Source organism: Coleofasciculus sp., assembly GCF_046565525.1.
Classification (GTDB): Bacteria; Cyanobacteriota; Cyanobacteriia; order Cyanobacteriales; family Coleofasciculaceae; genus Coleofasciculus.
On record NZ_JBKHUP010000009.1, the window covers coordinates 57,672 to 114,719 of the forward strand.

Here is a 57,048-nt window from a genome sequence, read left to right on the forward strand (position 1 = left end):
GGCAATGGGTTCCCACGGTTGTGGTAGTCCAGGTAATCTGAGTGAAATCGGTTCTGCTAAAATTACATAAAAGTGAGTTCCTGGCTTGATAAAAGTGACGGTGTTGTCATCACTTTGTTGTTTGGGTAAATTGTTCCAACCTGGTAAACCACGTAATTCCTCTTGACTAGAGATGTCATACCTCATGGTTTGAGAGTAGCTTCGCAATAGATTGTAAGGTTCTAAGGGGGTTGTTTGCAAAATGATGATTTTACCTGTGATATGAGTGTAAATTGCTTGGGCGGGAACTGCCAGGATTAAAGCTGTTTGAAATAACATAGCGAGCCAAAATCGCCGGAAAGGAATAGAAGGGGTCGTGTCATTTGTCATTTGAAATACTCATTTATCTGGAGAGTGTTAGCTCTTCTAGATTAACTAGGAGAAATGTCGAGGCGGCTCTGTCTGTAGCCATAAGAGCTATGACTCCCCGGAGATTATCGTAAGTACAACGTTTTAAGGCTCGATGTGATACACTCTTTCCAAGAGTAGAAAAACACTATCTCATAGTTCCTGTACTACACTGTGTTAGAAAGTGCTGTATAAGACGGTTCTGAGATTACTCGCTTTTATTGTACTACAAAAAACTACTTCAACTTGAAGTGCGGAATGTGAGTATTGTTCGCTATGGCTCTGATGATGTACTTAACCCTGAACCAGAAAAGTCTAAGGGATTCAAAATTGTTGATGAAGCGGATATAGAGTAAAAGTATCTCAATTATGCTTGACAAAAAGAACTGATAACGGTAGTTGTAAAATTAAAAAATTTGTACTTTTTGGTGCTTGCTGTGATTTTTTTTAGTTGAAGACATGATTTTATTACTGTTAATAATCAAATTATGGCAATAATTAAAAAGCTAAAATTAAAAACAGTTTATGCGTTAAAAAATGAAAAAATTAAGTCAAATATTTTTTGGAAAAACAGGCAGCAAAAACAAAGAAATGATGCCAACTTCAATTAATGACTCGGATTGGCAGAAACGGAATTGGTTTCGTCTTGCTTTAAGATTAAAAGGGTCAGTCGTTATAGCTATTTTACCTCGTGTTATCTTATGCAGTGTTTTTGGTTTGGTTATTTCACTCTTTTATGAGCTTGGATTTTCCGTATCTTTGCCAGTTTTGAGTGGAGTGGTTCCCAGTATTGTCTTAGGTTTACTCTTAGTTTTCCGAACCAATACGGCTTACGAACGTTTTTGGGAAGGTCGTAAAATCTGGGGAATGATAGTTAATACAGTTCGTAACTTGGCTCGTCAGATTTGGACTGCCATCGCCGAAAATAGCTCAGAAGATAAACAGGCTAAAGAGGAAACCTTGCGCTTATTAGTAGCGTTTGCTGTAGCGACTAAGCAACATCTCCGAGGAGAGCGATTGCAGCGTGAGTTAGAACCGTTGATGTCAGCAGAGCGGTATCAAATCCTCCAATCCATGAATCACCCACCCCTGGAAATTGCTTTTTGGATTGGAGATTATCTGCAAAAGCAGCACGAACGGGATTACCTCAACACCTATCAACTCACTGCCATGTTGAAATTACTCGATATAATGGTTGACCATTTAGGGATGTGTGAACGGATTCTCAAGACTCCTATTCCTTTAGCTTATTCGATTCATTTGAAGCAATTGTTATTAATTTATTGCCTATCACTGCCATTTCCTATGGTTAGCGAACTGAATTGGCTAACTGGGATAGTTGTGGGAGTGATTAGTTTTGCTGTATTTGGGATTGAGGAAATTGGCATTGAAATCGAAAATCCCTTTGGTTATGATACCAATGACTTACCCTTAGATACAATTTGCACGACAATGCAACACAACATTGAAGATTTAATCACGCTAGATCCTTTTGTTAGGCATTGGAAAATGACCAATAAGCAATAACAAATGATAACTTATTTGTCATGCTAAACGGTTATCGAATTATTGATGCAGACGCTCTAACACCTATCCCCACCACAACACTTATTCAGCAGCCCCTATTTAGAGTGTTGAGCGCGAATATAGTATTCAAAACTTACCCCAGCCGCTATAAGACCGCAACCACACAATAAAAAAACTAGGGATTTGAACAGTAAATCGGTATTGTACTCTATCATCCGACTTAATACTTGCAACGTTAACAGTACCAACCCTCCCCAGAAAAAGCGTCGTTGGGCTTGGGTTATTCCCTTACGGATTAAACCGACAGCCAACACTAGTAAGAGTAAATTGAAAGTTAGTACAGCAGCGATATCTAAAGAACCCGTGCTTAGATGCCAATAGGGAATGACAGCACTAATCACAATCATGAATGCCACAAAGCCAGTTATTCGGTTGAACTGACGCCAACTATGCAGCCATTCCCAAATGGTTAAGCTGACTAAGATAAACAGATTGACCAAAATATACCATGGTACATGAGAGGTATTGTTGGCAGATGGTATAAAGGAGACGTTCCACATCCAATAGAACGATAAGAGGGAAAATAAGAGACTGAGGAAAATAATGGCAAGCGTGCGGGCTGTACTCTCGAAGGACTTAGCATTTTCGAGATACCGTCTCCAAAACTTATCCCTGTATCCCCATAACAATGCTGGCGGAAGGGCGCAAGCGATCGCGCTAACCCAGGCGGGGGCGACTAAAAGGTTGAGGTGTACTAAGTTGAATTCCAACGAATAAATCACTGCGATCGCACCGAGGCGAAAAATCCACCGAGAACCGCACCAGTAGGCTAAGGGAATAAACATCACACCCGATACTACGGGCATAAATCGTACCATTAGCCGCAGCCATGCTATCTCTCCCAGCGCCAAAAATTCTGGTTGTCCTTGTCCCTGGATATATCCAATTGTGATCAAAAGGGCAGAAAGTATCCCTAACCCCGTTAACCGCAAGCTATACGCCATCCCTAAGACACCGAGTCCCCAAAGCAGCAGCAACTGGTAAGCGGGTCTATTTTGGTGAAAGATTTGGGACATCAACGCCATATTTGCCCCCAGTGTCAGCGCCCCTAGCACTAGCAATGTCTTTCCTAAACGGCGTTTTCCTCCTTTAGGACGTTGCCATAGATAAAAGCCTGCTGTATTTAATCCAATAAACAGAAGCAGGAGTAACGCTACTCTAAACTCTCGCGACCAAACTTGCCAGTTGGCGGCGATAAGCATAATCGTACCTACGCCTAAAAGAATACTACCTATCAACAGAAGAATCGAGACAAATTGCTTACGGGAAGCACTTTCGAGTTCCTCAAATTGATAGCGTTGGGCAAGTTGTTCATAGACAGAGGCATTAATTAACCCCTCACTCTGCCATTGCTGTGCTTCTTGACGCAACTGGCGACTAAACTTATTGGAAGACATATTAGCATTTTAGTTCTGTTCCACCTCTTAAAATGTTGTAACATTTAATTATTATTCTTTTAAATAGGGATAAGCCGCGTGCAGTAGGACAATGGGGACGTTTTCAAAGCGTTTATCTTCGAGGAGCGATCGCAGATACAGATGGTTGCTCAAGCGCAGATCCAAATCCGGGTCACCAAAACCCGTATGAAATTGTATCGGTAACTGGTATTTAGTCGCAATTTCTAGGGCTTGGGTGATTAAAAAATCAATGAAGGGCTTGTCTGATAGCTGAGAGTTGATCGAGAGGCAACCAAAGACGATAATAAAACTCGATAGCTTTGATTTCGTATACGATGAAAACCTATTACCGTGACTTTTTAATTCGTGACTGGGAACCGCGCGATCGCGTCACCGCCGCTGAGGTGATTGGTTCCGTCTTGTCAGAATACGGCTTAACCTGGGAACCTAGGGGAGCTGATCGTGATGTGGTTGACGTCGAAACCTTCTATCAAACGGTTGGGGGAGAGTTTTGGGTGATAGAATACCTTGGTAAAGTTGTGGGAACGTCGGCGTATTATCCTGTCGAACGCGGCGAAAACGCTGTAGAGATCCGCAAAATGTACCTCCTTCCAGAGGTTCGAGGTGAAGGGATCGGTAAATTTTTATTGCAACAGCTTGAACAAACAATTGCCAACCGGGGTTTCCAAAAAATTTGGATTGAAACCGCCATCGCTCTCCAAGAAGCCATCCAGCTTTATGAAAATAGCGGCTATCAGCAAACCACAGGGGTAGAGACAAAGCGGTGCGATCGCGTTTATGTCAAACAACTATAGTATAGTGCGTGAGTTTTGAACTCCCTTATCTTCCTCATCTCCCCTGCACATCCGCACCTCTCCAGACGTTCCACACCTTACGTCTCTATTTCTCCTGCTTCCCGATCAGCCAATAGCTGGTCATTTTCCCTTTTCCCTTAACCACGATCGCACCCCGTTCTTCAAATACATACTGATCCTGCAAACGCTTTTTTGTCGCCGCCGTCACTTGAATTTTCCCCGGAAGTCCAGATGATTCCATGCGAGACGCCACATTAACCGCATCTCCCCAAAGATCATAGCTAAACTTTTTAATCCCAATTACACCCGCTACCACAAGTCCCGTATTAATGCCAATGCGAATTTGGAAGGGTTCCCCTTGTGGTGTTTTAAACTGTTGAATGGCTTGTTGCATATCCAATGCCATTTGAGCAATTGCCTCGGCATGGAGATCATTCACTACAGGTAAACCCGCCACAGCCATATAAGCATCGCCAATCGTTTTGATTTTCTCAATGCCATGTTTTTCGGCTAATTGATCAAAAACAGAAAAAATCTGATTTAATAGATTAAGCAGTTCTAAGGGAGATATTTGAGCCGCAAAGTGAGTAAAACCGACAATATCGGCAAATAAGATAGTGGCTTCAGTAAATTGTTGCGCTAAAGTTCCCTCAAATTGTTTTAATTGCTCAACAATAGTCTTGGGTAAAATGTTTAGCAATAACTTTTCTGACTTTTGTTGTTCTAAGCGCAGAGCTTGTTCAGCTTTGATGCGATCGCTAATATCCGATTGAATTCCAACGAAATGAGTCAGATTATTTCTATCATCATGAATGGGCGAAATTGTCAATTCATTCCAGAACGGTGTTCCATCTTTCCGGTAATTGAGTAAGGTAACGGTGCAATGTTGTCCAGCTTTTATCGCAGCACGAAGTTGAGTCACCGCAGGCTGATTAGTATCTTTTCCTTGCAAGAAACGGCAATTGTAACCCAAGACTTCAGCGGCAGAGTAACCCGTTATTTTCTCAAAGGCAGGATTAACATAGATAAGGGGCATATCCGGCAAACGCGCATCAGCAATGACAATGCCAACACTACTCGCCGCGATCGCTTGATCCCGTAGTTTAACGGTTTCCTGTACTCCTTTACGATAAGCCTGACTGCCTCGCCAATTGCTTTCGGTGACATCTTGGGCAATGCCATAGCTGACACTATTTTGATAGGCTCCCAAACGCCAAGACAGCCAACGATAGCTTCCGTCTCGACAACGAAAGCGATGTTTAAGGCGTATCGGGGTTGTATTATCCTGGAGAGTGTAACATTGATTCTCCATATCAAAAGTAAATGCCACATCATCAGGATGAACAAACTCTAACCAAGGACGCGATCGCAGTTCATCCAACGTCCAGCCTAGAGTCTTTTCCCAAACGGAGTTGAGTTCCCTAAAATACCCATTACTGTCACGGATACACAACAAATCAGGAGAAAGATCGAAGAAGGCTTGGAGAGATGCTTCCCTATGGAATAGGTTTGGCTCATTCTCCTCACAAGAAGGATTCATTGGACATTTTCCAGGGAAGATTTACGGTTGGTTTTTGCACCCTCTATCGGAATTTTCTATTCAATTTCAATTATCGCATTGACATATTGAAGTGTAGAATCATATCATAAATGACGCTTTTTCAACATTTTTGGGAAAAAGACGCTGTCTATCCTGTGGTTTTGAAGTTTAGTGTTTAGATTTTTGATTAACGACTCAATGCATCTAAAAAGCTCTGTAGTGTAGAGAGAAACCCGGTTTTTTTGGGCGCAGACACTTCTTCTGAGTCAGTGCTACCCGTGACTTTGGCAATAATCAATTCTAAGGCATCTCCTACAGGTTTTTGCGGTTCTTCAGCAATAAGCTGATAGGCATTTTCCCCCTCCAGCAAGATTTGCCACATTCCCGGATAAACCCGCAAAAGAGCCGCCCCATCAAGAGGTTGGACGTAGTAACAAGAGGTTAGGGTGCTGAGAAACCGTTCACGGAGTTGACGTGCGGCGTAGCCAATACCAACCACTTTGAGATCTTCAAGCTGGGGAATGAGTAAAACGCAGGGGCGATCGCCAGCCAAATTGCAGATTTTTTCCACTTGACTCACTTCCACCGCCGAGGGAGCAACAATCAAAAACGCCTCATCCTCTGGCTGAATTCTACTTTCGACAGGGGAGCGACTTGTGCCAATGTCTGTCACTTTAAACGGTGTTTCTCCCCAGTCTCGACGGGCGAGTGCAGCAGCCCCAGTATCAGGAAAGAGAACCTTTAGTCCCGAACCATACTGTTCAAAGATAGGGGTAAATTGCCATGCAAGGGATTGGGCTTGCAAGGCAATCTCTGGAAAAACTAACTCGACTTGCAGGCGAGTATATCCATCATTGAGAGCAGCTTGTGTCGCTTCGCGAGCTTGAGCGATCGCTTCGTCTAAGGTTTGAGGAAGTTCAGCCATCGGTCATTTGTCCTTTGTCCTTCGTCCTTGATGCATAGTGCGTCGTGTCCTCTCAATTGTAACGAACTATGAATCACAAGATGGAACAGGGAATAGTTTTGAATTTTGAGTTTCTCGTTTTGACCCAACGCCCTTGCTAGTCGAGCATGGCGATGGCGCTTGTGTCGGGGCGGGTTTCACTATTACCGTTTATTACCTCACCTAGATGAGACTCAACCCGCCCTGACTCAGGTATGGAAGTTTTTGGCGAATGACGAATGACATAAGACAATGACCCCTAAGCCTGACAACTTTCAATTGCCCAACGAGCTAATTCGGTACGGTTATGCAATCCAGTTTTGCTTAGCATATTAGAAACATGGCTTTCAATCGTGCGCTGACTCACATTAAGCTCCTTAGCAATTTCCCGATTTGCCAATCCCCGTGCCACAAACTGTACAACCTTCAGTTCAGTTGGTGTCAATTCCACATGGGCGGGAACTTTAATGTTAGATGGCGGCTCTCCTGCAGGTGTCGGGGAGCGAGTCGTTAAGCGGCTAGCCTGTCTCAGAGAAGATTCAACTTGAGCGACCAATTCTTCTGGCTCAAATGGTTTGACCATGTAAACATCGGCGCCGGTGTTGAGTCCCTTTACCCGATCATGGCTTTGTCCTTTGGCAGAGAGAAATAGCACGGGAACCCAGTTCATGCGCGGATCTTGCCGAACATACTCAACCAGAGCATAGCCATCCATCTCTGGCATCATCACATCACAAATGATCATGTCTGGAATATCTTGCTCTAAAACATCCAGCGCCTCTCGACCATTTTCCGCCGTGATCACTTTGTACCCGCGAAACTCTAGGTAGTCCTTAACGAGCAAAATTAAATTAGGGTCATCGTCAATCAGCAGCAGTTGCTTGTTAGTTCTGATAACGTTTTCTTTCATTTTCTCCCCCCGTGGAGACCCCCGCTAGACCGCTCGATTCGGTTAGTCGGCGGGTAGTTTACGTCCTATGTTAGTCTACTGAACCAGGAAACTAAAGGCTCTCCAGTAGTCAGGGTGAGAAAAGCCGTTAAGTTTAATTTTTCCCACCTACTTAGCTCCTCCAGAAGCGCTGGAAAATCTGGGTCCAAGGGCTTTTGGGTTGATCTACACGGGCGACTTTTTCGGGAGTTATCTGCGGTTTGAATTGACTGTCGGCTCTTTTAACTCCTGCTGGTTCGGAGATAGGAGATTGATCGGTTTCTGGAAGAGGATGAATTAAAAAAGCATAGTCTTCGACAATCTTGTTTCCAATAAGATGCTCTTGGATAATGCGTTCGATGACCTCTGGCGTCGCGTTACGATACCAAACGCCATCAGGGTAAACCACCAGAATTGGACCGCTAGCACAGACGCGCAGACAGTTGGCTTTGGTACGAAAGACGCAGCTTTGTCGCTCCTGAGTGGGTTGATCCAGCTTGAGCTGTTTCAGACGGGTTTTTAAGTAGTCCCAGGAATCAAGACCCGCTTGTTTAGAGCAGCACTTCGGTTTAGTCTGGTCAGCGCACAGCAAAATATGGCGTTGAATTTGATTGAGTCCTAGGCTATGTACATTTTTTGCCAACAGTGTTTTGTCTGATGCTGTATTCATCTGTCTTACCCCCTAAAAATTCCCATTATCCTGTAGGGTAGCGCGTCACTACAGGTCTTGAGTTTTAAGTGTTCCAGACGTGCCATTATTCGTCTTTCCGGGGCGGGTTTAGGGACAAACACTAATTGTTTTACCTAACTTTTTTGCCAAACTCGCCCTACCCTTCACCCAACACCCCTACTTCACCACCCATCCTTTAGTTCGGGAACCCGTACCCGGACATTGATTGCAGTTTGATGCCTTAGTTGAGTAAATTAGCACTCAGAAGCAGAGAGTGCTAATCACTCAACAGCAGAAAGTGTGAAGTGAGACTAAACCACGCAAATTAGGAGGGAATATCAATGGCAGCCGTATCTCTGAGTGTTTCTACAGTCAAGCCATTAGGCGATCGCGTTTTTGTCAAGGTCAGTGCCGCTGAAGAGAAAACTGCAGGTGGCATCTTGTTACCCGACAACGCGAAAGAGAAGCCTCAAATCGGGGAAATTGTCGCGACAGGTCCTGGCAAGCGCAACGATGATGGCTCTCGCTCGGAACTGGAAGTCAAAATTGGCGACAAAGTTCTCTACTCTAAGTATGCCGGTACTGATATCAAACTAGGCAACGAGGAGTATGTTCTACTTTCAGAAAAAGACATCCTCGCCGTCGTTTCCTAGTCATGCTCCCTAAACGTTCAGGAGTACACCAAGCCAGGGATCTGGCAATTCTCCTGAATGATGAACTCATCCCAATTTCTAATAATTCACCGTTCAATTCTCAGACTCAACATCACTGAAATCTATGGCTAAGCGCATCATTTACAACGAAAATGCTCGTCGCGCCCTGGAAAAGGGTATGGATATTCTGGCAGAAGCCGTTGCCGTTACCCTCGGTCCAAAAGGTCGCAACGTGGTTCTGGAGAAAAAATTTGGCGCTCCTCAAATTGTCAATGACGGAGTGACCATTGCTAAAGAAATCGAATTAGAAGACCACGTAGAAAACACGGGTGTCGCCCTGATTCGTCAAGCTGCGTCTAAGACTAATGATGCAGCGGGTGACGGTACTACAACCGCTACCGTGCTGGCTCATGCCATGGTCAAAGAAGGATTGCGGAATGTTGCGGCTGGTGCGAATGCCATCGCCTTGAAGCGGGGGATTGACAAAGCCATTGCTTTCTTGGTGGACAAGATTGCCGAAAATGCCCGTCCTGTTGAAGATTCTAAAGCCATTGCTCAAGTCGGTTCCATCTCTGCCGGTAACGACGAAGAAGTTGGCTCGATGATTGCCCAAGCAATGGATAAGGTGGGCAAAGAAGGCGTGATTTCCCTCGAAGAAGGGAAGTCTATGACCACTGAATTAGAAATCACCGAAGGGATGCGCTTTGACAAGGGCTACATCTCGCCCTACTTCGCCACCGATATGGAGCGGATGGAAGCGATTCTGGAAGAACCCTTCATCCTGATTACCGATAAGAAAATTACCCTGGTTCAGGATATAGTACCTGTGCTAGAGCAAGTTGCTCGTTCGAGTCGTCCTCTGCTAATTTTGGCTGAAGACATTGAAAAAGAAGCCCTGGCGACTCTGGTGGTCAACCGTCTGCGCGGTGTGCTCAACGTCGCTGCGGTTAAAGCTCCTGGTTTTGGCGATCGCCGCAAAGCTATGCTGGAAGATATCGCGGTATTGACAGGTGGTCAAGTGATCACCGAAGACGCGGGTCTGAAGCTGGAAAACACCAAGCTAGATATGCTGGGTAAAGCGCGTCGCATCAACATCACCAAAGACAATACCACGATTGTGGCTGAAGGCAACGAAGCGGCGGTTAAAGCCCGTTGTGAACAAATCCGTCGTCAGATTGAAGAATCCGATTCTTCCTACGACAAGGAGAAACTGCAAGAGCGTTTGGCGAAGCTGTCTGGTGGCGTTGCGGTGGTAAAAGTTGGGGCGGCTACGGAAACTGAAATGAAAGACCGCAAGCTGCGCTTAGAAGACGCGATTAACGCGACCAAGGCGGCGGTAGAAGAAGGAATTGTTCCCGGTGGTGGTACGACTCTAGCTCATCTGACTCCTACCCTGGAATCTTGGGCAAATGAAAACCTGACCGGTGAAGGTTTGATTGGGGCAATGATTGTTTCTCGTGCGCTAGCCGCGCCCCTGAAGCGGATTGCTGAGAATGCGGGTCAAAATGGTGCCGTTATCGCTGAGCGGGTGAAAGAGAAAGACTTTAACGTTGGCTATAACGCGGCGACGAATGAGTTCGTTGATATGTTTGAAGCCGGTATCGTTGATCCCGCCAAGGTGACTCGTTCCGCCCTGCAAAATGCAGCCTCTATCGCGGGGATGGTATTGACTACTGAATGTATCGTAGTTGACAAGCCTGAACCCAAGGAAGGTGCTGGTGCTGGCGCTGGTGCTGGTATGGGCGATTTCGATTACTAATCGCTGAGGTTGTAGGGGTGATTTATGAATTGCCCCTACGCTCGGTTGGATTGTACGCCGATTAAGCTGTCTCGTTCAAGAAGAGACAGCTTTTTAAGTTATTCAAGGACAAAAATTATGAAAATGAAGGATGTCAAACTACTGTGGGGGCGTTCTGGGAATCGCTGTGCTTTTCCTGGCTGCAAAATTGAATTAACCCCTGATGGTTCCAAAAGTACACTCGGCGAAATGGCTCATATTGTAGCTGATTCACCTGATGGCCCTCGTGGGGAGAGCGATTTGACTCCTGAAGAAAGAGATGAATACTCTAATTTAATATTGTTATGTCCGACTCATCATACTCTAATTGACAAGAATCCTGAAGAATGGACAGTGGAAAAATTAAAGCTCATGAAGCTGGAACATGAACAGTGGGTTACTAATAAATTAGAGCAAGATAAAATTTACATAAACCAGATTGACAACTCAGATTTTATTGAATCTAGAGAGAAAGAGTGGAAAAAGTTTGCTGGAACTAAGGTATGGGTTATAGTAAGTCTTACGCCTCTTAATATATCTGACGACAGTATCGATCCCCTGAATCGAGAGTTACTGACATTAATCAACAGTTGTAGACTACCTGACTTCTACGATATGCACTCTCCCTTATCAAGTTTTATTAATAGCTATAATACAAGACCGAATGAATACGGAGTTGTCAATGAAGATTTAAGTTATATAAGTCAAGGATTTGGTTATAAAATTATGGTTTCCAGAAACGGTCATTGTGAATTTATGCTCTGTCTAGAAGGATTTGTACAAGAAGATACTAAATCCGGTCAGACACGTAGTTTTATGCCTGACCCCCATAACCGAGTGTTAAGATATGAAGATGTTGCTAAAAGCTTTAGGAATCAAATTCATAATTTAATTGAGATATGGAGTTTGTCATTACCATTTAATGATACTTTATTAACGGCTATGATAACAAATACATCTAGTACAAATTTACTCTATACAGGAAGACAATTATGGACTGGTTATGCATTTAGTTCCCCTGTTCATTCTCCCAATCTCAACCACAAAAAAGTAATTAATAAAAATGAAAAAGCTTTGGATTTAAGTGAATACTTTATTAAAAGATTTGTCAATTACTATGGATTAACTATCGATAGAATTTTTAATGAAGACGGAACTTTAGCCTTACCGCGAAGGCTATCTTGTTAAAAGTTAAATTAAAATTTGTATGTATTTAGATACAGTTAAACAACAAGCTTCCGAAATCAATAAACTTGAACAGGAGTTAGGGATTTCTCTACCCAAAGCCTGCAAAGTGGGAATTGATTATATTTTTCCCATGACAGCATCGACCAATAAATCTGCCTCAAACCGCACCACATCGGTACAAGGTAAACCCGTCTCATCCTGAACCTGCGCGATCGCGTAGTGATAAGATTTGGGGTCAGATGTGCGATCGCGTGGTGATTGGGTTGAGCAGAAGGTATGCGATCGCCGTTTGGGTGAGGTTGAGGGGAAAGAGTGCGATCCTCAATCGTGCAATTATTGAATCAATAACCTAGGATCATACTATCCTAATAATATGAAGAAGTAATCAAGCAACCCCATACCCCGTATAGGGACGCTTATACCATGGATGTAACCCTAAGACAATATCCTCCTTAGGTATCCCCATTTCCACCAATTCCCGCGCAATATCCACCTCTGTCCTATTACGCTGAATCCAAATCTTGCCATCCTTGATATCCAAATGGATGAAACACTCGTAAACCCGCTTCAACCCTTGCCAACCCACATCTAATAACTGATAGTGGTCATGTTCTGCATCAAAAATAAGCTGGCATTCAACATCTGGATTCCCCTCTACCCCTGTTGCCTGCTGGGAAAGCAGCTTACGAATGCATTGGCGGTAGTGTTCTAGTCTTTCCATTCAATAATCACCTCCAAATTTGGATCGTAAACCACAAGCTTGAGTTGATACAGCCTAACGGCTTCTTGAACAAACCGCTCTTGAAAAAAAGATTCAAACGTATCCAACGGCACTCCTAGATAAAGTATCCGCTCCGGTTCACTCATTTGTAGAGCCAGCCGATAGTTCAAAAATTGCCCTAATGCCAGATGAAAATCAGTCAGCGCCGAATTGCTCAAAAAACTTTTGACTTCAACCGCAATTTTTCGCCCTGCCTTCTGTGCCGCCAAGACTTTTTCTGCTGCCAAATCAATCTCTAACCTCACCCCCTCAATCTTAATTATCAGCCGATCTGCTGTAATCATCCAATGCTCCTTGAGGAGTGCCTGTTTTACCGCATTATGAAACAGGTCTTTCGCCACTCTTACTCCTCACCTTTTTTTTTAGTCCGATCGCGTTAACAACACCTTCAACCGAAAAATCGACAAGGCTTGTAGGGGCGGGTTTTTCGATATCATTGATGGACGCACGGAGCGTGCGCCCCTACAGTTTCTGGGTCTAATTCTAATCCATTAAATAGGGAAAATATTATAACGTTTCCATGACAGGATCGACCAATAAATCTGCCCCAAACCGCACCACATCCGTACAAGGTAAACCTGTCTCATCCTGAACCTGCGCGATCGCGTCTCGTGCTTCCCCATCTCTCAAATGCCCGGTATTCAAGGCTATTGCTACAACTGGCACCGGTGCAAATGCCCCTCCCGCCCTAGCCACGGTTTCATACAGTCGAATAACCTCTGGTAACGGTGGAATCGCTACATCCGGACAATGGCGAATCTGTTTTTGTCCAGCGCGATGAACTAATATTAAACCTGTGGGTTGTGTACCTCGAATTAGGGGTAAGGTTGCCGTAGAACCGGGATGAATCAGTGAACCCTGCCCTTCTATCATTAACAACTCATAACCATTGCCAAATTTCATCACTATTTGTTCAACCGCACCCGCCGCAAAATCGACCCGAATTGCATCTAAAGGGATGCCATCCCCAGCAATCATTAACCCCGCTTGACCGGTTGCCAAAAACTTAGACTTAATTCCCTTTCGACAAGCGGCGCGATGGAACTCAATACTGGTAGACATTTTCCCCACACTCATATCCGTACCCACGGTTAAAATCCGTTGACAAGACAGCGATCGCGCTTGGGCTTTGCCAATCCCCAAACCCGTTGGTTCCTGGCGAATATCCCAAATTTGTTGATTGGGTTTGAGTAATTCTTGTAATTCTGGATCAGATGCCATTGGCGTATGCAAACCGTTATAAACGGAAAGTCCAGCCGCGATTCCCTGCTTAACTTCTTGCCACCAAACCTCTGGCAACCGTCCCCCCGATGGGGCAATTCCAATCGCTAAAATCGTGGGATTGTAGGCGAGGGCGGAACTCACTGAATCCACAATCGGCGCATTACAGTTAATTCCAGTTAATTCAGATAAAGATTCTCCAGCACAATCCTTATCAATCACTGCCACCACAGTTGCTTCTGTATATCGTAGCAGCGTTAATCCGGTTTTCCCCTGATCGCCGCGAATCCCTTCATGTAATAAAATAGCGACGCGCTGATCACTCGTCAGATACATGGCGTTTTACTCCCAATCCTGATAAGTTATTTGGTATCAATCGTCCATCTTGAAGCGTCGCCCCGGTAAAGGGATCGTCAACTAAGTTCAAATGGCTGTCTAAATCCAGATAATCGGCGAAAGAGGATAAGTGAGAAGCGGCGGTATTGGCGAGGGTACTATCGGAATAGCAGCCATACATCACCTGTAACCCAAAGGCTTTGGCAGTATGTACCATCCGCAATGCTTCCGTTAATCCACCGGATTTCATTAGTTTGATATTAATCCCATGAATGCAATCAGCCAGGGGAGGAATATCCCGACTGGTAAAGCAGCTTTCATCAACGAAAATAGGTAGAGGCGATCGCGAATACAAATGAGGTAAATCCGCCTCTTGTCCGGCTCTAAGGGGTTGTTCGACGTATTTAACACCCTGTTGGGCTAACCAGTCGCAAATTTTTACAGCGTCGTCTAAACTCCAACCGCCATTCGCATCAACGGTTAGCTGGGCTTGGGGGGCGACGTCTCGGATGGCTAATAGCATTTCGCGATCGGCTTCAATTCCGTCGGGAGAACCGAGTTTAATTTTAAGCACATTACCCCCAGTGATCGGTATCCAATCTCGCACTCGTTCTTGTGCGGCTTCAGGTGTACCAATTCCTACCGTGGCGGAAATTGGCACAATCCGGTGACGATTACATCCCCACAATTTCCATAAGGGAACACCTAGCTGTTTTCCTAACCAATCATGTAATGCAATATCAATCGCCGCCCTAGCCGCCGATGGTGCATCAGTTTCTGCTAACACTCGTTCGATTTTCTGTCGTTCCCAGGGTGTATATGCCTCTAGTATGGGTATAAGTAACTCAAGTGCAGTTAACAGTATCTGAGTGGTTTGTGGAGTTTTATTTAAGGGATGGGATGGAGTCGCGATCGCAAAGGGAGAGGCTTCACCCCAACCCTCTATCCCCTCATGTTCTAGCCGCACCCAGATATTGGTGCTTTGGGAGGTTGTACCGCGACTAATGGTTAAGGGGAATCGCTTGTGAACAGTAAAGGGTTCTAAGCTAAGGCGCATAATCCAAGGGGGGTTTGTTACACAGTAAGCCTATATTAGGTTGAATAGCACTGAAAATTTGCATTTTGGAAGCGCCTCCACCCTTGATATACCGTAGGGTGGGCACTGCCCACCAACATACCAGTCAGTGACATTTATATTAAGCTATGGTATTGGAATTCGCTGATTCTAACCCGAAGCCGATGTGGTAACTATCTTAAAGCTTAGCTTGACAGCGCTTCAGGTAAATCTGTAGGGTGAGGAGAGTGAAGCGTAACGCACCACTCACCGTTAAAGACTTTGGTGGAATAGATTTTACGGTTAAATCGGGCGCAAGCCTTGCGCCCCTACATTTGGGTGTACCTTAAACACTGGAGAACCGCTATATTTGTTCGTCACGACTAACTCGAAGTCTGGCTCTATGACTAACTGAATAAAGGGCAGAGTAAATTTCAGGTTTCAAATACATTTCTTGGTTGCTAGTAAGCGATAAATAGGCTTTTCGTAATTCGGTCACTGTTTCACGTTCATCAGCTACTTCGCCAATTGCTCTAACTATACAACGTTTCCAATTGAAGTCTCGATTATTGTTGTGGATTTCGGGTAATAGCTCCCGTAGTTTAGGGACTAATAACTTGGTAATAAATGTGGGCAAGTTGTTCAAAATTTCATTTTGAAATACCAGCCAATTGGATTGATGCAATATTGATAGTATTTGTTGAGCAATTGTCTCAGACTGGTACTCTGAGGCAGCCCAGAGAATACCTTTTGCCTCACAAATAGATAAATTATAGTTTTTTGTAATAGTGAAAATTCTATTAGCGTAGTCAACGATAAACTTGCGCCCTGATTCCGGCGCTACTCCATGATCCCAGCTTGCCTGACTTTGCTCCAATGCTTGCACCAGCGTTGGCACTACAGAGTCATCTCCCAAGCTTTTGAGAGTGCGAGTTATTCGTTGCCAAACCCTGCATCAGATTGGGTTTACCAACCAGACAACGTGCTGCCAAGAGCAAATCACTATCAAAAAGGTCATCATTGACAGCTAGCGGTTCCCCTTCCGGTATTAACTGGTTGATGTTTCCAGGTGACAATGAAGGTAGCGAACGTCCCAAGATACCTAACAGTAGCGGTGTCGCATCGTCCATACATTCAGCTAATAGCAGGATTACCTCTTCCCACCAAGGTTCATGTCGATGCTTAACAACCTCTTGCCATCCAACTGCACCTTTTTTATTAGCGGCTAGTGCGGCAAAATATTCTTGAAATGTCAAATGCAGAAAGCTATACAATTCATAGGCGGCTTCTTTCAGCAAACTCGATGAATCTGTAATTTCCTCCAGGATTGCTTTGTTCTCTTCTGGTGAGATATTGATTTGAGCATTAGAAAGAAAGCGAGGAAGTTGCCGCAATAGTTCAGCTTCGCGGAAATAGCTTGTCCCTTGCTGATGGAAATACCACGCCACCTCTATCAACAGATTCTGCATTTGTGTTGGTGTAAACTGCATCAATCGATTAACATCTCGATTAGGTTCCGCATCCCATTCTTCGAGCAATACTTCAACGCAGTGCTGGTACAATTCAGAGCGACGCTCAGGTAATTTCAATTCTCGCCCATAGACAATCGCCATTAGTGAGAGAATTAACGGATTTCCTGCCAACGTCTTCATCCGCAAGTTTTTATTTAGTTCTTGCCATAATCCTTCCGCCTTGGAAGGATCTGATTTGAACCAGTTGTTGGCAAATTCCTTAATCTTAGGTTCATCAAATTCCAGCACTTCCATTGTCTGGAACCCAGTTAAACCACCGCGCCAGCCAGCCCGACGACAGGTAACTGCGATCGGAGCATTAGGAAATTGTGTGGCTAATTGATTTACTTTACCAACCGCCTGATTGTAAGCATTTTTCGCCTCAGCAGGGCTTTTACCACCCAATACTTCGTCTAATCCGTCTAACAGCAATGCAGCATTACCGTCTTTTAGCTGTTCTTCAAGATAGGGACGGGCATTTTGAAAGCCATAGTATTGCGCTAAGTCAGCAGCAACAAACTCTAGAACGTTTTCCGTGTTACCTTCTAAAAATTTCAGTTCAACATAAATTGGCAAATAGGGTAAGCTTGATTCATCTTTAGCCATTCGCACAGCTAGGTGTCGCAGGATCGTAGTTTTACCTGCACCAGGCTCACCCAACACCGTTATCCGTTTGTGTTCGGTTAATGCCTCTTCTGGGGAAATTGCCGTTGCCGCTTTTTCTACTAAACGCTGTTGAAATTGTCGCAACAGTTCCCCTGGCTCACCCTCAGCTAACGAGGCTTTTTCTTCTTCTTGGGTAGGGGACAGTGTTTGTTCTTGCCGCACTTGCAGTTTTACATAAATATTCTCCAGATCCAAAGGACTGGACATCTTAAAAATCTGTAGATTACCGAGTCTATAAATCAGGTTTTTACGATAATCTTCTATAGCCTGTTTTTGGTGAGCCTCAGCTTCTGCTTGCTTTAGTTCCGCTTCCTTATTGGCTGCATCTTGCCGTTTACGTCTGTCTCTCTCATCCCAAAAATGAGTTACTTTTGGCCCAAATATGAATGTCAAGACTGCAACTATAAGAGTTAAAATAGTAGCTATAGCACCTACTGCACCCCAATCAATAGAGCCCCAATCAATAGAGGGTGTTGTTAAGTCTGATGGTGCTTGCTTTGGAGAGACATCAGGATTCGCTGCGGGTGACGGTGATGGTGTAGGTGAAGCTGTGGGCTTGATCGTCTGTTGTGTCGTAGCATCAGCTTCGGTTGAGGGAGAAGAGTTTTCCGTGGACGATACAGCTAGAGGAAGAAGTAATGGATTTTGGCTTTGAGCAGCATCAGCATTTACTACTAAAATACTGACTAAGACAGCGCTAGAGGCGAAAAAACGCCTTTTATTTCCCGGCTTCATTCTTTTTGGAAAAAGATTGATTTATTCACCACTCTAGCGCAACCAACATGAAAATAGACTGCCCTGAACCAATTTTTAGCTTTAATCGAGACGCTTTAGTTTTGGTTTCGGAAATTGATATCCTGACTCCTAATAAACACTTTCTAGGACAGAGGGTTAAAAAGAGGGCGACCCGAGTCTATTTAGTGGACTGGAGTTGTTAATTAGTGCAAGCGGGTCGCCCCTACACGAAGACTAACGGTCTTTATTCCTTGTATCACGGATGATACCAATACCCAAATCACTGTCCAGTCGAGCTAATGTTCTATTTTGCCACGTTATTTAAAGAATCTTTAAGAAATTATCTTCCTGCACCCCTCCGCACCTCCGCACCTCCGCACCTCCGCACCTGTGCCCCCACACCCCAACTTTTAACCGGGGGGCCAGTCCATCTGGCGTCCGCCTAAAATGTGTAAATGTAGATGATCCACGGTTTGACCGCCATCAGCACCGTTGTTGATCACCACCCGATACCCTTGATTCAAACCCACTTGTTCAGCCACTCGCTTGGCGGTTAACAGCAGATGTCCCATAAGGGCGTGATCTTGGGACTCAGCCGCCGCTAGCTGGGGAATCGGTTTTTTGGGAATGAGCAGAATATGAACGGGGGCTTTGGGCGTAATATCCTTGAAAGCGAGGACTAGATCATCCTCATAAACAATGTCAGCCGGGATTTCCCGACGGATAATCTTGCTAAAGATTGTCTCACTCATGGCTAATCGCGGTTTTAGTATAAATGCTTCATTAGAAAGTAGCATACAGGAACCAAAAACGCCTAAGATCGAGGTAGAGTAAACAATTAATGGAGAGATCTATCTAGTTTAACCGCATCGGTTTTCTATAATTTATTAGCCTTCAACGAGAGTGCATGACATTCTCCATACCGGAACAAGACGTTAGTCAGCTATGTCAATCGAGAAACTTCAGCCTGCCGAGAAAAGCGCCTACGGTGTCTACATGCCTTACTATCAAGGCGCTAAACGCAATGCCCTCCCCCTGGCGTTTAGTCTGTATCAACAGGGTTCCTTAGAAGGGAGTCGCCGTATTGAAGGCGGTGAGAGCATTCCCTTTGTGGCAACCTGGTTTGTCTCTAAGCTACCTTCGGAACTCACCCGCTGCCGATTACAGTTTGATGGGAATGCGGAACTCAGTTATGAGGTAACTTTGGCAAATTCTGAATTTATTAATTACTTAATCGAAGTCATTTTGAATTTCAAGCGCACTCGCTTGACCGATTTTTCCCAGACATTTTATCGAAAACTACTACGTGACGAGTAAACTCAAGTGGCATTTTGAACGGAGGAGTGAAATTAGGGGTGACAAAATCCGTGAATTATTTACTAATCGGATCAACTGAAGCGTATAGTGGCAAGTCTGCCATTATTCTGGGCATCGCCCATCAGCTCAAAAGTCAAGGACTGGATATTGGTTATGGTAAGCTCTTAGCCTGTACTGAGTATGTGAATAAACTGGATCGGGAAGGCGATGATGTGCAGTTTATTCCGTCTATCCTAGATCTACCAGAAAAACGGGTGCGATCGCCTTTACTTTGCCTCGATGATCAGACAATACAAAAACGCTTACGCGGTGAGGATTCTACCAATTACCGTCAATCGCTGAAGTCCTATCTCCAGCCTCCGATTGGCGATTTAATGGTACTCGAAGGACCGAGTACGCTTTTTGAAGGCAATCTATTTGACCTCTCGTTACTGGACATTGCTCAGGAAATAGAGGCTTCAATTGTATTAGTCAGCCGTTTTCATTCGGTGTTACTGGTGGAAACGCTGCTATCTGCCAAACACCAACTTGGCGATCGCTTACGGGGAATTGTGATTAACGCGATTCCGGCTGATCAACTGGAAATCGTTCAATCCACAGTTCAACCCTTTCTAGAGGCGCAAGGCATTCCTGTATTGGGGATGTTACCCCAAAATGATTTGCTCCGCAGCGTTACGGTTCGAGAATTGATTCATCAACTCGATGCTCAAGTACTTTGCCGTCCGGATCGGATAGATTTATTGGTTCAAAGTTTGACCATTGGCGCGATGAATGTCAACTCTGCCCTAAAATACTTCCGCAAAGGCAAGCACATGGCAGTGGTTACCGGAGGCGATCGCACGGATATCCAAATGGCAGCACTGGAAACCTCAACCCACTGTCTGATTTTAACGGGACATATACCACCCCAACCGTTGATTGTCAACCGTGCTGAAGAATTGGAAATCCCCATTTTATCGGTGGATCTCGATACCCTCACCACTGTGGAAATTATCGATCGCGCTTTTGGTCAAGTACGCCTGCGCGAATCCATAAAAGCACAATGCGTCCAACAGCTTATGACAGAACATTTTGACATTGAACGGTTGATGAATCTGTTGGGTTTAGAAGCGGTTGTATCAACTCATTGAATCGTACCTACACTATAATGCCAAGCATTTAGTGTAGGAGGATGTCACAGTGGTAATATTCGATGTCAATCAATTGACTATGCCTTTTAGAAAAAATCGTTACTTCTGGGTAATTGCCACTGTTAGTTTAATTTTGGATCAACTGACTAAATATTTAGTGGTACAAAATTTTGCATTATACGAAACTTTGCCTCTGATTCCTGATATTTTTCACTTAACGTATGTGACGAATACCGGGGCAGCATTTAGTCTGTTTAGTAAGGGCGGAGTTTGGCTGCGCTGGCTATCACTGGCAGTGAGTCTGGGTTTAATGGGGTTGGCATGGTTTGGTTCCCGGCTGAAACCTATTGAGCAGTTAGGCTACGGGTTTATTTTAGGGGGTGCATTAGGCAATGGAATTGATCGATTTTTTAATGATTGTATCGTTAATGGAAAACAGTTAACCTGTGTGGTTGATTTTCTGGAGTTTCCGATCGTCAAGTTTCCTGTATTAGTCGATTTTCGGCATATTCGACTCGCTCCTTTTCCAGTGTTTAATTTTGCTGATGTTTTTATTAATCTAGGGATTATCTGCTTGTTAATTATCAGTTTTCGCCAAAGTCGCCCACCTGGGGATCAATCTCACAGACAGTAAGCCCTTTTTGCCCTGGCGATTAAAATCGCTGCTACACAAAAAAGTTCACCTGCGCGGACTGGATAAGGGGGTAGTCAACCCGGATTTAGTATTAACTCAAGATGAGGGCGAGTCAACAAAATTAATCGGTTTTCCCTTTAACGCTAGTCCGGCGACTCGCCCCTACAGGGGATGATTATAAATGATTATCGAAAAATCACGGTTAATTGAAGATGAGGGCGAGTTAACAAAATTAGTCAGTTTTTCCTTTTGATCGGATCGCCCTCTATTGAAACGAGAAGGAATCTATGTTGTCTTTGTCTCTAAGCAGCAGTAGTTGTGTCTCTTATTTGGTTTTGGCGTTGAATCATTGCCCAAACTGCTATTCTGGAAATAATTAGGCGAAAGTCTGTCAGAATTGTGGATAGGTTTTCGGGCGTTAGTAGGGGAACGTGGACAAAGATACAACCAGTTGTCGGGGAATAATCGCGCAAATAGCTTAATACTTGATAATAGAGTCCTTCACAGACAAATTTACCCGCGTCGTAACTAATCTCAGTTTCGGTTAATCCCTGTAATAGTTCCTCTAAGTCTACAGAGGTGTTGAGGAAGTGAGTCTCGATGTTTGTCTTATTGCCAAGGAAGGCGGAAAGATAATAGGACAACCCTTTAAAGCTGAAGATTTCCTGAAGAACTATATAATAAACCAACCAATAGACTTGAGCGACAAGGTATCGAGGCGTTGCCCCAGCTTCTACGGTTAATCGGGAACGGGATTCAGCCATGCCGCAACAGATTACCACATCCGGTTGCAGGTGTTCAATTTCCGCGATCGCTAAATCACTGGCTGGAAATACGTCAACGGGTAGCTGTCTCAGATACGTCAAGGATATGGCTTGTTCCTGAAACGGGTTACTCTCTTGTTGGATTTTCAGCAGTAAATCATCGGACGCATTGGATTTGTGATCAGGTAACCAGGTTTGAAAGGATGTCAAAAGGATAGTGGTTGACATTATCGATTAGCACCGAACTCATTAAAATATAGATTGAACCATAAAAATAACGAGGAATCGGTTCATGCCAATCATTGCGGTGGTCGATTACGATATGGGTAACCTGCACTCGGCTTGTAAAGGGTTGGAGAATGCGGGTGCAACAACCAAGGTGACAGATATCGCGGCTGAGATTGAACAGGCGGATGCGGTGGTACTACCGGGAGTGGGTTCATTTGACCCAGCCGTACAGCATTTGCGATCGCGGGGACTTGATGAACCGATTAAACGGGTGATTGCTAGTGGTAAACCGTTTCTGGGTATATGTTTAGGGTTGCAAATTCTGTTTGAGAGTTCAGAAGAAGGAAAGGAACCCGGATTAGGGATTATCCCTGGGAAAGTGCGGCGATTTCAGCCAGAACCGGATATCCGCATTCCGCACATGGGGTGGAACCATTTGGAGTTCACTCAACCAGATTGTCCCTTGTGGATGCAGCTATCTGAGAACCCACAAGTTTATTTTGTCCATTCCTACTACGTTGACCCTGTTGATCCGACGATTCGCGCCGCTACAGTCACCCACGGATCACAACAGGTCACGGCTGCGATCGCGCGGGGTAATATGATGGCAGTTCAGTTTCATCCCGAAAAATCGTCCACAGCAGGCTTACAAATTCTATCGAACTTTGTCACTCTCCTGAAAACTCCTGTATCCGTCTAAGATTGGGGAACAGGTAACAGATGGAAATGAGGAATATGGGAATGTAGAGACGTTGCATGGAACATCTCTACATCCGGGCTGGTTTTGCACAAAGGTTATCAATAGCCAAGCCTAAAATCCCAAAACCCGCCCCTACAGCAGACGCGCCCTAGAACATCTGGAACATGCTTCCCCATTTTCCCCTAATCAACACAACTGGGTCTGAACATTGGTAGGCTGGAAAGAGTCGCCAATGGCTATGAAGTAAGGAGAGTAAACGTTGAAGTATCAGAATTCACAGAATTGGCAAGCTTTAGTGGGAGGGATTATTGCAGCAGCCTTGATTCTCCTTAGCTTTAGCTCCTTTGTGATCATCAACCCAGGTCAAGCCGGGGTCATCAGCATCTTGGGTAAAGCCAGAGATGGAGCCTTACTAGAAGGTATCCACATCAAGCCGCCTTTAATCTCAGTGGTGGACGTATATGATGTAACCGTGCAAAAATTTGAAGTTCCTGCTCAGAGTTCCACTAAGGATCTTCAGGATCTATCAGCTAGCTTTGCGATTAACTTCCGCCTTGATCCGACACAGGTGGTTACAATCCGACGCACACAAGGCACATTGCAGAATATCGTCTCGAAAATTATCGCCCCTCAAACTCAGGAATCGTTCAAAGTTGCAGCGGCGAGGCGAACGGTAGAAGAAGCAATCACCAAACGCACTGAACTTAAACAAGACTTTGATAATGCTTTGAATGAACGGTTGGAAAAGTATGGCATCATCGTCCTAGATACCAGCGTGGTTGACCTAAACTTCTCCCCAGAGTTCTCCAAGGCGGTTGAGGAAAAACAAATCGCTGAACAACGGGCGCAACGTGCTGTTTACGTTGCCCGGGAAGCCGAACAACAAGCCCAAGCGGACATTAATCGCGCCAAGGGTAGAGCCGAAGCCCAACGACTATTGGCGGAAACCCTGAGAGAGCAAGGCGGACCACTGGTTCTGCAAAAAGAAGCCATCGAAGCCTGGAAACAAGGTGGGGCGCAAATGCCGAAAGTTTTGGTCATGGGTGGTGATTCCAAGAGTAGTGTGCCATTCTTATTTAACTTGGGGGATATAGCACAGGAAACGCTACGGCGCTAAGGACGCCAAATCCTGTGGTTATCCTGTTTGATTGGTTTCAAACTTAAGCGGAATGGCACTGAAATAAGCATTGTAAATCGCTTATACTGTAGTACACTGGCAAGCTTAAAGTTGTGGGTAAAATTTTTTTGAATCGCTACTCTCATAAGGCTTCCTTGAAAATACTTGACCACCGTTTTAACCTTGCCAGTGTAGTAGGGTGGGCATTGCCCACCAACCGTAAGGAGTGTGCCATTCAACTTAAACGACAGCCCTTACCCCCTAAAAAAAAGAATGCCCTGAGGGAGGATATGCCACTCGCCGTCACGGTTTCAGCACGTTAGGATAAGAACGAATCGGCTCATGAGCCTGATCGAGTTTTCTAGTCAATTGTAACCAAACCTTGTTCAGGTCTTAATGTAACTGAAAGTCTATGGAATTTTTGTCTGATACCGTCGTTCTGTCACGCCTGCAATTTGCAGTGACGGCTATTTTTCATATACTTTGGCCCATTCTCACCACAGGTATGGGTATTTACCTGGTCATCGTGGAAGGAATATGGTTGAAGACGCGCAATCCTGATTATTACTACCATGCTCGCTTTTGGTCAAAGCTGTATGTCCTCAACTTTGGCATTGGCGTCGCCACCGGGGTGCCGATGGAATTTCAGTTTGGCACTAACTGGGCATCCTTTTCGGAGGCGGTTGGTAATTTTTTTGGCAGCATTCTCGGCTTTGAAGCATCGATGGCGTTCATGCTAGAAGCAGCATTTTTAGGGATTATGGTGTTTGGTTGGCAGCGTGTTCATCCGATCATGCACTACGTTGCGACTATCCTTGTAGCATTCGGTGCTAACTTATCCACGTTCTGGATTTTAGCTGCCAATTCCTGGATGCAAACCCCATCGGGTGGAGAATTTATCGATGGCAAGTTTGTTGTCAGTGATTATTTTCAGGCAATTTTCAATCCCTTCATGATGAACAGTGTTCTACACATGTTCTTTGCCACCCTAGAAACATCGCTGTTTGTGATTGGTGGGATTAGCGCTTGGTACATTCTCAACCAACGCCATCAAGCCTTCTTTTCTAAGTCATTGAAAATTGTCTTAGCCGTTGCGATCGCAGTCGCCCCCTTACAGATCTATATTGGGCATTTAAGTGGCGAACAAGTGTATCGTCATCAGCCTACAAAACTAGCGGCGATGGAAGCGCAGTGGGAAACCATACCCGCCGGAGTTGCAGCAGATTGGAGTCTTTTGGCATTCCCCAATGAAACCGCCGAACAAAATGATTGGGAAATTAAAGTTCCCAACGCATTGGGATATATCCTAAAATTTCAAAAAGAACTGTCTGAACCTGTATTGGGATTGAAGGAGTGGAAACCCGAAGATCGACCCCATCTATTAGGGTTAATCTACTATTCCTTCCGGATCATGATTGCCATTGGCTTCTTCTTCGCCGGATTAATGCTGTTGAGTGTACTGCAATGGCTACGGGGTAAGCTTTCACCGGAAAACATTACCCAGCAGCGTCTGCTTTTATTTGCCTGGATTTTTGCCGCGCCCCTCGGTTATATTGCTGTAGAATCCGGTTGGATTGTTCGCTGTGTAGGACGACAGCCATGGACAGTGTACGGGCAAATCCGCACTGTAGACGCTGTGTCTAATGTCCCAGCCAGTAATGTTTTAACGTCGTTACTCAGTTTCAGTGGGGTTTATATCCTGTTATTTTGTGCCGCTTTGTTTTTTGGTAGCCGAATTATCCGCCGAGGTCCAAATTTCAATCTCCCTTTACCCAGTGCTGAAACTCAAGAAGGTATCAACACTGATCCGGGACAATTTATTCCCGATGAACGCCCACTAGAAGCGCAACAGTAGGAGATTGTATGGAGACACTATCCTATTTTCTGCCCCAAGTCTGGTTTGCCATTTTAGCCCTATTTCTCTTCCTCTACGTGATGCTGGATGGATTTGATTTAGGGGTTGGCATTTTATCGGTTACTTCTTCCAGTGAGGAACGCCGGGGTATTTTAATGACCAGTTTGGGTAATGTTTGGGATGCTAACGAAACCTGGCTGGTAATTATGGGAGGGGGTTTGTTTGGGGCATTTCCCTTAGCCTACGGCACGATTTTAACTGCCTTGTACATCCCAATTTTATTTATGGTTTTTGGGTTTATTTTCCGGGCGGTGGCGTTTGAGTTTCGCGAACAATCTAATCGTAAATTCTTCTGGAATTTAGCCTTTGGTGCCGGAAGTTTCTGCGCTGCACTGGGTCAAGGATTTGCCTTGGGGGCTGTACTATCGGGTATTACGGTTGATGAAGCGGGTCATTTTATTGGCGGGACTTGGGATTGGCTAACCTGGCAATCTGTTATCGTGGCGTTGACCTTAATTCAAGGGTATGTGTTAATTGGCTCAACCTATTTGGTTCTGAAAACAGAGGGAGAATTGCAAGCCACCCATTACAAAACCGCCAGAATTGCCGCGATCACCACCCTAATTGGCGCGATTGTGATTACGATTACCACGCCCATCTTTTATGAGTATGCGCGATCGCGTCTATTTGCTCAACCCCAAATTTATATCTTCGCCGCCATACCCCTACTGGGAATTACGCTAATTTGGCTACTCCTAAGAAGTCTAAATCGACAGGAGGAGAGAACGCCATTAGTTTGGACGATTCTACTTTTTTTACTGACGTTTATTGGGTTAGCCTTGGTTGTATTTCCCTACATCATTCCCACTCAGATCACCATTTATGAAGCAGCGGCTGACCCCAGTGCGCTGGTTTTCATGATCATCTTTATCGGTGTTCTGATTCCGATTATGTTGGCATACAACATCTATCAATACATCGTGTTTCGGGGTAAGGTTACGGGTGAACATTATGAAGTCTAAATCAGTCAACAGTATGCCCTGGGTGTAGTCACAGGGTCAAAGGTCAAACCTTAGTCGGGGCGGCTTTAGTCGCATCTAGATGAGGTGAGAAACGATAGTCGTAAAACCCGCCCCTACACAAGACGCGCCATGGCGCGTCTCTACACTTAGGTTTCGCGATCGCACCATTCCAGCACTCGATTCCACGCCCACCAGCAGTCAGGATCTTGATAGTCTCGCTGACAAGCATGAGAACTAATATAACCGACATGACCCCCCTGTTTTGTCACCCTTAAGTCAATCGCCGGATTATCAGCACAAATTCCTTGTAAGTCGGGAATAATTGTGGGGTCAAACATCGGATCATCGGCTGCATAAAGAATCAGCGTCGGTTTGTGCAGGTGAGGTAAAATATGCAGTCCACTACTGGCATCATAGTACTCTTCCACCGATGAAAACCCCAATCCCTTAATTACTAACTCCTGATCAAATCCCCAAATGCTGTTTGCCCGTTCAACCGCCTCCGAATCGATATCTTGGGGATGAGCGTGATAGAGGCGCCATGCAAGTTGTTTCAAGGTGCGGGCGACAGCTTGTTCTAAATACCGCCCCCACGGATGGTTTAACAGATAAGTAAGAGAACGGTTAGAATCCAGACTGGGACAAATAACTGCACCACCGCCAATCTCTGACTCCTCTAATCCTACCTCTTCTGGCAAACGTGCGATCGCCTGGGCTGATTTAATCCCCCAAAGCGCTAATTGTCCGCCCAGTGAATAGCCTGTAAACCAAAATGGGGCGGGACACCCCATGGCTTTTGATTGCGCCGCGATTAGAACAAAATCATCACCCTCGTACAAACCATCTGAGGTTAACGTTGGTGACAACAGTGCTGTTTTTCCATGGGCTCGCCAGTCAAATAGCACCACTGCATAGCCTTGAGCAAAGGCTTTACGCCCCAACAGTCTCAGAAACCATTGGTTATCCAAATCCCCGGTAATTCCATAAGTTCCCACAATCGTACCCTTAGCACATTCTGGAATGGCGACAATTCCAAAAATCGGTACATTGTGGGCGCCACGAAAAATTTTCTCCTGATAAGGGGGTTCTGGGTAGGGAATCGTCGCTTCCCAATCGCGGGATGCTCTAAACGCCAAGTACAGGGTCATCGCCAGACCATTACTTAACCACCAAGGGGAATGAAAGTGTCTTTTGTCATTCTTCATTTGTCATTCATCGATTTTTTTCATGATTTATCATTAAAATTACTTATTTTAAAAATATAATTAGGTTATGAAACGCCGAAATATCCTTAAGTTTACAACAATCGGTGCCGTTGGGTCTAGTCTCAACGCCTGCCGTAAACAAACACCTCCAATCCTATCAACACAAACTCAACCTATCATTAATTGGCGCATGGCAACAAGTTGGGATCGTTATTTTGAAATCTTGTTTGAGGGGATTGAAACATTATGTCGCTCGGTTAGCACGATGACGGAGGGGCGCTTTACGATAACCCCCTATGCAGGTGGTGATTTAGCCCCACCCCTAGAAGTATTTGATGCCGTTTCCGCCGGAACTGTTGAATGTTGTCACACAAATACATTCTACTCCTTTCAGAAAAGTCCCGCTCTAGCCTTTGGCACTACCCTTCCTTTTGGTTTAAACGCTCAACAGCAAAATGCTTGGCTTTACCAAGGTAAAGGGTTAGACGCTTTGCAAAAGATTTTTTCCGAGTTTAATATCATCGGATTTCCCGCTGGCAATTCAGGGAGTAGTATTGGGTGCTACCCTAAAACTAATCCCTAAAAGAAAACTCCCAATAAATCACCATGGTTCAGCTTCCAGCTCAATCTGATCCACCCCTTTCACCTCGGCAAACCCTACCGACGATGTATGATTTACCGAGTGATAACCCGGAGGAACCTGGATTGCCAGACGAGTTTCATTTTTTACAACCTTTATTGTTGTTTCTGACATTTCAACCCGCTAACTGGAATCCGGAGTTAGTCTTTTCTGCTTGTGATTTGAATCTTTACTATAGTGTTACCCATCCACAGTGGTACAAGCGTCCGGATTGGTTTGGAGTGGTGGGTGTACCTCGGTTGTATGAAGGGCAGGATTTACGGTTAAGTTACGTGGTTTGGCAAGAAGAGGTAAATCCATTTGTGGTGGTGGAATTATTATCGCCCGGTACACAAGAAGAAGATTTGGGGCGCAAAGTGCAAACCCCCGGAAATCCGCCGACAAAGTGGCAAGTGTATGAGCAGATTTTACGGATTCCTTACTCAGTTGTTTTTAGTCGTTATACCAATGAATTACAAGCGTTTCATTTAGTCGGGGGTCATTACGCACCAGTGAACCTCATTGATAATCGGTTATTGGTGCCGGAGTTAGAGTTAAGTTTAGGACTATGGCAGGGGAGTTTTCGGGGGATTAACCGTCTGTGGTTGCGGTGGATGACGCTTGAGGGAGAATTAATTTTAACGCCGGAAGAGGAAGCGGTTATGGCACAGGAAAGGGCGGAACGGTTGGCTGCACGATTGCGGGAGTTAGGGGTTGATCCTGATGAGTTGGAATAGCTGTTAGGTTTGTAGTTGCGCTGTACTCGCCATAATCGGGAGCATCACTTACTATAGAAGGGATTCATTGGTTCAGTTGCTGCATCAAAGCGGTGGTTCGGGCTGTGGCGGCTTTCAATTCAGCCTCGACAAGACTATCTAGCTCCGCTTGTTGTTCCGGAGGTAGCATCTGTCCCTGATCGCGTGCTGTTCGCCAGCGATTCATCAACTCAGATAAACGCTGTTGCTCAAATTCACTAAAAAACCAGTCAGGACGAAAGCTTTGGAGAATCAGTAGGGTACCCAATTCACCACCTTCTAACTGGGCGGTAAACGCATCTAGCGCTTCACCTGCGGTTTTACCTGTGGATTGCTTATCACCTGCGATCGCTCGGGTATTGCCTCTCACCGCTTGCATCGGATACTGGCAAAATAGCAACTGTAGTCATGTCTTTACTTAAGAGTCTTTTGCTCACCAATTATACGTAACATTCACCCTCAGCCTGGAAAAGCCGAAACGGTTATAAAAAGAGCAATTAGCTTATACAGCTAACGTCACGCGATCGCACTGTCTTTGATGACTCCTGTTTGAGGATCTAAAGTTAAGCTGTTTTCTTCAAGATTTAAGCCTTGAACTAAAGTACTCTTGGAGAACGCTTCGCGAACAGGCTAAAAGCTAAAACCCGTTAAAACGGGTTAAAAGGCATAATTTAATCAGCTTTAGGTTACTTTAGCTTTGACGCGGGAATTTATTTCCTGGCGATATAGCAGTTCCCAAGCGTGTTAGGTATACCACAATGTAGGGGCGCAAGGCTTGCGCCCTGATCAAGGTATCGCATCAAACCATAAATTACTATATTAAAATTAGCTTACCATTGGATAGTATAAGCTCTAAGTTTAAAATCAATTAATATATAACGATGAAGCGCCGAAACTTCTGCCAAAAAGCTGTGCTAGGAACGGCGGGTTTTACCACAGTAACATCAACTCAACTTACACCTCAACCTGATAGAACAACTTCTAGTTCTACACCAACTCAACCTGCGATTCAATGGCGCATGGCAACCAGTTGGCTCAAAAGTGATATTACCTTTGGCGCGGTTGAAGAACTTTGTCAACGAGTGAAGGCGGCGACGAATGGACAGTTTGTGATTATTCCCTATCCTGCGGGTGAAATTGTGCCCCCATTACAGGTTTTTGATGCGGTTAAAGCGGGAACGGTTGAGTGCGGTCATACAACAGCTCTTTACTATCTTGACAAAAATCCAACCTTAATATTTAGCATCTCTGTTCCCTTTGGACTAACCGCGTATCAACAAAATGCTTGGCTACATTATGGGGGCGGTTTAGAGATAATGCATCAGCTCTATGCTGATTTTGGCATGATCGCATTCCCGGCTGGTTCTGTGGGTATCCAAATGGGTGGATGGTTCAACAAAGAAATGAAGAGTTTGGCTGACTTTGAAGGACTTAAAATTCGCATTCCTGGATGGGGAGCGCAAATTCTCAGCCGCTTTGGCGCGAAGGTGACTGTGTTAGGAGGTGATGAAATTTTGGCGGCGCTAAAGGTGGGTAAAATTGAGGCAGCAGAATGGCGAAATCCTCATGATGATGAGCAGCTAGGACTACACCGTGTAGCTCACTATTACTATTATCCAGGGTGGTGGGAACCGGGAGCGAGTGAAGATATTCTGGTGAGTCGCCAGCAATGGCAAAATTTACCGAAAGCCTATCAGCAAATTTTTCAAGCGGCGGCGACGGAAACAAGTTTGACCATGTTAGCCGCCTTGGATGCGGCGAATGGAGAAGCACTGAAACGGTTAGTTGAGGGCGGAACCGAATTGAAAGCCTACAGTCGAGAAATATTACAAGGGGCGTATCAAGTGAGTGTTGACCTTTTGGAAGAAAATGCTCGTCAAGATGTAATTTTTAAAGACGTATACGATAAATGGAAAGCTTTCCGAAGTAAGATTTATCAGTGGAATCGGATCAATGAATTTAGTCTAGAGCAGTTTATGCTTAAAGATTTTATTTAAAATTAATGATTTATTTGGGATTACCCCCTGTAAAAAATGCTAAAATGTAAAATTTAAAATCAGTATCATTTCAACCCGATGACATGGGGTGAGGTTAACACGGTGAGTTCCAGACTGAACGCTTTTAAAGCTAAATTATTGAATCATCGAGTTCAAGCTAACCGTCGGAAACTAGCCGCTCAGCTCCGTAATCAAAAAATTGGACAAAAATTAAATATTACCTTTGGTGTTTTAATTGTAATGACGTTTCTGGTCATTGGGCGAAATTATTTGGGGGGTCGAGAGGCTCAAGTTAATATTAATCGAACCCAGACTATTAGAGTTCCTACCGTTCTCGCCTCCGCTCAAGCCCAGGCAAATTTGCTGAAAATGTTATCCCAGGTGCGAGCTTATGTAGCAACGGGAGATCCGGAGTACCGCTACCGTTACCAACAATCGAGACAGCGGTTTGAAGCGGATTTAGGCCAAATGGAGGCGCTGGCGAACCACTCCGCCTCTGACATTCGCGATCGCGTCAGTAAACTGAAACAAACGTATCAGGTTTGGTCGGAACTCCCCGATCAGTTAATCGCTCTGCGAGACAACTTGCTGGAAAATCAACCCGCCTTAAAACTCTTGGATAGCCGAGGGAAAAAACCGATTATTATTATTCAGCGAGAGATAGAAGAAATGCTCGATGATCAACAGGCGAACTTGCTGACTCCTTTAACCGTATGTACGGATGAACTCCGACAAAAATCTCACCTTAGCGATTCTCAATTATGCCCAGGGTAAAGTCAGTATAAGTGGTCAACATGAAGAAACCATTGTGGTGCGAGAGGGTGGTAAAATAGAACGCATTGACACCATAGATTTAGGGTTTCCCATTGGTTTGGAGCATGAAATTTCCGAATTTATTCATCATACCCTAGTACAGCTCAATCCAGGTGATGGTATTGTTCTTTATACGGATGGGATTACGGAAGCTGAAAATATAAACCATATTCAGTATGGGATAGAAAAGCTTTGTCAGGTGGTGCGTCAAAATTGGCAACAGTCGGCGGAGGAGATTAAGCTGGCGGTGATTGATGATGTACGGCGACACATTGGTCAGCAAAAAGTGTTTGATGATATTACATTGCTAGTGCTCAAACAACAATAAATGGGATACCCCCCCATCTCCTTTGCGGGAATGTTCGACTTACCGGAAAAGCGATGGGTGAAGGCTCCCACGCTCTTTAGCTGGGAGATGAAACCGAGCGAACCGTCTAGGTAGCGAATAAATTCGCCAGTCAAATAATTCGGATAACGTTCTACTATTGTGGTAATGTAAATACAAGTCGCGGGAGGGCATTCCGAGACTATAAACGGACGTGGAGAGGGTGTAAGACCTCATTTGGAGGCAACCTTCAGCGAAGCGTCAACCCCAATCAGCGACCACCCCTAAAAAGGTGGCGTGGTGAGGAATCCCCCGCGCTCTTTAGCCGGGGGAGGATGTCAATGTTTTCAGCTAAGTAGGTGAAGCGAACGGAATTTTCTATTGGTGTCAATTTAATTTGAAAACCAATAAGAGTGTAGAGACGTTCCATGAAACGTCTCTACATTTGTTTTATTCCACTAAGTTTAAAGAGGTGACTTCAAGGATTGTCCCTTCTAGTTTGGTACTATCAAGTTGGACATTTGTCAAGTCTGTCCCAGCTAAATTTGCGTCGCTTAAATCAGCATTTTTTAAAATCGCCGCCGTTAGCTTGGCGTAGGCTAAATTAGACCGACCTAAATTCGCTCCATTTAACTTAGCTTGTGTGAGATTGGCTTCAATCAGGTTCGCTCCACTCAAGTTAACTCCACTCAGGTTAGCATTGCTGAGATTGACTCCAATCATGTTGGTGATACTGAGATTAGCGCCTGTGAGATCAGCATCACTCAAATTCGCTTTGATCAGGTTAGCGCCGCTCAGGTAAGCAATCATCAGGCTGCTATGACTCATATCCGCACAACTCAGTTCAGCCCCACTCAAGTTAGCGCCATTGAGATTGGCATACCGCAGGTTAGCAACGCCAAGTTTGCTGCCAATTAAATTCGCATCTTTGAGGTTAGCATCTCTGAGATCGGCATTACTGAGCGTGGCAATAATCAAGTCAGCTTTACTGAGATCCGCTCCAATCAGTTTGGCATCTCGTAAGTTAGCATCACTGAGGTCAGCATTACGCAGGTCAGCACCCATGAGGTCAGCCCCCCGTAAGTCAGCATCGCGCAAGTCAGCATCACGCAAGTCGGCATCACGCAGGTCAACATTCTGGAAACTTCGCTCTCCTGCTGCATAACGTGACCGAAATTCGTTTGCATCCATAGGTGTAGGTAGGTTTTGTGTCTTGGGAATTCAGCTTGAACTAGCTTTTCCCAATGCTAGGTTCTAGCACGAACCAGAGGATACCGGAATCCTATCTCACGGAACTGGTTTGGGAATCTCCAGTCAAACTGATCAGGGTTCCTTCTAGCTTAGCTTGATCTAGATTGGCATCGGTCAAATCCGCGCCAGCTAAGTTGGCGTCGCGTAGATCTGCATGACACAATAATGCTCCATTTAGCTTGGCATGAGCTAGGTTGGCTCGATACAATTTGGCTTCACTTAAATTGGCACCACTAAGATTGGCTTCAATCAAGTTAGCCCCATTGAGATCAGCACTAATTAGATTAGCACCACTGAGATCCGCTCCGATGAGATTGGTAATACTTAGATTAGCACCGCTTAAGTTAGCATCGCTCAGGTTAACCTTAATTAAACTCGCATCACTCAGATAAGCGCGACTCAGGCTGGCACTCTTGAGGTTAGCACCACTGAGTTCGGCACTAATTAAGTTGGCACCGATTAGGTTTGCCTCACTCAAGTTGGCAACACCCAATTTCGCGCCAATCAAGTTTGCCTCGCTCAGGTTCGCACCCCTCAAATCCGCATCGCTGAGGCTGGTAAAAATTAGATCCGCACCGGTGAGATTGGCACCCTGTAAATTAGCCTCGCTCAGGTTAGCACCGCTCAAGTCACAATAACTCAGGTCAGCTTGGTTTAGGTCAGCACCGATCAGATTGACACTGCGAAAATTTCTTTCACCTGCGGCATAACGCGACCGAATTTCTGTAGCATCCATAGGTTTTATGTTGTAAATTTAGACTTAACAATTTTTTACGGCAAAACTCGTTGTCTAATCCCTCTGTGGTCACACATCCAAAAAACAAAGGACAAATGATAAAGGACAAATGACCAATGACCAATCACATAAAAACCCGATGTTCTAGAGATGGCATCTGGCGACGAACTTGTTCCAGGCGAGTCGGATTAATTTCTGCGATCGCGACACCGGGTTTATCGCCAGCATCGGCTAAAATCACCCCCCAAGGGTCAACAATCATGGCATGACCGTGGGTTTTACGCATCGCGTAATGACGTCCCGTTTGAGCGGGTGCAATCACATAACAGGTGTTTTCAATGGCTCGTGCTTGGAGTAGGACTTGCCAATGATCTTTTCCCGTATACGCAGTGAAAGCAGCCGGAACAAACAAAATGTCCGCCCCTTTATCAGCTAAATGACGGTAAAGTTCTGGGAAGCGAACATCATAGCACACCGATAGTCCCAAGTTGCCCAGTGTTTCGGAGTAACAAACCGATGGCAGTTGATCCCCAGCCATCACCGTACTCGATTCTTGATAGGTGTTGCCATCGGGGACATTCACATCGAATAAGTGAACTTTTTGATAACGCATCAGTTCGACGCCATTGGGATCGATGAGTAAGGCGGTGTTGTAAACTTTTGTATTGTCCACAGGCACAGGAAATCCTCCCCCAAGCAGAGTGACTTGGAAGCGCTGTGCCATGGTTTTGAGGAACTTTTCACTCTGGAGGGCGATCGCCTGAGCTTGTGCCACTTTGTCTTCTTCTTTACCAAGGAACGAGAAGTTTTCCGGTAAGGTAATTAGCTGGGCGCCTTGGCGCACCGCCAGTTCAATCAGTGTTTCTGCCTCAACCAGATTCTTCTCTAGGTCAGGCAGGCTTGTCATTTGCACAGCAGCGGCAAGGTAAGACTTCATGGTAGCAGGAATAGATAATGATTCTATCGTTTTAGTTTTTGCCATTAACTATACCAGGCAACGCCTTTCACAGCCATATCAATTCTGGACGCACCCGAAGCGATCGCGTGGAGGGGAACTGGCTCTTAGGTTAGGTTTGACCCATCCCCCGCCCTTGGGTTACAGCTAATTTAGATTAATTCTTTCTTCAGAAGGATACCCAAACTGGAATGATTTAGCTATTTTACTAACTATAAAGATTAGGCGTTTGTCAACTAAGTCAAGCCTTTGTGTAATTAAAATTAATCTTTAATCAAGAACGTGGGTTGTATTGGTAAACCATTGAAACAAACTCTTAAGGAGTACGTCTTTTTCGGTAGCAATCCTGGGTTGCCATGGCAGTGCCATCATAGATTTAGATACAGTTGGTGATACAATCCCAGCTTATCTTCAACAGATACCTAAAGGAGGACAAGAAGGCATGAATCTAATTTGTGAAATTACTCAACAAGCGCTAAAAAAATTTGGGCAGCTAATGCTAAAATTCTTTAGTTGAGTTCGATTACTGAATTGCTGTTTGATAATTTGGCAAGCGAACAAGATACATAACCGACAATTTTTGCCAAACTAAATGCACCGTATCAAGAGCGAACTTTTTTATGAGTTATACCATTATTTAGTCGCTACAACAGCGATATTCCACGCCAACCGCTTTATCAAAGGAATCTTTTTCAGACTCTGATCGATTATCTCCAACTGCCGATAAGTCGGACTCAATCGTTCATGTTCAATAATAATCTTTTTCCAGTAACGTTCTTTATTGGGATTAACCTTTTCAATTAAATAGAATCGCAAGAAAATCCAAAGGCTTGCCAGCCAAAAGGTATCATAGGTTGTTTTGGAAAACAGAGACTTAACCACCTTGATAATATTAATATCCAACGGCATTTCATCATCAGTACGCACCTCAGTCGCCATACGCCGATAGACATTAATCACAGGATTATGTTTTAGCGGGTCCCAAAAACAGGCTTTTCCTCCGGGTTTGAGGATACGGTGCATTTCCTTTAGTGCGATTTTGGGATTGGGAATATGGTGCAATAAATTGGAAGCATAAACAATATCAAACGTATTATCGGCAAAATCCAGCGCCATAGCATTCGCTGTATGCCCCTCAATTTTAACGCCGTTAGCCGCCGCTAATTTTAGCGCCACCTCTACCATTCCGGGTGAATAGTCAGCGGCGACACAATTCGCTCCTTTTTGTGCAAAGTAAACGCTATTTTCACCTGCACCACAGCCTAAGTCTAAGAGACGTTTACCGCGAATATCGCCGAGTTGTTGCAGAATAAATCGGTTTTCGGGAGCAGTACAGGCTTCAAAATAGTCAGCCACGCGAATACCATCGACATCAATGGCGGCTGCCCAGGTATCATGAAACTGGCGTTCTTTATTGAGAGTTTCGTCAATCATCTTGTCGGTAAGGGTTGGGGAGAGACGGTTAGGTAATTAATGGCAATTGTACAATAATTTGCACGATTATTCTGAGTGTAGCTTATGGCTGGTAATACTTCCTCCTCGGATACGATCGCGCCCTAAAAAGAAAGAAAAAAATCAGGAAACCACTGAAGCTCAAAAACCAAACAAGCCAGCTTCGGTAAAGGCTCGGTCTAGATCAAGTGTTAAACCCAGATTTTCAGCCCACTCCCATAAATAATCGAAATCAAGTTGTTCCCCTTGTACCTTGAGAACTCCCAAGACATCACGCCATTGTTTTTCCGAACCTGAACTCTGTCTCCATATTAGTTTACTTAAAATAACATCTTCAGGAGAAGCAAAATAAAGCATCGTGTTTTCAAACTCAATCACCCGTCGGCGCTCAAACTTCAGGCGATCAAATTCCTCTGTTCCGGTTATCAGTAAATCAGCACGGCTAATGCTCTCCATATCGGTAATTTGTAGGGTTCTCATCCGACCCAATTTTACATCATCAACACCAGGAACATAAAAACCACACTCGCTGAGGGCGTCGGTAAGGCGATCAATATCAGTCGGAGAAATTCCGATTACCAAATCTAAATCCTGTGTTGTGCGGGGTTCACCGTAAGCGATTGCTGCTACCCCACCCGTGATGTAATAGGGAATGGACAATGCAGTAAAAATGGGATGAACTTTAACCGCTAACTGTACCGAATCCTGAATCCACATTTCTGACTTGACGGTGGGAATGTAATTAGGAGGACAATGTTCTTGTAACCACGCTCTGGCAATTTTTTGGGCGAACTGGGTTGGGGAAAGATGTGCAAATTGTTGGCTCAGAGAACACAACGAAAGCTTACGGGCGCTCTTTGTCAGCGATGCTGCCATTTTCAACCGTTCGCCCGGTGTTCGTTGTCGGAGCAAGTGAAACGTCAGCTTATCTGTTTCTACACTGGTGTCTTCAGCCTGGGGACGGTATCCTGATACAACAGAGAATGGAATGGATTGAATCATCGCGATCGCGAGTGCAAGATCTGAGTTTCTTTCTATAATGTTATCGACGCAGTTTTCGTCTCAATTCCCGCAGCATCCGACTGGTTCCTTGTTCAATGGCTTGTTGCACCAATGGGGGAATTAGTTCGGTAATCGACATATCAGGAAAGATGGCTGTTTCTGTTGAGAGACTATAGTCCCCATTGTGGAAAATATAAATCCTAAGCTGATGATGGCGATAAATCCAAACTTCTGGGACTTGTAAAGCGGCGTAGGCGTCAAGGGTGGTTTTTGAAGTGACATCACACTCAATAGCCAGATCAGGAGGTGGGTAAATGTCCAAATCCATAATCGTGCAACCTTGGACACGGTTAGCGTTCTGGATATAGAGACAGGTATCGGGTTCAACACCAGCAATAACTGGGCGTTTGAAGGTTGTTGAACCAAAGTCCTCCCAATCACGCTCCTGGCTATCTAAGATTGTTTTAACAATATCGGCAATGATGCGATGGGGACGTTCATGAATGGCTAAAGGGGACATGATCGAGAGAATACCTTGGTAGTAGGCGATGCGGGTGTTACGTTGTTCCCCTAACTCTGCCAGAATTTGTTCAAAGTCTTGCCACGATATATCAGAAATCTGAATGGTGCTACCTGGAGTTAGTTTAATGGCGCGAATGGGAATAGTGACACTCAAGCTATTTTGCTCCAATCCATGCAATTGATGATACCAAATCCACTGAAGCCACGGCGATTAAAATCGCTGCTACACAAACTTTCGTCCGCCTGCGCGGACTGGATTATAAATTAGATCCCCGACGTCTTTAAGAAGTCAGGGATCTGGTAAGGATGGATTAAACTGAGGCTACCGCTTTATCGGTCTCGCGATCGCTCTCGTCCTGATGTTGTCCCTGTAACCAACCATAGAGTCGGTTCAGGGCATTCACATAAGCTTGGGCTGATGCCACAATAATATCGGTATTGGCAGCATGACCGGAAAAAACTCGACTGTTATAACGCAGGCGAATGGTAACTTCCCCTAGGGCGTCAATCCCGGCTGTTACTGACTGCACCGAATACTCAATCAGTTCATTGGGGACATTCACCACGCGGTTAATCGCTTTATACACCGCATCCACTGGACCGGTACCAATCGCCGCATCCATCAGTTCCTCACCTTCGGGAGTGCGTAAGGTTACCGTAGCAGTCGGACTGGCATGATCCCCACAGGATACCTGGACTAATTCTAGATGGAATAGTTCGGGAACTTGGCGGATTTCGTCGTTAACCAGCGCCTCTAAATCCCAATCGGATACGTCTTTTTTCTTATCCGCCACTTCTTTAAAGCGGACAAAGGCTTTATTCAACTCTGTCTCAGACAGATCAAACCCTAATTCCTTGAGACGAGTGCGGAAGGCGTTGCGCCCTGAATGCTTACCCAAGACAATCTGATTATCGGTTAAACCGATTAACTTGGCATCCATTATTTCGTAAGTCAGCTTATTTTTTAGGACGCCATCTTGGTGAATACCCGATTCGTGAGCAAAAGCATTTGCGCCAACAATTGCCTTATTTGGTTGCACTAACATTCCCGTCAAATTAGATACTAACCGCGAGGTTTTGTAAATCTGGCGCGTGTCAATATTTGTTAAGGACTCCTCTGACTCAGGAGGACGTCCCAAATAGGGGTTGTAAAATTGCCGCCGGACGTGTAATGCCATGACGAGTTCTTCTAGGGCCGCATTTCCTGCCCGTTCGCCAATACCATTAATCGTGCATTCTAACTGTCGCGCCCCATTTTTCACGGCTTCGAGGAAGTTGGCAACGGCTAATCCTAGGTCATTGTGACCGTGAACGGAGATAATGGCTTGGTCAATATTAGGGACGTTTTCTGTAATCCCGCGAATCAATGCGCCAAACTCACTCGGGGTGGTGTAGCCTACGGTATCGGGAATATTCACCGTTGTCGCCCCCGCCGCGATCGCACGTTCTAACACCTCGTACAAAAACTCTGGATCAGAACGCCCTGCATCTTCGGGGGAAAACTCCACATCCTCGACAAATGATTTGGCATACGCCACCATTTCTTCTGCGATCGCGACAACCTCCGGTCTGGTCTTTTTCAGTTTATAGTTGAGATGAATATCGGATGTGGCAATAAATGTATGAATTCGGGCATTGGCGGCGGGTTTGAGGGCTTTCGCCGCCGCTTCGATATCCTGACGGGTGGCTCTGGCTAACCCACAAATTGTCGGTCCCGACTCGATACCTACAGTTTTGGCAATCTTTTGCACGGCGTCGAAGTCACCCGCACTGGCATAAGGGAACCCCGCTTCAATCACATCAACACCGAGTCGTGCTAGTTGCCGTGCGATCGTCAGTTTCTCCTCTACGTTTAAGGTGGCTCCGGGACATTGTTCGCCATCACGAAGCGTAGTATCGAAAATAATAATTCGATTGGGTTGCTTGTTCATTCGATTCTCTCCGGTCATAAAGTTGTCAATTTTTAATGGGTCAAAGGATAAGGGTTAGTTTGTATCTGTCTTTAATTAAGAATCTACTTTCTCGATCTGATCACGAATTTCATTTAAATCAATATACCGATCCGTAGCATTTCTTAATTCTCTGGCAATCATCCCTTCAGTCGATACGACTGTAATATGAGTATTCTTTGAACGCAGCAATTCGATCGCCCGTTCAAAATCACCATCTCCACTAAAGAGAATAACTCGATCATACTGTTCTACTGTATTAAACATATCAACAACAATTTCTATATCAAGATTAGCTTTTTGGGAATAACGACCTGAACTATCATCATAATACTCTTTTAAAATTTTAGTTCTGACTGTGTAACCCAGACTAATCAGGGCATCTCTAAACCCTCGCTGATCTTGAGGATCTTTTAATCCGGTGTACCAAAATGCATTAACCAGAACAATATGAGGTTCTTTTTTAAAATGTTCTAAGACCCGCTTCGGATCAAAGAACCAGCCATTTTTTTGTTGAGCATAGAACATATTGTTCCCATCAACAAAAATAGAAATACGGTTCATAGAGCAAGGCATATAAACTCAGACCTAATATTTTTGGGAAATTTAAGTGAACTTCTTATTTTAGCAATTTTAATCTAAATATTGACTGATAGTTAGTCTGTCGGCGTAATTCCTAAGCTTTTTAGCGCTATCTAAATTTTCTTACTCTCTCACCTCCAAGTTCAATCTCTTAGTAAAGAAACTCATGTCGCTAGATCTCTGTTTGCTTTCTTAAACCTTAGCGACTCTATAGGACGTAGACAGGGAGCTATCTTCAAGCTATCCTCAGGCTTGAGGATAACACCAGCCCATTCGCTGTAGATGTACTTTATCGAATTCGGCGATTCATCCCCAACTATACCCGATCAGAGTTAGTTGGGGATGAACCGCCAGTAACAGCAAACTTGCTTGAATTTAACTTAACAAGTGTGATACCATTACGTGATTTTCCATAAACATACTGATATAAGCACAATTCTACCGTGGGGTACAAGGAAAGTCACGCCTAGACGAGAGATGGAACTCTATCTTGGTGGTTGTAAAGACTTAGCCTGCTACGTCTGGAAGTGAGGAGCATACCAAGTTGCCTTCTAACATGTCATTGGAAAGCGTTGACCCAACCTACCCCGTTGGCTGTTCAAGGAAGCTTCACCCAGAGGTTTCTCTTAAGTAGGAACACCAGTCGCTCCAACTTCCAGCATAAAGCTTACCCCTTGCCATTCCGGCTAATTCCAAGGATAAGAGATTCACGCAGGCGGTGACTCCAGACCCACAATAGACAATGATCTCCGGTTTATCCTGGACATCATTCCATCGTTGTTTTTGCTGATCAGGGGAGTGTAGATAGCCTTGAGCATTAGTTACCTCTTGCCAAGGGTAATTAATTGCACCAGGGATATGACCTGCAATTGGGTCAATGGGTTCATGCTCTCCTGAATAGCGATCGCGTGCCCGTGAATCGACTAAAGCGACGTCTGGTAAATCTTTCCGGGCTTTGACCGCATTGATATCAACCACCCACTCGGATCGCACTTGCGGCACAAACTGCCCAGGTTGAGGGGTTAGTAGAGCATCAGTTACCGGATAACCTTGGGATTGCCATGCTCCCCAGCCACCATCCAATACCGCGACGCGATCGTGTCCCAGGTAACGCAGTAACCACCACAGACGCGCCGCAAAAGCACAACGGGAATCATCATAAGCCACGACTAAGGTTTCACCGAATCTGACTCCTATCGCGGCAAGTTTTTGGGCAATCTGGTTGGACTCAGGTAAGGGATGACGCCCTCCATGACGTTCTACGGGAGCAGAAAGATCTTGGTTCAAATCCAAGTAATGCGCTCCCGGAATGTGACTCGTCTGATACTGTTGATATCCCTGTTGCGGATCGGCAAGGGCAAAACGACAATCGATGATCACCACTTGCGGATCATCAAGGTGTTCTTTTAGGAATTGGCTGGAAATAATCAAAGGATGATCACTCATTAGATGACATCACTTAAAATGGGTTAATCGTTATCGAAAAATATACGCCATTTTCTTGCCAGGTATTATCCTCGGACTCAACAGAAATTAAGGGAATCCCCCAGTCTAAGCGAGCGGTGATGCGATCGCCTTGTTGCCATTGTAGTCCCAAACCCAGAGCCGCCAAACTGCTCGGGTTAGGAGCGTCTATCTCGCCGTTATTCCAGGTTGTGCCAACATCCACAAAGGGAGTCACCTGTAAAACACCATCCCACTCAGGAATGCGTAAAATGGGCAGCCGCACCTCGGCTGAAGCAAAGGCGCCATTATCAGTGAGTCGAATATCTTGGCGATAGCCGCGTACACTCCCTTGACCCCCTAAACCATACTGCTCCACAGGTAACAAGTCTTGAGCGGCTAGTTGAATGTCACCGCGAAGCACCAGTAATGTATCTGGGGCTAAGAGTCTTACCCACTGGGTTTGACCCCGCCAGGAAAAGAAGTGACTATCAGGCGCATCATCGTTGACTGTGGCATTAAAGACACCCAGACCTACATTAAACTGAGAGCGTAGGGCAAAGACTTCCCTCGCCCCTCGTTTAGTCCACTCTTGAAAGAATCGCAGGGCTGAAACTCGGATGCGCCCATCCTCATCAGCACCCAATGAAGGAAAACCAACTTCTTCTCCTATTAAGTCTTCTAAGAAAACAGTTTTTGTATTGCGTCGAGAGGCGGTTAAACCCACTGCGAATTCCTGGGTTGGTGTTTCCAGGAGGGGTTGACGAAATGTGAGGTCAAAACTGGTTGAGTCGGATTGGATATCAAGAAAGTTAAATGGATCTTCAATAATCTCGCTGGAGGTGTTGCTAAAGCTAAAGCTAACCGTGCCATTACGCGGATTCACGGGTAGGGCGTAGTTAAATTCAATCTCATCGCTACCATCGGTATTGGTATAGCTGAGGGTTACGCCATCGCCGAATCCGAGTAAGTTGGCTTGAGTTATGGAAGCCCCGCGCCGGAAGCTACCTACACTGGGGGAACGCCCATTGTTGGCAACGAGTTGGTAACTCCAGGTGTTGGCTTCGATAATATCGACGATGAGTAAACTGGTACCGGGTCCAGAACCGGTCGAGAGTTCAGCCGAGATATTTTCGATGAGGGGATCAAGCTGCAAAAGACGTAGGGATTCGAGTAAATGCGGCACGTTGAGGGGTTTGGGATTAGCGACAGCAATACGCGATCGCACGTAGTTGGGACGCAGGCGGCGAAGTCCATTCACCTGAATCTCTTCGATTCCGCCTTCGACAATTTCAATAGTGACGGTATCCTGGTTTAGGGATTGAGGTGGAATGAAGGCACCGGATGTAGCATAGCCGTTGTTTACGTATAACTGGGTGATGGCAGTTCTGGCATTTAAGAGTTCCGCAAAGGTAATCGGGCGATTAGTAAACTCCGCTGTCACTTCGGCTAACTGTTCATCACTAAATGCTGTATTGCCGATAAATTCAAAATTTTTCACCGTAATTTGGTCTTGAGTGACACCCTCAGGCGTCTCAGGCGTTGTCGGTGTTAATTGAGGGGATTCTAGAAGCTGTTCTGGGGGGGGTAATGTAGGAGACGGTGTGGCTTCTGGCAGCCTAGAGGGAGGCGGTGGCTCAATGTCTTGAGGCGGAGGCAGTTCAGGAATTGAGGGACTCTCCCCAGGAGTCGTGCGATCAGGAATTTGAGTGAGGTAGAGGGGCAAGTGTTGAGTTCTGAGTGTAGAGATGTGCCATGGCGCGTCTTTCGGGGCGGGTTTCATGACTCTCGTTTCTTCCTTTACCCCGATGTGACTAAACCCGCCCCGACTGAGTTTTGAATGGGTGATCTCATGTCCGTCTAAACGGTTATCATTTTCTTCTACCTTCCCTTGTGCCCTGTGTCCTGTGTCCTCTGCCTTCGTGGAGCCTTCTGTCTTTTCTTCCTCAATTGTTCTCGATAAATAGTTTAGGTGTTCAGGGTGAGGTAAGACTGGAGACAAGGACGTCTTGATTGAGGCTTTAGCGTTTGTGGAGATAGGCAGATTTTGAGCGTTTACCGAGGGAGTTAGCCATAACACTGCTGACAATGTTGCTATAGAGGTGAATAGAATTTGCCCGTTGGACTCTACACCAATCATATTGTTCATTTATCAAAAATAAAGAGGCTGATTATCGAGGAAGTTGGTAAAGCAATCATTGAAAGATAATCATCGGTTTGACAAAATCCTAGTATGGCATGGCAAGAATTATAAACCTATTCTCATTCATCCTGTGATTCCTGCGGTAAACCCCTGGAATAGTGGGATTTGGGCGTAGCAGGACTGTTTCTTTTTAGCGATGTTACTCTTACTAAGCTGTTCGGCATTTAAACCTTAATGTCAACAACTGCTCTCATCGTTGTAATTCGAGCATCTTGCTCGCTACCCATTCCCAATTTAAATGCGTGCGTGATAGCTTACTGGCTAATGAACTACCCCACCTTGTAGAAAGAAAAAGCTAACAAGAATTAGTCAACAATACTTGAAAATAAAAGTAGAGGGTGTTAATCCCCTGACTTCCTAACCCTTCCCACCCTGTAGACGGGTGAGAATTGGAGCGAGTTCAGTTAAACCCCTGATCTGATGAAGCTTTTAATTAGACCTGTTCAAATGTCGGCAAATCTTTGAAGTTTCCTTTGATTTTCTTTTCTGATTTCGGAATAACTTCAGTGAGATATTTGACTAAGATTCTTGAATCAAATATAAATAATAGTTTCATTTTATAATAGCGTATTTGGGTTAGAGTGTCAAAACGTTTTAAACTGAACAAACTGGTACAATCATACCCTCACGAGCTAATACATCATTGGGAAAGACAGATTTTAGTTGGGATTCCATCCAGTCAAGAAAATCATCATCATGGTCAGGATGGTAGTGAGACATAACAACCCGCTTAACTCCTGCTGCCTTAGCTGTTGCCATACCGGTTTGCCAGAGTTGGTCTTGCCAGTCTAGGGGCGAAGGCTTGAGAAAATCATCTGCACGAATATTACACGGGGCATCCAAAATGAGCAAGTCAGCATGGCGGGCTAAGTGTAACAAATTGTGATCCAATCGATCCGGCGATTGGGAATGAGCGATCGCGTAGACGGCAGAATGACCTTTCCAGGTGACACGGTAGCCCATTGAACTGGATGCCGGGTTAAGTAAAACCGCTTCAACGACTAGATCATCCACGGTGATTTTATGACTCGAACCCAATTCGTAAAATTTTAGCTCCGATTGCATGACCTGAAGTGGAACGGGAAAATTAGGCGCTAACATTTGCCCACCTAGGCGCTTTTCGATTGAGTCTCCATTAGTCGCCCTTGCGCCATAGATGTGGAAACAATTGCCGGGAATAAAGGCAGGTGTAAAAAAGGGAAATCCCTGAATACTGTCCCAGTGGCAATGAGTGAAGAAGATGTAGGCTTCTAGGGGCATTTGGCTGAGTAAATGGTTGCCGAGAAGCCGCAAACCACTCCCCCCATCGAAAATCAGGCGTTTAGAGCCGACACGCATTTCTATACAGGAGGTATTGCCACCATAGCGTACCGTTTCTTTCCCTGGAGCCGAAACTTTACCTCGAACGCCCCAAAATTGGACAACAAAATTGACGGTAGGGCCAGTTACCATGTTGGCTATAGCATTAAATGTGCGGGGGCTGGGTGACGCTGGATCAGAATCTGCCATCGTTCGATTAAATGAGCTGCCCTTAGCCGAGCTTCACACCCAGCAATTTCCACTATATGATACTCAGATAGGGACACTTTGGGTGAGGTAGTCGCTAAGGCTTTTGCGTCCACGGAGGCAATAACGGTATTTTTAGAGAAAATAACCTAGGGAAAACTTGTACAAAAGCTATGAATTTCCGCCTTTCCCCTAGGTTGAATTTTCTAGCACCCTTATTTTGATCAGGAAGTTTCTCTCAAGTCTGTTAATTTTAGCGTGCTTGGTGGAATTGGCTTGTGAGTTCTGTCACAAAGAGCAGCGGTAAGCTGAGGGACTTGCGGCGATGGGATAGGAGGGATAGAACTTGGTTCATAATTCCTCCTTGATTGTTTAGGGTTGTAAACCATGAACCCTTAATGGTGAATCCCACCGCTTTCCAGGGTGGGAGTACCTCAACTACCGGCTTGACTATCTACCAGACTTGTTACCGGCGGCGATACACTTCTCCACCAGTGGCATAACGTCCTTGATATCCTTCCAGCCTAGAATTTCCGTGACTTTTTTTTCGAGATTTTTGTAAGTCTTGAAAAATTCAGCAATTTCATCCAACCGATGCTCAGCAACATCTTTGAGCGATTTCACTTTAGCATAGCGTGGATCTTTGTCAGGAACACAGAGGATTTTTTCGTCGCGATCGCCAGAGTCAATCATCTCTAGCATACCAATGGGTCGGGCGGTAATGACACAACCGGGAAAGGTTGGCTGATCCATGATCACCATACCATCGAGTGGATCGCCGTCATCGGCTAAGGTGTTCGGGATAAAGCCGTAATCATAAGGGTATTGCACCGAGGAATATAAAACCCGGTCAAGGGCGAAGGCTTGTAGATCTTTGTCGTACTCGTACTTGTTTTTACTCCCGGCGGGAATTTCAATTAAAACGTTGATCAGTCCCGGTTTGGGTTGACTTGGAATCCGTGATAAATCCATGACAAAATTGTGTAAGCGACACAGCAGATGGGGGAAACCTAGCTATCCAAGGCTAAGTTACAAGGTTCAATCGTCCCGTATCGACGGTTGAAAAACCCCCGTGTAGCATTCTAAGCGAAGAGGGTCAATCTCCGCCTTAGCTTAAGGATTTTTATCTCCCAGACAAGTAGGAAAAGGCAACAGTAACAGTATTGCAACAGACAGAGTTATATTAAGTCCGGTAGCATCAGATTTATAGTATCCGAACCAATAAGAGTCATGTCTGAACAGTTTACCCAACAAGTGAGCGATCGCATCTGTAAGCACATGAATGATGATCATGCTGAGGCGATCGCGCTTTACGCCCGCACATTCGGGAACTCTCCCGATACTGAGTCGGCTCAAATGCAGTCCATTGATGCGACAGGAATGAATTTAATCGCCCAACGTCAGGGTGAGTCGGTTCCCTTACGCATTGAGTTTGATCACACCCTCAAAGACTCTGAAGACGCTCACCACACCTTAATTGACATGGTGAAGCAAGCCAGAGGTGCGGCTAAATCAACCTAGCGACGTGATAAATTAACGGAGCGGCTACCAAGGCGGGTAAAAAGGACGCAACACGGATGTGGGTCAACTGTAACAGGTTGATTCCCGTCCCCAAAATCATTAATCCCCCCACCCCGGTAATCAGGAGAATTCGGGGATCACTGGCGGGATCAGGGATTGCTTGCGCCAAGACTCCCGCCACTAGAGAGATTCCGCCCTGATAGACGAGAATCACAACAATCGAAAAACCGACGCCAATTCCAAAACTACTCGAAAGTGCGATCGCGGCGATTCCATCCATCACGGCTTTGAGTGTCAGTAAGGTATCGTCACCCGTTAAGCCATTATTCAGACTCCCCAGCAACGTCATTGGACCGACACAAAACAATAAGCTAGCCGCCACAAATCCTTCCGTGAAAGCACCACTTCCTCGAAACCGACGTTTTAGCCAATTTCCCACTGAGTGCAGTCTGGCTTCAATTTGCCACCATTCTCCCAGTAATCCCCCCAACACAATACTAATCAGCGCTAACACCACACCATCAATGCGCCCTGCTTGCACCTGAGTCATACTCGCCGCCATGGTAACACCCAGAAATAGGGTGAGAAGTCCTACCCCTTGGGTGATAATTTGTTGCATGGGTTTAGGTAAACGGTGTTTAAGTAACAACCCTACAGTTGTGCCAATAGCTACCGTTATCACATTTATCCAAGTGCCGCTTGTCTTGGCAAAGAAATCAGTCAGCAAAACATTAACTGTCAACGTTAATAGTGGCGTAGCAGACTTAATTTAATACATTAACCATTAGCAAGTAGGTTGGGTTGAGGGACGAAACCCAACACCAACGGGTTAGCTGAAACATTTTGTGTTTTCACACTCCATGCTCCCCCATAATAACTTGAACGCTAACAACAAACGCACAAGTTAGTCAATCTCAGGGCTAAGGTCCTTACTACAAACCTCATCTAATATAGTATTTAATCCATCTTGGCTCAAGGAGTGTTCTATGGCTTCTCCCTTTCCCGGCATGAATCCTTATTTAGAAAATCCGGCATTTTGGCCAGAAGTACATAATCAATGGATAATTAATAATTGATAATTGACAATTGATTAATTGGGTCTAAGACCTCTTCGTTTACGAAGAAATTAAAAAAGATTTTCCTTAATTTCAATCCTCTTCTTTTAAGGAGAGGTCATTATCCATTGTTCATTATCCATTGTCAATTTGTGAACCCCCTCCCGTCCCCCTTGAGATCCCCCTTCCGTCCCCCTTAAAAAGGGGGAGACCTGAAGAGTCTGGTCTGGCACGTAAATGTGTAGGGGCGGGTTTTACTACTCTCTTTTCGGTTGCACCCAGATGTAACTAAACCCGCCCCGATTCGTCGGTTTCGTGAGTTTATTTAACAAGTCAGATTACCGTGAGGGTACACAACCCAAAAGGTTACCAATGTGAGTTTTTCACCTTAAGTAAAACCAAAGCTTCATGAATTTCCCCTACCCTCGCTTATAACCGTAGTACCAACGACTCGTCCTATCCCCCACATTTCTTACCGTATGAGATTCTTTTGCCGGAATCAGCACTTCCTCTCCGACTTGGGGACGAAATGTTTTCCCTTGAAACGATAACTCAATGTCTCCTTCCAAAAGCATCACCAGTTCATCCGTATCGTGGACATAATCTGCCCACACCTGTCCCGGTGAATCCGTCCAAATCCCACAACTAAAGCCTCGGTTTTGCCAGTCGTTTTTAACGGTAGAATAGTCCATGGTGAACTGAAACAGCTAAAATTGTCGAATAGATTGAGTTCGTAGTGAGGGCTAAAGCCCTCTCAAGCTAGGCGTTAAAGCACTAAAGTGCTTACTACAAACAAAGGTTTATTTTAGTTGTGCCAAGCCAGTAGGTTGGGTTGACGCCAGGAAACCCAACCAAAGATAGGGATTAAGGTTCCCTACTACAAGCCGTACAGGATGGGCTATTCGACAGAAACGGATTTCACATCTACCGTAGCTTCCGGTGTGGTACTGGTTTCTTCGGTGACGATTCCCGCTTGGCGAGATTTAACCAAATCAATCAACCACTGCGACATCTCAGACACCAGCAGCGTCAGCACGACGACATCATCAATTTGTCCGACAATTGGAATAAAGTCTGGGGCGATATCAATGGGACTAAACACGTAAAGGAGAGTCCCTAAGACTATCCACCAACGGTATTTAGGATTGCGAACCGCGTTACGATACCAGTTATAAATGGATTGGATTGAAAAATTATTCATCAGTTTTCCCCGACAGCTACCTTTCATCTTGCCAAATTCATCCCGGAACCTCTATGGGGATAACCCACCTGTTCAGGTGCAGAACTTACACCTGCTGACGTGAGGGGGAGAGTTTGATGGGATTGGGATTTGCTGGGGATGATGGGAATCGCGCTTTGTTACTGTTTAACCTCATCACACAGAAACTTATCGCTCTCTGGGGCGTTGGATTTTAGATAATCCTCAACCCAATCACAGGCTCTATGCATGAGTGCATCTAGGGTTAAATCCTCTAAATTCCACAACCTGACTGTTTTATCTTCACTAGCAGAAGCAATCGTCTTTCCATCTGGGCTGAACACTACGATATAGACCGATGCTTCATGACCAGAAAGACTGTGGAGAAGTTCACCTTCTCGATTCCACAACCTGACTGTTTTATCTAAACTAGCAGAAGCAATGGTGTTTCCATCTGGGCTGAACACTACCCTCCCGACTGTTTCTTCATGACCAGAAAGAATGTGGAGAAGTTCACCTTCTCGATTCCACAACCTGACTGTTTTATCTAAACTAGCAGAAGCAATCGTGTTTCCATCTGGGCTGAACACTACGCTAATGACTGGTTCTTCATGACCAGAAAGACTGTGGAGAAGTTCACCTTCTCGATTCCACAACCTGACTGTTTTATCATAACTAGCAGAAGCAATCGTGTTTCCATCTGGGCTGAACACTACGCTAATGACTGGTTCTTCATGACCAGTTAGTCGATTCCGCTCTCTAACGCTGTCGTCATAAATTACCGTCTGCAAGGTTTGATTAATTCGCCGCTTAATCTCCAATTTTTCTGAATTTGATTCTTTGAATAGCTCTCCTGCCCGAATCCCTTCAATCAGAGCATCTAATTTCAGATTTGACTTAACCAATATCTGGGAAAAGCGGCTTAACGCATCAATTTGACCTGCCATCCTTTGTTCGGATTCCCGCCACTGGACTACAGCCAAGCTGGTTAAACCAATCAACCCAATCAAGGCAGTAACCGATACAACTATAATTCGGCGAGCTTGTTTAAGTTCTCGTTTACGGCGACTTTCTTCTTGATGCAAATGAGCCTCTTTCGCCGCTATACTTGCTTCAATAAATGCGTTTTGCAAGTTGGTTGCTGTAGGCTTTTTCCGGCTTTGATTCGTTTCCTGTAACCAGTCTTGAGCAATGGCTAATTCATTTCCCCGCAACAACAAATCATCACTTTTATCATGCTGCTGCCACTCCAGCGCCCGCTGTGACCATTTGCTATGCAGGCGAACGTGTTCTCTATCGGTATCTAAGGCTCTGATCAATTGATTGAAATTGGCATTAAATTCCCGTTGATTCTGATTGAAATCAATCCACTGAATCTTAGCTAATTCTGGATGCAAATCTGCCGAGTCTACTGGCTGATGTAATACGGTGATAAACCGCTTATTTAAACTGGCTGCATAGTCTACCTCATCAGCACAGTATGGTGATTTTATCGAACGGGGTGAAAGAATAAACAAAAAGTTATCACAGGCTTTAATCCCTGCCTGAATCTCATGATGAAAGTCACTCCCCGACGCAATACTTTCCTGGTCAAACCACGTCGTTTTTCCTTGCATCTGTAATGCATCATTTAGCTTTCTCGCCAAGTCTGAGTCCGCACGGGAATAAGAGATAAACACATCCAGTGATTCTAATGGCGGTTGTCGTAGACTTTCAGTAATGAATTCTTCCTGTAAGGCGGTGGGTAGATGTTGTGTCCTTTTTTGTGCTACCTTTAACCACGCTTCAGCACTGCGTAAGTTATAGCCTCGTAGCAGAATACTAGGATTTTGGTATTGCTCTTTCCACTTCAGCGCTTTAGTCAGTAAAATCTTATGCTCTCGATAATAAGCCTCATCCTGATTCAGAATCCGTAATAACTGACTTTCATCAAGCCGATAATCCTCTTCCTTTACATTATCGGTGAGGTCAATATACTGTAATCTCTGTAGCGCGGGTGGGATTTGTTCCACTGGTGTTTCCCGTACCAATACCGGAATAATCCGCTTGTGCAGTGATACCGCCAAGTCTAATTCTTGTTGACAGTAGGTTGAGTTTACGGAGTCGGGTGAAAGGAGATACACTAAGTTATCCGCCTGTTCAATTCCCCGTCTAATCGCCTCCTCAAAGGCTTCTCCTGTGTGGATATCGGTTGTATTTGTCCAAACGGTAATACTTTCTCGCCTTAAACTGCGACGAATCTTTTCCATCGTCGCCTTATCTACATCGCTGTAGGCAATAACCAACTGTGTCATCAAGTTATTGGCATTTTTGATACTTTCGGTGATGTATTCGCAATGTAAGTCAGTGGGAAGACAAGGCGGTTGTTCATCCTTAAATCGTACCTTTAACCAAGCTTCTGCCTGTTGTCTCTCTGCGCCCACTAATAGCCAACGATGTTGCTTTTGATTCCTCTCCCATTCCAATGCTTTGGCTAGAAAACGGGTATGTTGTTCTACATAGTCGGAATGAGAACGGAGTAATTTTACTAAGTCGGCTAAGGATGCTTCAAAATCGTTTACCCCCTCCTGAAAATACACCCAGTTGAGTTTACGGATTGTTGGGTGCATATTTTGATAGCTTTCGTGCAATCCCTTTTCTTTATACGCTTCCCACTCTTCCTCTGTACCATTGGGATTACGCTGCTGCCAGGTTTCCTGGCTAATTCCCATAACGTGTAATATAGGAATAATCCGTTTATTCAGTTTAATCGCCAGTTCAATTTCTTTTAGGCAATAGGGAGAGTTGACGGAATGAGGAGAAATGATAAATAGGAAATGACTGGCTTTTTCGATGCCATCATCAATTTGATTCTGAAAGTCTACGGCTAGGGGAATATCATTGAAGTCAAACCAGACGTTAAACCCTTGTGCAGTGAGACGGGATTGCAGGTTTTGAGCGAAGGGTTTACTATCGGCTCGTCCGTAGGAGATAAAGGCATCAAATAATGTTGTCATTTTCTGGTATCTGTCCCTAGCTAAACATCAGGAATACAGCTATGAATGTGGAGTATGCCACCGTTGTCGTAGCGTGACACACCGAATTGGGTGGAGGACGAACGAAAGCAATACCTTGATGCTAACCCCACCCTAACCCTCCCCTTTATAAGGGGAGGGAACCGGAAAGGAGCATTTCCCCCCAAAGCACCGGGGGGATTAAGGGGGGTTATTTTTAAGGCAACGAGATTCAAAGGCTCACTTAGTTTGCGTTTCCTCTTAAGTTGACACGGGTGACAGACGTGCGCCCTTTTACCGCACAGACGTGCGTCCAAAACCGTAAAATCCATCCCATCATTTTAGCTGTGCCACGGCAGTAGTGAACTGACACAGCTACAATCGTAGAATAGGTTGTAGGTTGGGTTTCGACTTCGCTCAACCCAACGAACTCTAGGGCTAAGGTTCCTTACTACAAGCCGGAGCGATCGCACATGCCTAACCTGTAAGAACATTTTGTGCAAAAATTTAGGTTGAATGGTACTAAGTTAAGGCTGGTGAGCATTGCCCACCCTACGGTATATAAAGAGTTTCGGCGATTAAAAAATGCAAGTTTTCAGTGCCATTTAATTTAAAGTGAGTAGCGAGCAAGATGCTCGCACTACGAGAATTTTGCCACTATTGACAATAACAATTGATTGAATGTTTTCTTCCCCATCTCCCAGACGCTTCAAAAGCGCGTCTCTAGACCCCTTAACCGAACCGTATTGAGACAGTTGCCACATCGCCACCCGTCTCTCCCGAATCCCGCGCTCTAGCCGCGAAAATTAATCAACCTCTTTGCAAGCGGCGATAAATCCCTAGAATTGGAGTGGCTTGCATTTTAGCAAAGACAATTATACTTAGCAATCAAGGGAGGTTGAGAACCGATATGGATATTGTTGCGGTTATTGAAAAGGGCGGAATCGCCATGTGGCCCCTGTTAGGGCTTTCGATCCTAGCAGTTGGTACAATTTTTGAGCGACTCTGGTTTTGGGCGGGAATCCTCTTGAAACAAGAGGAAATCGTCAATCGGGTGCTGGATGCAGGCGCTCAAAACTGGCAGGTGGCTAGAGAAATCGCGATGAAATCGCGGCGACAACCCGTGGGACGATATTTATATGCTCCCCTACGCCTGATCAGCCCAGAACCTGAATTATTCCGCTTAGCTTTAGAAGGGGCGGCTGATGATGAGTTAGCGGCGATGCGGCGCGGCGATAAGCTATTAGAAGCGGTGATTGCGCTGTCTCCTCTGTTGGGATTGCTGGGAACGGTACTCGGTTTAATTAACTCATTAGGCTCAATTACTATTGATCAACTAGGTACAGCCTCCACCGCTGGGGTAACGTTGGGAATCGGCGAAGCGCTGATTAGTACCGCGACAGGACTGATTATTGCAATTACCAGTTTGGCATTTTATCGACTGTTTCAAGCCTTTTGGTTTAACCAAGTCAAAATTTTCCGTAAAGCGGGGACAGAGTTGGAATTACTGTATCGCCAAGATTGGTTACAGGCTGAGGATAGTGATCAAGTGATGAGCGATACCCTCCAAGACCATACCATTAACGTTTACCAAGAGAGTTTTGAAGTACCCCAACCCCCGACTTCACTTCCCAAACCCCGATCCAAGCAGAAGCAGCCGCCAAAGCAGGATGATCAGGTTTCATCGGCACAACCCGATCGCACTCCTGTCGCTAATGCTAAAACAAACCAAGACGAACAGCTTTCCCCAGACAATCCTCAAGTCCCCCACAGCGATCGCACTCCCGTCGCCAATGCTAAAACAAACCAAGACGATCCGCTTTCCCCAGACAATCCTCAAGTCCCCCAAAGCGATCGCACTCCCGTCTCTAACCCTCAAGGAAAGCCAGACAATTAGAAATCTTTTCCTTAGTTTTCCCGATATCCTTAGTGCTGCTTGACTTCAAATTACCACCCGTTAATGTATAGACAAAAAGCAGACATTCTAAACAAGTGCAGCTTTGGAGCCTTCTTTGACCTTTTGCCACCCAAGACGATGACAACACTACCCCAGCACCGGACGAACAAAAAACGTGCCGCTTCCTTCCCCACACTAACCCGCCCTTTAAACTTGCGGATGGATTCCCCAACTGAAGAAGTTCGGATTGAGATCGTACCGCTAATTGATGTTATTTTCTGTATCCTGACCTTCTTTATCCTGGCAGCCGTGGGTCTATCGCGCCAACAAGCCATTAATGTTGATTTACCCAAGGCGAGTACCGGAACTGCCCAAGGACGGCAGATTCTGATGATTAGTTTGGATGAATTGGGGCAAGTGTATGTAGAAAAAAATCCGGTGATTACCCAAGAGCAGTTTATTCAACAACTCCAAGCTTACAAGCAACAAAACCCCAGTGGCGTATTTGTCCTCTACGCCTCGCCCAATGCCATGTATAACGAAGTTGTACAAATCTTGGATTTACTTCGGGAAGTCGGGGGCGATCGCGTAGCGCTAGCCAATTCACCTGGACAATCGCCGCAAATTCCGGGGACGAATCCCCTTTCTCCCTCAACTGGAGTCCCAGAATTTAACCCTAATCCTGGACAAATACCAGTTAATCCTGATGGCACATTTAATCCCAATTTTCCGCCTCAATTTCCGGGGGTTCCAGGTCAACCTCAATTTGGATCACCCCCGACGAATCCCGGTACGTTACCACCTTCTCCTGGACAATTTCCCATCAACCCCGGTGGTTCTGTTCCACCCAATTTTGGCACACCGGCGTCACCGCAGCCGCAAGGGGAATAAGTCATGTTTTTGTGTAAAGACGTGTCATGGCACGTCTGTTCTGTAGGGGCGGGTTTGACTATTATCATTTATCACCTCATCCCAGATGGGACTAAACCCGCCCGATTAAGGCGCAGATAGAGAGAATTGATGATAAAGTTTTCTCAAAACCCGCCCCGCTTAAGTGAGAGACTATTCAGTGTTAAGTGACTTATGACCGATAAATCCAGTGCCGGATATCGAATCGAACGTGATTCTATGGGGGAACGGCAAATCCCTAACGATGCCTACTACGGGATTCAAACCCTACGGGCAATTGAAAACTTCCCTATCAGCGGGATTAAACCCTTACCCACCTACATAGACGCCTGTGTGCTGATCAAAAAAGCCACCGCGATCGCGAATGGTAATCTGGGCTGTATTCCCCAAGATATTAGCCAAGGGATTATCCAAGCGGCTGATGAAGTTCTCAAAGGACAATGGCGGGATCAATTTGTCGTCGATATTTACCAAGCAGGCGCCGGTACATCCCACCACATGAATATTAATGAGGTGCTGGCAAATCGGGCATTAGAAATCCTGGGAGATGAGAAGGGTAACTATAAGCGGGTTAGCCCAAATGACCATGTAAACTATGGGCAATCCACTAATGATGTTATCCCCACGGCGATTAGAATCGGGGCGCTGTTGGCTTTAGAACATACCTTGTATCCGGCACTATCTGATGCCATTACCGCCCTGGATAACAAAGGGGATGAATTCCAAGATGTGGTCAAATCCGGCAGAACCCATCTGCAAGACGCTGTACCGGTGCGCCTGGGAGAAGAATTTCGGGCGTGGGCGCAAATTCTCAGCGATCATACCAATCGGATTGAACAAGCATCAGAAGATTTAATGGTACTGGGGTTAGGCGGAAGTGCTGCAGGAACCGGATTAAACACCCATCCCGACTATCGCCATCAGGTTGCCCAAATTCTTGCCCAACTCATTGATCAACCCCTCAAATCTGCCCCCCATCTCATGGCGGCGATGCAAAGTATGGCACCGTTTGTTAATGTATCTGGCAGTTTACGGAATTTGGCACAGGATTTAGTCAAAATTTCCCATGACTTGCGGTTAATGGATTCGGGTCCGAAAACCGGATTCAAGGAAATTCAACTTCCCCCCGTGCAACCGGGCTCATCGATCATGCCGGGAAAATACAACCCAGTTATGGCGGAAATGACCTCTATGGTATGCTTTC

At 45.2% G+C, this 57,048-nt stretch carries 56 protein-coding genes and 3 pseudogenes (2 of these 59 running past the window's edge); 26 read left to right on the plus strand and 33 right to left on the minus strand.

Annotated features, from left to right (window positions below; genetic code table 11):
- Positions 1-369, minus strand: partial view of a GDYXXLXY domain-containing protein gene (locus ACLGGO_RS04915; RefSeq protein ID WP_446418470.1) — the 5' portion only. 294 nt of this gene lie to the left of the window's left edge; only the first 369 of its 663 coding nucleotides appear in the window; it begins with the start codon at positions 367-369; its stop codon lies beyond the left edge, outside the window.
- 239 nt (positions 370-608) lie between these two features.
- Here ACLGGO_RS04915 and ACLGGO_RS04920 point away from each other — a divergent pair, with 239 nt between their 5' ends.
- From ACLGGO_RS04920 to ACLGGO_RS04930, 3 genes are all read left to right on the plus strand, one after another.
- Entirely contained in the window at positions 609-743 is a 135-nt protein-coding gene (locus tag ACLGGO_RS04920; RefSeq protein ID WP_446418471.1) for a hypothetical protein, read from the plus strand.
- A 132-nt stretch (positions 744-875) separates the two neighbouring features.
- Positions 876-998, plus strand: coding sequence for a hypothetical protein (locus ACLGGO_RS04925; RefSeq protein WP_446418472.1), 123 nt, complete (start codon positions 876-878; stop codon positions 996-998).
- The gene (locus ACLGGO_RS04930; protein WP_446339182.1) at positions 982-1,914 is read left to right on the plus strand and encodes a bestrophin family protein; all 933 of its coding nucleotides are present in this window, start codon (positions 982-984) and stop codon (positions 1,912-1,914) included. Before ACLGGO_RS04925 ends, ACLGGO_RS04930 begins: the two co-directional genes overlap by 17 nt.
- Positions 1,915-2,009: 95 nt before the next feature.
- Here the strand turns inward: ACLGGO_RS04930 and ACLGGO_RS04935 are convergent, their stop codons facing one another.
- Entirely contained in the window at positions 2,010-3,371 is a 1,362-nt protein-coding gene (locus ACLGGO_RS04935) for a DUF2157 domain-containing protein (protein WP_446418473.1), read from the minus strand.
- A 54-nt stretch (positions 3,372-3,425) separates the two neighbouring features.
- Positions 3,426-3,644, minus strand: a pseudogene (locus tag ACLGGO_RS04940) (amidohydrolase family protein); the annotation flags it as partial.
- Between the two features lie 62 nt (positions 3,645-3,706).
- Here ACLGGO_RS04940 and ACLGGO_RS04945 point away from each other — a divergent pair.
- Complete coding sequence (locus ACLGGO_RS04945; protein ID WP_446418474.1) at positions 3,707-4,186, plus strand: GNAT family N-acetyltransferase; 480 nt, start codon at positions 3,707-3,709, stop codon at positions 4,184-4,186.
- Positions 4,187-4,271: 85 nt separating this feature from the next.
- Here the strand turns inward: ACLGGO_RS04945 and ACLGGO_RS04950 are convergent, their stop codons facing one another.
- The 4 genes from ACLGGO_RS04950 to ACLGGO_RS04965 all read right to left on the minus strand — a co-directional run bounded on the left by ACLGGO_RS04950 (position 4,272) and on the right by ACLGGO_RS04965 (position 8,267).
- Positions 4,272-5,726: an adenylate/guanylate cyclase domain-containing protein gene (locus ACLGGO_RS04950; protein ID WP_446339133.1), complete on the minus strand. Its 1,455-nt coding sequence runs from the start codon at positions 5,724-5,726 to the stop codon at positions 4,272-4,274.
- Between the two features lie 187 nt (positions 5,727-5,913).
- Positions 5,914-6,651, minus strand: a complete 738-nt coding sequence (locus ACLGGO_RS04955; protein ID WP_446418475.1) for a DUF1995 family protein — start codon at positions 6,649-6,651, stop codon at positions 5,914-5,916.
- Positions 6,652-6,928: 277 nt separating this feature from the next.
- Entirely contained in the window at positions 6,929-7,579 is a 651-nt protein-coding gene (locus ACLGGO_RS04960; RefSeq protein WP_446339131.1) for a response regulator transcription factor, read from the minus strand.
- A gap of 151 nt (positions 7,580-7,730) precedes the next feature.
- Positions 7,731-8,267, minus strand: a complete 537-nt coding sequence (locus ACLGGO_RS04965) for a (2Fe-2S) ferredoxin domain-containing protein (RefSeq protein ID WP_446339130.1) — start codon at positions 8,265-8,267, stop codon at positions 7,731-7,733.
- A 341-nt stretch (positions 8,268-8,608) separates the two neighbouring features.
- On the opposite strand from ACLGGO_RS04965, the gene groES reads away from it, so the two are divergent.
- The 4 genes from groES to ACLGGO_RS04985 all read left to right on the plus strand — a co-directional run bounded on the left by groES (position 8,609) and on the right by ACLGGO_RS04985 (position 12,087).
- A complete protein-coding gene (gene groES / locus ACLGGO_RS04970; protein WP_446339129.1) occupies positions 8,609-8,920 on the plus strand; it encodes a co-chaperone GroES in 312 nt (103 codons plus the stop codon).
- A gap of 124 nt (positions 8,921-9,044) precedes the next feature.
- Positions 9,045-10,679 (plus strand): chaperonin GroEL, encoded by a 1,635-nt coding sequence (gene groL, locus ACLGGO_RS04975; protein WP_446339128.1) that lies wholly within the window; start codon positions 9,045-9,047, stop codon positions 10,677-10,679.
- 117 nt (positions 10,680-10,796) lie between these two features.
- Positions 10,797-11,885 (plus strand): HNH endonuclease, encoded by a 1,089-nt coding sequence (locus ACLGGO_RS04980; RefSeq protein ID WP_446418476.1) that lies wholly within the window; start codon positions 10,797-10,799, stop codon positions 11,883-11,885.
- A 19-nt stretch (positions 11,886-11,904) separates the two neighbouring features.
- Positions 11,905-12,087 carry a hypothetical protein gene (locus tag ACLGGO_RS04985; RefSeq protein WP_446418477.1) on the plus strand — a complete coding sequence of 61 codons (183 nt, stop codon included), beginning with the start codon at positions 11,905-11,907 and terminating at the stop codon, positions 12,085-12,087.
- 183 nt (positions 12,088-12,270) lie between these two features.
- Here the strand turns inward: ACLGGO_RS04985 and ACLGGO_RS04990 are convergent, their stop codons facing one another.
- The 7 genes from ACLGGO_RS04990 to ACLGGO_RS05020 all read right to left on the minus strand — a co-directional run bounded on the left by ACLGGO_RS04990 (position 12,271) and on the right by ACLGGO_RS05020 (position 18,941).
- Positions 12,271-12,606, minus strand: a complete 336-nt coding sequence (locus ACLGGO_RS04990) for an element excision factor XisI family protein (RefSeq protein WP_446418478.1) — start codon at positions 12,604-12,606, stop codon at positions 12,271-12,273.
- Positions 12,594-13,007 carry a XisH family protein gene (locus ACLGGO_RS04995; protein ID WP_446418479.1) on the minus strand — a complete coding sequence of 138 codons (414 nt, stop codon included), beginning with the start codon at positions 13,005-13,007 and terminating at the stop codon, positions 12,594-12,596. Before ACLGGO_RS04995 ends, ACLGGO_RS04990 begins: the two co-directional genes overlap by 13 nt.
- 166 nt (positions 13,008-13,173) lie before the next feature.
- Positions 13,174-14,223 carry a DUF1611 domain-containing protein gene (locus ACLGGO_RS05000; protein WP_446418480.1) on the minus strand — a complete coding sequence of 350 codons (1,050 nt, stop codon included), beginning with the start codon at positions 14,221-14,223 and terminating at the stop codon, positions 13,174-13,176.
- Entirely contained in the window at positions 14,207-15,280 is a 1,074-nt protein-coding gene (locus tag ACLGGO_RS05005; RefSeq protein ID WP_446418481.1) for a dipeptide epimerase, read from the minus strand. Before ACLGGO_RS05005 ends, ACLGGO_RS05000 begins: the two co-directional genes overlap by 17 nt.
- 361 nt (positions 15,281-15,641) lie before the next feature.
- Entirely contained in the window at positions 15,642-16,175 is a 534-nt protein-coding gene (locus ACLGGO_RS05010) for a hypothetical protein (RefSeq protein ID WP_446418482.1), read from the minus strand.
- A gap of 7 nt (positions 16,176-16,182) precedes the next feature.
- Positions 16,183-18,189, minus strand: a complete 2,007-nt coding sequence (locus ACLGGO_RS05015) for an NACHT domain-containing protein (protein WP_446418483.1) — start codon at positions 18,187-18,189, stop codon at positions 16,183-16,185.
- A 410-nt stretch (positions 18,190-18,599) separates the two neighbouring features.
- Positions 18,600-18,941, minus strand: a complete 342-nt coding sequence (locus ACLGGO_RS05020) for a histidine triad nucleotide-binding protein (protein ID WP_446339121.1) — start codon at positions 18,939-18,941, stop codon at positions 18,600-18,602.
- A gap of 193 nt (positions 18,942-19,134) precedes the next feature.
- Here ACLGGO_RS05020 and ebsA point away from each other — a divergent pair, with 193 nt between their 5' ends.
- The 3 genes from ebsA to lspA all read left to right on the plus strand — a co-directional run bounded on the left by ebsA (position 19,135) and on the right by lspA (position 21,270).
- A complete protein-coding gene (gene ebsA, locus ACLGGO_RS05025) occupies positions 19,135-19,506 on the plus strand; it encodes a type IV pilus biogenesis protein EbsA (RefSeq protein WP_446339120.1) in 372 nt (123 codons plus the stop codon).
- Positions 19,507-19,544: 38 nt separating this feature from the next.
- A complete protein-coding gene (locus ACLGGO_RS05030; protein ID WP_446418484.1) occupies positions 19,545-20,636 on the plus strand; it encodes a phosphotransacetylase family protein in 1,092 nt (363 codons plus the stop codon).
- A gap of 79 nt (positions 20,637-20,715) precedes the next feature.
- Complete coding sequence (gene lspA, locus ACLGGO_RS05035) at positions 20,716-21,270, plus strand: signal peptidase II (RefSeq protein ID WP_446418485.1); 555 nt, start codon at positions 20,716-20,718, stop codon at positions 21,268-21,270.
- A 302-nt stretch (positions 21,271-21,572) separates the two neighbouring features.
- Here lspA and ACLGGO_RS05040 read toward each other — a convergent pair whose 3' ends face one another.
- Positions 21,573-22,262 (minus strand): peptidase C15, encoded by a 690-nt coding sequence (locus tag ACLGGO_RS05040; RefSeq protein ID WP_446418486.1) that lies wholly within the window; start codon positions 22,260-22,262, stop codon positions 21,573-21,575.
- Between the two features lie 64 nt (positions 22,263-22,326).
- Here ACLGGO_RS05040 and hisH point away from each other — a divergent pair, with 64 nt between their 5' ends.
- From hisH to ACLGGO_RS05065, 5 genes are all read left to right on the plus strand, one after another.
- The gene (gene hisH / locus ACLGGO_RS05045; RefSeq protein ID WP_446339116.1) at positions 22,327-22,962 is read left to right on the plus strand and encodes an imidazole glycerol phosphate synthase subunit HisH; all 636 of its coding nucleotides are present in this window, start codon (positions 22,327-22,329) and stop codon (positions 22,960-22,962) included.
- Positions 22,963-23,221: 259 nt separating this feature from the next.
- Positions 23,222-24,079 (plus strand): prohibitin family protein, encoded by an 858-nt coding sequence (locus ACLGGO_RS05050; RefSeq protein WP_446339114.1) that lies wholly within the window; start codon positions 23,222-23,224, stop codon positions 24,077-24,079.
- A gap of 113 nt (positions 24,080-24,192) precedes the next feature.
- Positions 24,193-24,402: a hypothetical protein gene (locus ACLGGO_RS05055; RefSeq protein WP_446336149.1), complete on the plus strand. Its 210-nt coding sequence runs from the start codon at positions 24,193-24,195 to the stop codon at positions 24,400-24,402.
- An 89-nt stretch (positions 24,403-24,491) separates the two neighbouring features.
- Positions 24,492-25,934: a cytochrome ubiquinol oxidase subunit I gene (locus tag ACLGGO_RS05060; RefSeq protein ID WP_446336148.1), complete on the plus strand. Its 1,443-nt coding sequence runs from the start codon at positions 24,492-24,494 to the stop codon at positions 25,932-25,934.
- An 8-nt stretch (positions 25,935-25,942) separates the two neighbouring features.
- Positions 25,943-26,956: a cytochrome d ubiquinol oxidase subunit II gene (locus ACLGGO_RS05065; protein WP_446336147.1), complete on the plus strand. Its 1,014-nt coding sequence runs from the start codon at positions 25,943-25,945 to the stop codon at positions 26,954-26,956.
- A gap of 146 nt (positions 26,957-27,102) precedes the next feature.
- On the opposite strand, the gene ACLGGO_RS05070 is transcribed toward ACLGGO_RS05065, so the two are convergent.
- Positions 27,103-28,161 carry a YheT family hydrolase gene (locus ACLGGO_RS05070; protein WP_446418487.1) on the minus strand — a complete coding sequence of 353 codons (1,059 nt, stop codon included), beginning with the start codon at positions 28,159-28,161 and terminating at the stop codon, positions 27,103-27,105.
- Positions 28,162-28,228: 67 nt separating this feature from the next.
- On the opposite strand from ACLGGO_RS05070, the gene ACLGGO_RS05075 reads away from it, so the two are divergent.
- Positions 28,229-28,744, plus strand: a complete 516-nt coding sequence (locus ACLGGO_RS05075) for a hypothetical protein (protein ID WP_446418488.1) — start codon at positions 28,229-28,231, stop codon at positions 28,742-28,744.
- A gap of 23 nt (positions 28,745-28,767) precedes the next feature.
- Positions 28,768-29,517 carry a Uma2 family endonuclease gene (locus tag ACLGGO_RS05080; protein WP_446418489.1) on the plus strand — a complete coding sequence of 250 codons (750 nt, stop codon included), beginning with the start codon at positions 28,768-28,770 and terminating at the stop codon, positions 29,515-29,517.
- Positions 29,518-29,581: 64 nt separating this feature from the next.
- Here the strand turns inward: ACLGGO_RS05080 and ACLGGO_RS05085 are convergent, their stop codons facing one another.
- Positions 29,582-29,914: a hypothetical protein gene (locus tag ACLGGO_RS05085; RefSeq protein WP_446418490.1), complete on the minus strand. Its 333-nt coding sequence runs from the start codon at positions 29,912-29,914 to the stop codon at positions 29,582-29,584.
- 502 nt (positions 29,915-30,416) lie between these two features.
- Here ACLGGO_RS05085 and ACLGGO_RS05090 point away from each other — a divergent pair.
- From ACLGGO_RS05090 to ACLGGO_RS05100, 3 genes are all read left to right on the plus strand, one after another.
- Positions 30,417-31,532, plus strand: coding sequence for a TRAP transporter substrate-binding protein (locus ACLGGO_RS05090; protein WP_446418491.1), 1,116 nt, complete (start codon positions 30,417-30,419; stop codon positions 31,530-31,532).
- A gap of 102 nt (positions 31,533-31,634) precedes the next feature.
- Positions 31,635-32,306: a CHASE3 domain-containing protein gene (locus ACLGGO_RS05095; protein ID WP_446418492.1), complete on the plus strand. Its 672-nt coding sequence runs from the start codon at positions 31,635-31,637 to the stop codon at positions 32,304-32,306.
- Complete coding sequence (locus tag ACLGGO_RS05100; protein WP_446418493.1) at positions 32,254-32,673, plus strand: PP2C family protein-serine/threonine phosphatase; 420 nt, start codon at positions 32,254-32,256, stop codon at positions 32,671-32,673. Before ACLGGO_RS05095 ends, ACLGGO_RS05100 begins: the two co-directional genes overlap by 53 nt.
- Before the next feature lie 447 nt (positions 32,674-33,120).
- Here the strand turns inward: ACLGGO_RS05100 and ACLGGO_RS05105 are convergent, their stop codons facing one another.
- The 12 genes from ACLGGO_RS05105 to ACLGGO_RS05160 all read right to left on the minus strand — a co-directional run bounded on the left by ACLGGO_RS05105 (position 33,121) and on the right by ACLGGO_RS05160 (position 47,243).
- Positions 33,121-33,861, minus strand: coding sequence for a pentapeptide repeat-containing protein (locus ACLGGO_RS05105; RefSeq protein WP_446337855.1), 741 nt, complete (start codon positions 33,859-33,861; stop codon positions 33,121-33,123).
- 91 nt (positions 33,862-33,952) lie between these two features.
- Positions 33,953-34,657 carry a pentapeptide repeat-containing protein gene (locus ACLGGO_RS05110; RefSeq protein ID WP_446337856.1) on the minus strand — a complete coding sequence of 235 codons (705 nt, stop codon included), beginning with the start codon at positions 34,655-34,657 and terminating at the stop codon, positions 33,953-33,955.
- Between the two features lie 124 nt (positions 34,658-34,781).
- Positions 34,782-35,594 (minus strand): carbon-nitrogen hydrolase family protein, encoded by an 813-nt coding sequence (locus ACLGGO_RS05115; protein WP_446418507.1) that lies wholly within the window; start codon positions 35,592-35,594, stop codon positions 34,782-34,784.
- A gap of 651 nt (positions 35,595-36,245) precedes the next feature.
- On the minus strand, positions 36,246-37,046 hold the full coding sequence (locus ACLGGO_RS05120; protein WP_446418494.1) for a class I SAM-dependent methyltransferase: 801 nt from the start codon (positions 37,044-37,046) through the stop codon (positions 36,246-36,248).
- Positions 37,047-37,205: 159 nt separating this feature from the next.
- On the minus strand, positions 37,206-38,066 hold the full coding sequence (locus ACLGGO_RS05125; RefSeq protein ID WP_446418495.1) for a hypothetical protein: 861 nt from the start codon (positions 38,064-38,066) through the stop codon (positions 37,206-37,208).
- 40 nt (positions 38,067-38,106) lie between these two features.
- Complete coding sequence (locus tag ACLGGO_RS05130) at positions 38,107-38,742, minus strand: Uma2 family endonuclease (RefSeq protein WP_446337862.1); 636 nt, start codon at positions 38,740-38,742, stop codon at positions 38,107-38,109.
- Positions 38,743-38,899: 157 nt separating this feature from the next.
- Complete coding sequence (locus ACLGGO_RS05135) at positions 38,900-40,519, minus strand: 2-isopropylmalate synthase (RefSeq protein ID WP_446337863.1); 1,620 nt, start codon at positions 40,517-40,519, stop codon at positions 38,900-38,902.
- A gap of 75 nt (positions 40,520-40,594) precedes the next feature.
- Positions 40,595-41,113: a LabA-like NYN domain-containing protein gene (locus ACLGGO_RS05140; RefSeq protein WP_446337864.1), complete on the minus strand. Its 519-nt coding sequence runs from the start codon at positions 41,111-41,113 to the stop codon at positions 40,595-40,597.
- A gap of 615 nt (positions 41,114-41,728) precedes the next feature.
- Positions 41,729-42,565: a sulfurtransferase gene (locus tag ACLGGO_RS05145; RefSeq protein WP_446418496.1), complete on the minus strand. Its 837-nt coding sequence runs from the start codon at positions 42,563-42,565 to the stop codon at positions 41,729-41,731.
- A 13-nt stretch (positions 42,566-42,578) separates the two neighbouring features.
- A complete protein-coding gene (locus ACLGGO_RS05150; RefSeq protein WP_446418497.1) occupies positions 42,579-44,711 on the minus strand; it encodes a ShlB/FhaC/HecB family hemolysin secretion/activation protein in 2,133 nt (710 codons plus the stop codon).
- Positions 44,712-45,359: 648 nt separating this feature from the next.
- Positions 45,360-46,217, minus strand: a complete 858-nt coding sequence (locus ACLGGO_RS05155) for an MBL fold metallo-hydrolase (protein WP_446418498.1) — start codon at positions 46,215-46,217, stop codon at positions 45,360-45,362.
- Positions 46,218-46,721: 504 nt separating this feature from the next.
- Complete coding sequence (locus tag ACLGGO_RS05160) at positions 46,722-47,243, minus strand: inorganic diphosphatase (RefSeq protein WP_446337868.1); 522 nt, start codon at positions 47,241-47,243, stop codon at positions 46,722-46,724.
- 258 nt (positions 47,244-47,501) lie between these two features.
- Here ACLGGO_RS05160 and ACLGGO_RS05165 point away from each other — a divergent pair, with 258 nt between their 5' ends.
- The gene (locus tag ACLGGO_RS05165) at positions 47,502-47,792 is read left to right on the plus strand and encodes a DUF2470 domain-containing protein (protein WP_446418499.1); all 291 of its coding nucleotides are present in this window, start codon (positions 47,502-47,504) and stop codon (positions 47,790-47,792) included.
- On the opposite strand, the gene ACLGGO_RS05170 is transcribed toward ACLGGO_RS05165, so the two are convergent.
- On the minus strand, positions 47,779-48,519 hold the full coding sequence (locus ACLGGO_RS05170) for a DUF554 domain-containing protein (RefSeq protein WP_446418508.1): 741 nt from the start codon (positions 48,517-48,519) through the stop codon (positions 47,779-47,781). The genes ACLGGO_RS05165 and ACLGGO_RS05170 overlap by 14 nt on opposite strands.
- A 259-nt stretch (positions 48,520-48,778) precedes the next feature.
- On the opposite strand from ACLGGO_RS05170, the pseudogene ACLGGO_RS05175 reads away from it, so the two are divergent.
- Positions 48,779-48,859 (plus strand): annotated as a pseudogene (locus tag ACLGGO_RS05175) (DUF4058 family protein); the annotation flags it as partial.
- 407 nt (positions 48,860-49,266) lie between these two features.
- Here ACLGGO_RS05175 and ACLGGO_RS05180 read toward each other — a convergent pair.
- From ACLGGO_RS05180 to ACLGGO_RS05190, 3 genes are all read right to left on the minus strand, one after another.
- Positions 49,267-49,539, minus strand: coding sequence for a cupin domain-containing protein (locus ACLGGO_RS05180; RefSeq protein WP_446418500.1), 273 nt, complete (start codon positions 49,537-49,539; stop codon positions 49,267-49,269).
- A 206-nt stretch (positions 49,540-49,745) separates the two neighbouring features.
- Positions 49,746-50,048 carry a YkvA family protein gene (locus ACLGGO_RS05185; RefSeq protein WP_446349619.1) on the minus strand — a complete coding sequence of 101 codons (303 nt, stop codon included), beginning with the start codon at positions 50,046-50,048 and terminating at the stop codon, positions 49,746-49,748.
- A 158-nt stretch (positions 50,049-50,206) separates the two neighbouring features.
- Positions 50,207-53,041, minus strand: coding sequence for a toll/interleukin-1 receptor domain-containing protein (locus ACLGGO_RS05190; protein ID WP_446418501.1), 2,835 nt, complete (start codon positions 53,039-53,041; stop codon positions 50,207-50,209).
- A gap of 907 nt (positions 53,042-53,948) precedes the next feature.
- Between ACLGGO_RS05190 and ACLGGO_RS05195 the strand changes: the two are divergent.
- The 3 genes and pseudogenes from ACLGGO_RS05195 to ACLGGO_RS05205 all read left to right on the plus strand — a co-directional run.
- Positions 53,949-54,578 (plus strand): annotated as a pseudogene (locus ACLGGO_RS05195) (MotA/TolQ/ExbB proton channel family protein); the annotation flags it as partial.
- A gap of 495 nt (positions 54,579-55,073) precedes the next feature.
- On the plus strand, positions 55,074-55,826 hold the full coding sequence (locus tag ACLGGO_RS05200; RefSeq protein ID WP_446418502.1) for a biopolymer transporter ExbD: 753 nt from the start codon (positions 55,074-55,076) through the stop codon (positions 55,824-55,826).
- Positions 55,827-56,018: 192 nt separating this feature from the next.
- Positions 56,019-57,048, plus strand: the 5' portion of a protein-coding gene (locus tag ACLGGO_RS05205) for an aspartate ammonia-lyase (protein WP_446418503.1). The gene runs 386 nt beyond the window's last position; only the first 1,030 of its 1,416 coding nucleotides appear in the window; the start codon lies at positions 56,019-56,021; its stop codon lies off the right edge, out of view.

What these genes read in the sequence shown, in the direction of transcription:
- ACLGGO_RS05085 (WP_446418490.1), bottom strand. Translation starts at nt 29,914, where the DNA reads ATGCAAGCGGTGAGAGGCAATACCCGAGCGATCGCAGGTGATAAGCAA.
- ACLGGO_RS04925 (WP_446418472.1), top strand. Translation starts at nt 876, where the DNA reads ATGGCAATAATTAAAAAGCTAAAATTAAAAACAGTTTATGCGTTAAAA.
- ACLGGO_RS05115 (WP_446418507.1), bottom strand. Translation starts at nt 35,594, where the DNA reads ATGAAGTCTTACCTTGCCGCTGCTGTGCAAATGACAAGCCTGCCTGAC.
- hisH (WP_446339116.1), top strand. Translation starts at nt 22,327, where the DNA reads ATGCCAATCATTGCGGTGGTCGATTACGATATGGGTAACCTGCACTCG.
- ACLGGO_RS05190 (WP_446418501.1), bottom strand. Translation starts at nt 53,041, where the DNA reads ATGACAACATTATTTGATGCCTTTATCTCCTACGGACGAGCCGATAGT.
- ACLGGO_RS04930 (WP_446339182.1), top strand. Translation starts at nt 982, where the DNA reads ATGCCAACTTCAATTAATGACTCGGATTGGCAGAAACGGAATTGGTTT.
- ACLGGO_RS05185 (WP_446349619.1), bottom strand. Translation starts at nt 50,048, where the DNA reads ATGAATAATTTTTCAATCCAATCCATTTATAACTGGTATCGTAACGCG.
- ACLGGO_RS05070 (WP_446418487.1), bottom strand. Translation starts at nt 28,161, where the DNA reads ATGAAGAATGACAAAAGACACTTTCATTCCCCTTGGTGGTTAAGTAAT.
- ACLGGO_RS05110 (WP_446337856.1), bottom strand. Translation starts at nt 34,657, where the DNA reads ATGGATGCTACAGAAATTCGGTCGCGTTATGCCGCAGGTGAAAGAAAT.
- ACLGGO_RS05020 (WP_446339121.1), bottom strand. Translation starts at nt 18,941, where the DNA reads ATGAGTGAGACAATCTTTAGCAAGATTATCCGTCGGGAAATCCCGGCT.
- ACLGGO_RS05015 (WP_446418483.1), bottom strand. Translation starts at nt 18,189, where the DNA reads ATGAAGCCGGGAAATAAAAGGCGTTTTTTCGCCTCTAGCGCTGTCTTA.
- ACLGGO_RS04955 (WP_446418475.1), bottom strand. Translation starts at nt 6,651, where the DNA reads ATGGCTGAACTTCCTCAAACCTTAGACGAAGCGATCGCTCAAGCTCGC.
- lspA (WP_446418485.1), top strand. Translation starts at nt 20,716, where the DNA reads ATGCCTTTTAGAAAAAATCGTTACTTCTGGGTAATTGCCACTGTTAGT.
- ACLGGO_RS05105 (WP_446337855.1), bottom strand. Translation starts at nt 33,861, where the DNA reads ATGGATGCAAACGAATTTCGGTCACGTTATGCAGCAGGAGAGCGAAGT.
- ACLGGO_RS05075 (WP_446418488.1), top strand. Translation starts at nt 28,229, where the DNA reads ATGAAACGCCGAAATATCCTTAAGTTTACAACAATCGGTGCCGTTGGG.
- ACLGGO_RS04950 (WP_446339133.1), bottom strand. Translation starts at nt 5,726, where the DNA reads ATGAATCCTTCTTGTGAGGAGAATGAGCCAAACCTATTCCATAGGGAA.
- ACLGGO_RS05135 (WP_446337863.1), bottom strand. Translation starts at nt 40,519, where the DNA reads ATGAACAAGCAACCCAATCGAATTATTATTTTCGATACTACGCTTCGT.
- ACLGGO_RS05160 (WP_446337868.1), bottom strand. Translation starts at nt 47,243, where the DNA reads ATGGATTTATCACGGATTCCAAGTCAACCCAAACCGGGACTGATCAAC.
- ACLGGO_RS05120 (WP_446418494.1), bottom strand. Translation starts at nt 37,046, where the DNA reads ATGATTGACGAAACTCTCAATAAAGAACGCCAGTTTCATGATACCTGG.
- groES (WP_446339129.1), top strand. Translation starts at nt 8,609, where the DNA reads ATGGCAGCCGTATCTCTGAGTGTTTCTACAGTCAAGCCATTAGGCGAT.
- ACLGGO_RS04945 (WP_446418474.1), top strand. Translation starts at nt 3,707, where the DNA reads ATGAAAACCTATTACCGTGACTTTTTAATTCGTGACTGGGAACCGCGC.
- groL (WP_446339128.1), top strand. Translation starts at nt 9,045, where the DNA reads ATGGCTAAGCGCATCATTTACAACGAAAATGCTCGTCGCGCCCTGGAA.
- ACLGGO_RS04990 (WP_446418478.1), bottom strand. Translation starts at nt 12,606, where the DNA reads ATGGAAAGACTAGAACACTACCGCCAATGCATTCGTAAGCTGCTTTCC.
- ACLGGO_RS05065 (WP_446336147.1), top strand. Translation starts at nt 25,943, where the DNA reads ATGGAGACACTATCCTATTTTCTGCCCCAAGTCTGGTTTGCCATTTTA.
- ACLGGO_RS04980 (WP_446418476.1), top strand. Translation starts at nt 10,797, where the DNA reads ATGAAAATGAAGGATGTCAAACTACTGTGGGGGCGTTCTGGGAATCGC.
- ACLGGO_RS05200 (WP_446418502.1), top strand. Translation starts at nt 55,074, where the DNA reads ATGACAACACTACCCCAGCACCGGACGAACAAAAAACGTGCCGCTTCC.
- ebsA (WP_446339120.1), top strand. Translation starts at nt 19,135, where the DNA reads ATGTCAATCGAGAAACTTCAGCCTGCCGAGAAAAGCGCCTACGGTGTC.
- ACLGGO_RS05165 (WP_446418499.1), top strand. Translation starts at nt 47,502, where the DNA reads ATGTCTGAACAGTTTACCCAACAAGTGAGCGATCGCATCTGTAAGCAC.
- ACLGGO_RS05040 (WP_446418486.1), bottom strand. Translation starts at nt 22,262, where the DNA reads ATGTCAACCACTATCCTTTTGACATCCTTTCAAACCTGGTTACCTGAT.
- ACLGGO_RS05080 (WP_446418489.1), top strand. Translation starts at nt 28,768, where the DNA reads ATGGTTCAGCTTCCAGCTCAATCTGATCCACCCCTTTCACCTCGGCAA.
- ACLGGO_RS05005 (WP_446418481.1), bottom strand. Translation starts at nt 15,280, where the DNA reads ATGCGCCTTAGCTTAGAACCCTTTACTGTTCACAAGCGATTCCCCTTA.
- ACLGGO_RS05145 (WP_446418496.1), bottom strand. Translation starts at nt 42,565, where the DNA reads ATGAGTGATCATCCTTTGATTATTTCCAGCCAATTCCTAAAAGAACAC.
- ACLGGO_RS05180 (WP_446418500.1), bottom strand. Translation starts at nt 49,539, where the DNA reads ATGGACTATTCTACCGTTAAAAACGACTGGCAAAACCGAGGCTTTAGT.
- ACLGGO_RS05155 (WP_446418498.1), bottom strand. Translation starts at nt 46,217, where the DNA reads ATGGTAACTGGCCCTACCGTCAATTTTGTTGTCCAATTTTGGGGCGTT.
- ACLGGO_RS04985 (WP_446418477.1), top strand. Translation starts at nt 11,905, where the DNA reads ATGTATTTAGATACAGTTAAACAACAAGCTTCCGAAATCAATAAACTT.
- ACLGGO_RS04935 (WP_446418473.1), bottom strand. Translation starts at nt 3,371, where the DNA reads ATGTCTTCCAATAAGTTTAGTCGCCAGTTGCGTCAAGAAGCACAGCAA.
- ACLGGO_RS04965 (WP_446339130.1), bottom strand. Translation starts at nt 8,267, where the DNA reads ATGAATACAGCATCAGACAAAACACTGTTGGCAAAAAATGTACATAGC.
- ACLGGO_RS05090 (WP_446418491.1), top strand. Translation starts at nt 30,417, where the DNA reads ATGAAGCGCCGAAACTTCTGCCAAAAAGCTGTGCTAGGAACGGCGGGT.
- ACLGGO_RS05100 (WP_446418493.1), top strand. Translation starts at nt 32,254, where the DNA reads ATGAACTCCGACAAAAATCTCACCTTAGCGATTCTCAATTATGCCCAG.
- ACLGGO_RS05000 (WP_446418480.1), bottom strand. Translation starts at nt 14,223, where the DNA reads ATGTATCTGACGAGTGATCAGCGCGTCGCTATTTTATTACATGAAGGG.
- ACLGGO_RS05150 (WP_446418497.1), bottom strand. Translation starts at nt 44,711, where the DNA reads ATGAACAATATGATTGGTGTAGAGTCCAACGGGCAAATTCTATTCACC.
- ACLGGO_RS05060 (WP_446336148.1), top strand. Translation starts at nt 24,492, where the DNA reads ATGGAATTTTTGTCTGATACCGTCGTTCTGTCACGCCTGCAATTTGCA.
- ACLGGO_RS05140 (WP_446337864.1), bottom strand. Translation starts at nt 41,113, where the DNA reads ATGCCTTGCTCTATGAACCGTATTTCTATTTTTGTTGATGGGAACAAT.
- ACLGGO_RS04960 (WP_446339131.1), bottom strand. Translation starts at nt 7,579, where the DNA reads ATGAAAGAAAACGTTATCAGAACTAACAAGCAACTGCTGCTGATTGAC.
- ACLGGO_RS05125 (WP_446418495.1), bottom strand. Translation starts at nt 38,066, where the DNA reads ATGATTCAATCCATTCCATTCTCTGTTGTATCAGGATACCGTCCCCAG.